This window comes from Azospirillum sp. P4_B5 (assembly GCF_056402275.1).
The window spans coordinates 1-56,083 of the sequence record NZ_JBFUHT010000008.1 but is presented as its reverse complement, the minus strand read 5'-3'; the positions used below and the strand labels follow the sequence as shown (position 1 = coordinate 56,083).

The window sequence follows — 56,083 nt, the reverse complement described above, 5'->3', positions numbered from 1 at the left end:
CGCTCGCCTGCGACGGCTCGATCAGCGCGGAGCACGGGATCGGCCTCAGCAACCGCAAACGGCTCGCCCATTCCATCGACCCGGCGCGCTATCGGCTGATGACCCAGATCAAAGCGTTGCTCGACCCCGACCATATGATGAATCCTGGAAAGGTTCTGGTGTTCGAGGACCCTCAATGAAGCGGCCCGCCCTGACGACCAAGCATGTACGACGAATCGCGACACGACCGGCGGCGGATGACGCAATGGATGTGATCGACCGGCCCGACGCGGCCACCTCCCCTTCCCCCTCCCAGAGCGGGACGGATGGGGAGCTGGACCTCGGCGTCCGGCTGAAGAACCTGCGCAAGCGCCTGGGGCTGACGCTCCAGCAGGCGGCCGACCGCACCGGGGTCGGGGTGTCCACCCTGTCCAAGATCGAACGGAACGAGCTGTCGCCGACCGTCACCACCCTCCTGAAGATCGCCGCCGGATTCGAGATGGACGCGGCGGCGATCATCGGCGGGCAGACGCCGGCGCTGCGCGTCGCCGGGCGCCGCTCGGTGACGCGGTCGGGACAGGGCCGCCCCTTCCCGACCGGCACCTGCAACAACGCCTGGCTCTGCCCGGACCTGACGAGCAAGGTCATGACCCCGATCATGACCACCGTCGTCGCCCGCTCGCTCGACGCCTACCCGGAGTGGGCCAAGTACGACGCGGAGCTGTTCCTGCACGTCGTCTCCGGCACGCTGGTCGTGCACAGCCAGATCTACGAGCCGCTGCGGCTTGATGCCGGCGATTCCATGTATTACGACGCCAGCACCCCCCATCTCTGGGTTTCGGAAGGGGACGAGGACGCCCGCGTTCTCTGGGTCTACGCCAAGTACCAGTGAGGCCACCGCCCCGAATGGAGGCCTTTACGACGGATCTCGTGCAGAACATCTGAAAGTCGAATGGGGAGCGTGCCCGCTCCCCAGCCGCCGTCACTTCAGGTCTTCACTTCAGGTCGTCATTTCACGAGGGGGCAGCCGCTGTCCTTTGGGTTGATGTAGGCCTGCTCGCCGGGGATGGTCTTGAGGATCTTGAAGTAATCCCAGGCCGCCTTCGACTCGCCCGGCGCCTTGATCTGCGCCAGATACATGTCGTTGAAGATCCGGCCGTTGTCGGCGATCCTCGCGTCCTTCATCATCATGTCGGTGATGGGCGTGGCGCGCATCTTGGCGGCGACCTTGTCCGCGTCGTCGGTGCCGGCCTCCTGCACGGCCTTCAGGTAATGCTTGACCGCCGAATAGACGCCCGCCTGGTTCATCGACGGCTTGCGCCCGGTCCGCTCCTCGAACGTCTTCGACCAGGCGCGGGTCTCCTCGTTCATGTCCCAGTAGAAGGAGTTCGCCAGCATCAGCCCCTGCGCGGTGTCGAGGCCCAGCGCATGGATGTCGTTGACGTTCAGCAGCAGACCGGCCAGCGTCTGGCCGCCCTGGGGAATGCCGAACTCGGCGGCCTGCTTGACCGCGTTGATGGTGTCGCCGCCGGCGTTGGCAAAGGCGACGACTTCAGCGCCCGAGGCCTGCGCCTGCAACAGGAAGGACGAGAAGTCCGAGCTTGCCAGGGGATGGCGGACGCTGCCCTTGATGGTGCCGCCGAGCTGCTTGACGGTGTTGGCGGCCTCCGTTTCCAGCGAATGGCCGAAGGCGTAGTCGGCGGTGATGAAGAACCAGCTCTTCCGGCCCTGCTCGACCAGCGCGCGGGCGGTGGAGGACGCCACGGCGTGGTTGTCCCACGTCCACAGGAAGCCGTAGGGGCTGCAATCCTTGCCCGTCAGATCGGTGGAGCCGGGGCCGGACATCAGGAAGATGCGCTTCTTGTCCTTGGTGATGCCCTGCACGGCCAGCGCCGCCGCCGAGTTCGGCACGTCGGCGACGACGTCGACCTTCTCCACGTCGATCCACTGGCGGGCGAGGTTGGCGGCGATGTCCGCCTTGTTCTGGTGGTCGCCGACGATGATCTCGATCTTGGTGCCGTTGATGGCGTTGCCGAACTCCTCGGCGGCCAGCCGAGCGGCCACCGCCGAGCCCTCGCCGTTGATGTCGGCGTAGATGCCGGACCGGTCGGACAGCATGCCGATCTTGATGACGTTGTCCGACATCTGGGCCTGGGCCGTGCCGGACGCCAGGGCGGCGAAGGCGACTCCGGCGAGAAGGCCGGCGAGACGGGTGCTGCGCATGGTTCACTCCCTAAGGTGTTGTTCTTGGTGGTTGGGGATTCAATGGGCAGGGACTCAGTGGGTCGTGTAGCCGCCGTCCACGGGGATCGCGGTGCCGGTGATCGACGCGGCGGCGTCGGAGCACAGGAAGGCGATGGCGGCGGCGACCTCCTCCGGGGGGATCAGCCGGCCGGTCGGCATGCGGTCGAGGAACACCGCCTGAAGGACCCGCTCCTCCGGCAGGCCGGTGACCTGGGCCTGCTGGGCGATCTGCTTCTCGATGATCGGGGTCAGCACCGTGCCGGGGCACACCGCGTTGCAGGTGATGCCGTGCTCCGCGACCTCGATCGCCACCGACTTCGTCAGGCCGATGATGCCGTGCTTGGTCGCGACATAGGCGGGCTTGTGCGGAGCGCCGACCAGGCCGAGGACCGACGCCGTGTTGACGATGCGCCCCCAGCGGCGTTCCCGCATCGCGGGAAGGGCCGCCTTGATGGTGTGGAAGGCGGCGCTGAGGTTGACCGCGAGCAGCAGGTCCCACTTGTCGTCGGGGAACTCGTGCACCGCCGCCACATGCTGCACCCCGGCGTTGTTCACCAGGATGTCGATGGGGCCGAGCGCCGCCGCGGCCTCCGCCATCATGGCGCGGGCCTCGTCCGGCCGGCTGAGATCGGCCCCCGAATAGACGATCGTCGTGCCGCTCTGCGCCGCGATGTCCGCGCACAGCCGGTCGATCTCCGCGCGGTCGCCGAAGCCGTTGAGCATCACATGGCAGCCCTGGCGGGCGAGTTCGCGGGCGGTCGCCAGCCCGATGCCGGTGGTGGAGCCGGTGACGACGGCATTCCTGTTTCGCATCTCGGTCCTTCTTTCGGGCGTCATGGAGGTCAGTGGCGTGTCGCGGTTCAGAAGGCCACCTGATCGGCGCCTTTCAAGGCGAGCATCGCTCGCGCCTCGGCGGGGGTGGCGACCTCAAGCGACAGCTCTTCGAGAATCCGGCGGATCTTCGCCACCTGCTCCGCGCTGTTCCGGGCCAGCCGGCCCTTGCTGAGATACAGGCTGTCCTCCAGCCCGACCCGGACGTTGCCGCCCATGACCGCGGCCATGGCCGTGAAGGGGATCTGGTGACGGCCAGCGGCCAGCACCGACCATTCGTAATCCGTCCCGAACAGCCGGTCGGCGGTCTCGCGCATGAAGACGAGGTTGCGCTGCTCCGCGCCGATACCGCCGAGGATGCCAAAGATCGTCTGGACGAAGAAGGGCGGCTTCACCAGCCCCCGATCGACGAAGTGTGCGAGGTTGTAGAGATGCCCGACGTCGTAGCACTCGAATTCGAAGCGCGTCCCGCAGCCCTCGCCCAGATGCTCCAGGATGTAGGCGATGTCGCGGAAGGTGTTGCGGAAGATGAAGTCGTCGGTGCTGCGCAGATAGGGCTCCTCCCAATCGTGCTTCCAGCCCTGGTAACGGTCGGCCAGTGGGAAGATGCCGAAATTCATCGAGCCCATGTTGAGCGAGCACATCTCCGGCTGGGCCTGGAGCGGGGCGGCAAGGCGCTCCTGCACCGTCATGTTGAGCGAGCCGCCGGTGGTGATGTTGAGCACCGCGTCGGTGGACTGCTTGAGGCTCGGCAGGAACTGCATGAACACCGCCGGGTCCGGCGTCGGCTGCCCGGTGCGGGGGTCGCGGGCGTGCAGGTGGAGGATCGCCGCACCGGCCTCGGCGGCGCCGACGCCCTGCTCGACGATTTCATCCGGCGTCACCGGCAGCGCGTCCGACATGGTCGGGGTGTGGATCGACCCCGTCAACGCGCAGCTGATGATGACCTTCTTCTGTGGTGCCTTCTGTGGTGCGGCCATGGGACATTCTCTGTGTGGGTTCGGTTCGAAGGGAAGGACGGCGTGAACGGCGTGCGGTCACCCGCGCTCGACGCCGTCCAGCCGCTGGAGGTGGGCCGCCAGACGGGCGTGGGTCTCGGTCCGCTGCGCCTCAGTCCAGGTCCGGAAGCCGACGCCGGACTTCATGCCCAACCGCCCGGACGCGACGAGGTCGCGCAACAGGGGCAACGGTTCCGGCGTCCGGTCGAGGTCGGGCAGGACATGCTCGTGCACCGCCAGGGTCAGGTCGGTGCCGACGAGGTCGGCGTTCTCCAGCGGCCCCAGGACGGCGAGGCGGCGGCCGAAGCTGGCCTTGACCACGGCGTCCACCGTCTCGGCGTCGCACACGCCGTTCTGGACGAGCGCGATGGCCTCACGCCAGAGCGCGTGCTGCAGGCGGTTGCCGATGAAGCCGGGAACATCCTTGCGGACATGCACCGGCGTCTTGCCGATGGCGGCCAGCAGCCCGATCATCGCGGCGACCGCCGCGTCGTCGGTGTCGGCGGTCTGGATGACCTCGACGAGCGGGATCTGGTACGGCGGGTTCCACCAGTGGGTGCCGAGCGCGCGGCTCTTGTCCCGGAGCGGTTCCATGATCCGGGTGATCGGGATCACCGACGTGTTGCTCGCCAGAAGCGCATGGGACGGTGCGGCGGCCTCGACCGCCAGGAAGATCCGCTGCTTGAGGGGCAGATCCTCCGGAACCGCTTCGATGACGACGTCCGCGTGGCCAGCCGCGTCCTCCAGGGATTCGCAGGGGCGAATGCGGTCCGCGGCGGCGGCGTCCATCCCCAGAGTCTCAAGGTTGCCGCGGACACGATCGACGATCCCGGCCCGGCGGCCCGGATCGGGCTCGTGGATGTCGACCGGGTGCCCGGCGACGGCGAACGCCTGGGCGATCCCATGCCCCATCAGCCCGGCGCCGATGATTCCAATACGCTGCTGCGTCATGCGTTTGTCGCGTCCCCCCTGCCTTGAGCGCCGCCGCGACGGCCGTCGGGCCAATTGTTCGCGGCGCACATATTTTCTTTGCGCAATCAAAGCAAGGGGCGTGCCAGCGATGGGAATTGTTGGTATGGAGGGCATTCGGCCGAGCCAACGGGCGGATTGCCTGCGGATTTGAGCCCGTTGCCGCCATCGGCCTGCGACTCAGGGCTTCCGTCGTGTGCTGAATTTTGACAAACAGTGTTCATAATATTGACAGAAACGGTGCGACGGGAGGCGGGCCATGACGGCGGGACGGGACGAGCACTTCGCGGCGGCGCGCGCGCTGATGGTGATGATCGACGAGATGATCGACGGCGCCATTCTCGTCGACAAGGACGCGCGCATCGTCTGGTCCAATGATAAGCACGTCTGGTTCGATGACAAGCGCAAGGCGCTGCTGGGCATCCGCTCCCTCACCGAGGTGGTGGGGCAGCCGATCGAACGGGTCATCCCGCACAGCCAGATGCGCGACGTGGTGGAGACCGGCCGCTCCTTCCCGCTCGACATCATGCGCTATGGCGAGCACACGCTGCTGGTGAGCCGCCTGCCCCTGCGCGACGAACAGGGGGAGATCATCGGCGCCCTCGCCTTCGCCCTGAAGAACAGCCTGACCTACCTCCGCCCCATCGCCGAGCGCTTCAACAAGCTGCAATCGCGGCTCGCGCGTATGGAACAGGAACTCGCCGCCAGCCGGGCGCCGAAATATTCGGTCGAGAATCTGGTCGGCTTCAGCCCGGCGATGCTCCAGGTGAAGCGGCTGGTGCGCAAGGCGGGCCAGATCAACTCGGCGGTGCTGGTGCTGGGCGAGACGGGGACCGGAAAGGAGCTGGTGGCGCAGGCGATCCACGCCGCCTCGGATCGGGTCGACCGCCCCTTCGTCGGCGTCAACGTCGCGGCCGTCCCCGAGAATCTGCTGGAGGCGGAATTCTTCGGCGTGGCGCCGGGCGCCTACACCGGCGCCGGGCGCCAGCCGCGGCCCGGCAAGTTCCAGCTCGCCCACGGCGGCACGCTGTTCCTCGATGAGATCGGCGACATGCCGCTGCCGCTCCAGGCCAAGCTGCTGCGCGTGCTTCAGGAGCGCGAGGTCGAGCCGCTCGGCTCCAACCAGGTCATCAAGGTCGATGTCCGCATCATTGCCGCGACCAGCCGGCCGTTGCCGGAGATGATGCGGAACGGCACCTTCCGCTCGGACCTCTACTACCGGCTCAACGTCTTCCCGATCCAGCTGCCGGCGCTGCGCGACCACAAGGAGGATCTGGAAATCCTCGCCTCCCTGTTTTCGGAACGGATGGCGGTGAGCCTCGATCAGCCGATGCGCGACCTCACCCCCGCGGCGCTCGACGCGCTGCGCGGGCACGACTGGCCGGGCAACGTCCGTGAACTGGCCAACGTCATCGAGCAGGTCTATGTGCGCACCGAAGGCGAGCGCATCCTGGCCGACGACTTCGCCGACATCCTTCCCGGAGCCGCAGCAAAGACTCCGGGCTCGCCGGCGCGCAAGCGTCCCCTCGCCGACAGCATGGATGAGCTGGAGCGCTCGCTCATCCTCGCCGCGCTCGACGACGCGCAGGGCAACAAGCTCGAAGCCGCGCGGAGCCTCGGCCTGTCGCGCACCAACCTCTACGCGAAGCTGCGCAAGCACGGCATCACCGCCGACTCCGAGACGTAGCCGGATCGCGGCGTTAGAGCAGCAGGGCTTTCTCCCGCTGCACATGGCCCGACAGCCGGGCGGTCTCCCGCTGGTTCAGCGCGTCGCGCAGCTTGGGGAAATCGACCTCCTCCTCCTGCTGGACATGCTCCGCGATCAGCTGCCTCAGCGCGATGACGCGCCGCCGCCACGCGGGATCGTCCTTCGGCATTTGTTCGAGGGCGTACAGGTGCATCTTCATGTCGGCGTGCTCGCCGTAGAGGTGCCGGGCGTCCGCCTCCTGATGCGCGTGGTCGTGCAGCAGGGGATAGACGACGTCCTCCTCGGCCATGGCGTGCGCAGCGAGGCGGCGCTTGAAGCGGAGCAGGAGCTGCGTCCGCTGGAAGGTCTCGCCGGTGTGCGTCCGCTCCATCGCGTCGAGCAGCGCCATGATGTGGCGGTGGTCGTCCATCAGGGCGTCGAACGGGTCGCGCGCCATCGTCGTCCCGGCGGCCTGGGCGACCACCGGCGGCAGCAGGCGGCTGGCGAGGATCGCCACGGCGGCACCGCTGGCGAAGGCGATCAGACCGCTTGTGGACCACAGGTCCCTTCCTCTTCTGGTCATGATGTCCGTGCCTCCTGGGTCCAAGTGTGTGTCCGACGTCCAACAGGGGCCGGGCCGGGTCATTCCGCCGGAGAGGTCTTCCCAGGCACATCCGCCTGGGCGCGGTGCGGAACGAGCCGCTCGGTCAGGCGCTGGAAGACGACGAACAGGACCGGCACGAAGATGATGCCGACCAGCGTCGCCGCGGTCATGCCGCTGAAGACCGTCGTGCCGATGGACCGCCGGCTGGCCGCTCCCGCGCCGGTGGCGACGAGCAGCGGCACCGCCCCCAGGATGAAGGCCAACGCCGTCATCAGCACCGCACGGAAGCGCTGGCGGGCGCCCATCACCGCGGAATCGATGATGGGGTGGCCGGCGGCGCGTTGCTCCCGCGCGAACTCGACGATCAGGATGGCGTTCTTGGCGGCGAGGCCGACCAGCAGGACGAGGCCGATCTGCGCGTAGACGTCGTTGGCGATGCCGGCGACGCTCAGGCCGATGCCGGCCCCCAGCACCGCGATGGCCACGGACAACAGCACGGCCAGCGGGATCAGCCAGTTCTCGTACTGCGCCACCAGGAACAGATAGCCGAACATCACCGCCAGCCCGAAGATGATGATCGTCTGGTTGCCGATGCGGCTCTCCTGATAGGACAGGCCGGTCCATTCCGTGGCGTAGCCCGTCGGCAGGGTGCGGTTCGCCACGTCCTGCATCGCCGCCAACGCCTGCCCGGAACTGCCGCCGGGGGCCGGGTTCCCGTTGACCGAGGCGGACAGGAACTGGTCGTAGCGGACGAGGCTGTCGGGGGCCAGCGTGTGGCGGATGGTCACGATGCTGCGCAGCGGCACCATGTCCCCCGACGAACTCCGCACATAGAGCTGGTCGATGGCCGCCACCTCGTCCCGGTGCTCCGCGGCGTCCTGGACCTGCACCTGGAAGACCCGGCCGTAGAGGTTGAAATCGTTGATGTAGCGCGACCCGAGATGGGACTGCAGCGTGGTGAAGACGTCGCCCGGCGAGACGCCGAGCAGCGCCGCCTTGGTGCGGTCGAGGTCGACGAACAGGTGCGGCACGTCGGGGCTGAAGGTGCTGAAGACGGCCGACAGCCGGGTGTCCTGGTTGGCGGCGACCAGCAGGCCGCGCAGCACCGCGCCGAGCTGCTGCGCGGATTGCCCGCCCAGCGCCTGCACCTGCAGTTGGAACCCGCCGGTGCTGCCGAGGCCGGGGATGGAGGGCGGGTTGAAGGCGGCGATGGTCGCCTGCGGCACCGCGGCGAGCTGCGGCCTCAGCCGGCCCAGCAGCGCGTCCACCGTCTCGGCGGCCCCCCGCTCCCCCCAGGGCTTCAGCACGACGATTTGCAGGCCGACGTTGGAGGCCGCCCCGCTGAGGATGCTGTAGCCGGCGATGGAGATCACATGGGCCACACCCGGCGTCGCGCGCAGCCGCTCGGTGACGTCGGTCATCACCGCCTCCGTTCGGCTGAGCGACGCGGCACTCGGAAGCTGCACGTTGACGAAGAAGTATCCCTGGTCCTCCGACGGCAGGAAGGCGGTGGGCAGGCCGCGCAGCAGCAGGAAAGCCCCGGCGGTCAGCAGGGCGAAGACGGCGATCCCGACCACCAGCTTGCGCGACAGCCAGCCGACGAGGCCGCCGTAGCGGTCGCGCACCCCGTCCAGCCCGCGGTTGAAGGCGGCCAGCGGGCGCCAGGGCGGGGTCGGCGGGCGCAGCAGCAGGCCGCACAGCGCCGGGGTCAGCGTCAGCGACACCATGCCGGAAATCAGGAAGGCGGTGGTGATGGTGACCGCGAATTGCCGGTAGAGCTGGCCGGTGATGCCGGGCAGGAAGGCCACCGGCACGAACACCGCGGCCAGCACCAGGGTGGAAGCGACGATGGCGCCGGTCACCTGCTCCATGGCGATGCGGCTGGCCGAGGGGGCGGGCTGGTCGGGATGCTCCTCCATGACGCGGCGGACGTTCTCGACCACCACAATGGCATCGTCCACGACCAGCCCGATCGCCAGCACCAGCGCGAACAGCGTGATGGTGTTGGCGCTGTAGCCCAGCACCAGCAGCACGGCGAAGACGCCGATGATCGACACCGGGATCGCCAGGGTCGGGATCAGCGTCGCCCGCCAGTCCTGGAGGAAGACGTAGATGACGACCACCACCAGCAGGAAGGTGATGCCCAGCGTCAGCACGATCTCCTCGATCGTCGCGCTGACGAAGCTGGTGGTGTCGAAGACGACGGCGTAGTCCAGCCCCTCCGGGAAGCGGCCGGACAGCCGGTCCAGCTCCGCCCGCACCGCCTTGGCGACGTCCAGCGCGTTGGCGTCCGGCGACTGGTAGACGACCAGCGTCGCCGCCGGGTCGCCGTCCAGCTTGGCGGTGGAGCCGTAGCTCTGCGCCCCCAGCTCCACCCGCCCGATGTCGCCCAGCCGCACCACGCCGCCGTTCGGGTTGGTGCGCACGATGATGCCGGCGAACTGCTTGGGGTCGTCCAGCCGGCCGCGGGCGAGAATGGTCAGCTGCTGCTGCTGGCCGTCGGGGACGGGAGGGGCGCCGATTTGCCCGGCCGAGGCCTGGAGATTCTGGTTCTGGATCGCCGCGACCACGTCCGCCGCCGTGATGCCCAGCGCCGTCATGCGGTTCGGGTCCATCCAGACGCGCATGGCGTAGGTCAGCGCGCCCATCACCTGCGCGTCGCCGACTCCGGGCACCCGCGCGATGGCGTCGCGCAGGTTGATGCTGGCGTAGTTGGAGATGAAGATCGGGTCGAACTGGCCGCCGGGGGAGAAGACGTTGACGGCCATCAGCATGTTGGACGACTGCTTGCGCACCGTGACGCCCTGGCGCGAGACCTCCACCGGCAGGGTCGGCGTGGCGAGCGACAGGCGGTTCTGCACGTTGATCTGGGCCAGATCGGGGTCGGAGCCCTGCGCGAAGGTGACCGACAGCGTGTAGGCGCCGGTGTCGGTGCTGGTCGAGGACATGTAGAGCATGCCCTCCACCCCGTTCACCTGCGCCTCGATCGGGGCGGCGACGCTGTCGGCGACGACCTGGGCGTTGGCGCCGGGATAGGTGGCGGAGACCTGCACCGAGGGCGGCGTGATCGGCGGGAACTGCGCCACCGGGATGGCCAGGATGGCCAACGCGCCCGCGATGGTCACGACCAGCGCGATGACGATGGCGAGGTTCGGGCGCCGGATGAACAGGCCGGAGAACATGGGCGCTTATCCTCGCGGCTGTTCGGCGGTCTGGGGGGCTCGTTCGGGCTGCACGACCATGCCGGGGCGGACCTTCTGGGCGCCGCCGACGATGACGGTCTCGCCGGCCTGGACGCCCTTCGGCACGGCGATCACCTGATCGAGCTGCGGTCCGGGCTCGATCGGGCGGCGCTGCGCCCGGTTCTGCTGGTCGAGCACCAGGACGTAGCTGCCCTGCTGGTCCTGCTGGATGGCGGACACCGGCACCACCGGTTGCCGCTCGGTCTGCGCCGGGCGGATCAGGACGGTCACATACTGGCCGGGCAGCAGAAATCCCTTGGGGTTCGCGAAGTCGGCGTAGACGGGGATGGTCCCGGTCTGCGGGTCGATTCGGTTGCTGGCGAAGGCGACCTTGCCCTTCTGCTCGTACTCGGAACCGTCGGCCAATCGCAGGGCCGGCACGAAGCGGTTCACCGCGTCGGCCGAGGCGAGATCGGGGGCGGCGCGCTGGACCTCCAGGATGTCGCGGTCGCTGACCGAGAAGACGACCCGGATGGGGTCGAGCTGGACGACCGTGGCGAGCGGGCCGCTGGAGGGGTTGACGAGGTCGCCCACCGTCATCGCGGTGGCGCCGATGCGCCCGTCGATGGGCGAGGCGATTCGCGTGTAGCCGAGGTTCAGCTCCGCCTGCCGCAGCTTGGCTTGCGTCTGCATGATGTCGGCTTCCGCCGTCTCCTGCCCCGCCTGGGCCTGATCAAGGTCGGCCTGGGAGATGTTGCCGCGGGTCCGCAGCTCCTGAGCGCGCTGGAAGGCGCGCTGGGACTCGCGAAGGGTCGCCTGGGCGCGGGCGAGGTCGGCCTTGGCGCTGTCCACGGCGGCCTGGTAGGGCGCCTGCTCGATGACGTAGAGCAGGGTGTCCTTGCTGACGTTCTGGCCTTCCTGGAAGGCCACCTGCTCGATGTAACCCTCGACGCGGGCGCGGGCTTCGAAGTCCTGGATCGCCTGGACGCGACCGATGAACTCGCTGGTCGGGGTGACCTCCCGTTCGCGCACCACCTCGGTCGTGACCGTGGGGGGTGGAGCGTTCGCCGGTTGCTGGGCCAGGACCCCGCCCGAATAGAGCAGGGCGAGAAGGCACGAAACGGCGAGGCCGTGGCGAAGGCGCAGCATCGAGAGTGCTCCCGTTCAACCGTGCCCCTCTAAACAGGGCCGAGTCGATTGGGTTCAGCGATGCCGCTGAAAAGTACGTGCGGTGAGGAGAGCTTTCGGCGGCCGGTGGCTGAAAACGCAAGGGGACCGCCCCATGGAGGGCGGTCCCCTTGCCATCAAACGCGCCGGCTGGTCAGTGGCCGGTCAGCGCGGGGCGATGACCATGACCATCATGCGCCCTTCCATCCGGGGCATCTGCTCGACCTTGGCGATGTCCTCGAACTGGTCGCGCACACGGATCAGCACGTTCATGCCCAAATCCTGGTGCGCCATCTCGCGGCCACGGAACCGCATGGTCATCTTGACCTTGTCGCCCTCTTCGAGGAAGCGCCGCGCGGCCCGCATCTTCACGTCGTAATCATGGTCATCGATGTTCGGTCGGAGCTTCAGCTCCTTGATCTCGATGATCTTCTGCTTCTTGCGCGCCTCGTTGGCCTTCTTCTGCTCCTCGAACCGGAACCGGCCGTAGTCGAGGATCTTGCAGACAGGCGGCTCAGCCTGGGGAGCGACCTCGACGAGGTCGAGCTCGGCCTCCACCGCAGCGTCGAAGGCGTCGCGCAGCGAGACCACGCCGATCATCTCACCGTTGGCCCCGACGAGGCGCACCGTGCGTGCCGTGATTTCCCGATTGATGCGCGGGCCTTCGCGGACCGGGTCCGCATCGTAGAGTTTAGCTATGTCCTGTCTCCAACGGTCTGTCCGGCGAGGAACCGGAATGGGTGCTGACGGCCCTGACGCCGTCCCTCAATTTAAAGCATCGGCGGCCACGGTCAATAGCCCTCGCGCAGTAGGCGCTTGCGCAGCAGCTTACGCCGCCGCCGGACCGATTCCGCTGCCTGTCGTGCCCGGCGCTCCGAGGGCTTCTCGTAACGCCGATGCAGCTTCATCTCACGAAAAAGCCCCTCGCGCTGCATTTTTCTTTTCAGGACGCGCAGAGCGCCCCCCACATCGTTGTCGCGGACCTGAACGAGCATAGGGCGGCGTTCCTCCGGTTGTTGCTGTGGAAAGGCTTTTTTTCGGTACGTATGAGGCGGTTAGCCCAAGGTATCGAGAACGATCTGGCGGATCTCGCGCGGGGTGAGGCGGGGCCACCCCGGCGCCCAAGCCGGCTCGACTGCGGGAACGGGCTGCTGATACTGAGGCTGGGCGGCCTGCGCCACCCCGGTCGAAGGAAGTTTGATGGTCATGCGAATCCTGTTGCCGATGCGGGCGATGCCCGCCGGCCGATGTTGTCTTGTGTTGAAATCCGGGGTCCGCGGCGCTCAGAGCGCGCGCAGGTCCTCGGCCGAAACCTTGTCCCGCCGCGGGTCGCGGACGGCCTCGAACGACAGCTTCTGCCCTTCGTTGAGTTGGCCGATACCGGAGCGGTCGACGGCGGAAATATGGACGAAGACGTCTGCCGAACCGTCATCCGGCTGGATGAAGCCGTAACCCTTGGTGGAGTTGAACCATTTCACGGTGCCGTTAGCCATGGGTCTGTTCCCCTGCTGCTGTTGCCCCGCCCGACATCGGGAAGGGATCAAATTCACTTCGGGAAAAGAGACCCAAACCGGTTGGCCATGGCTGAGGACAGCAGGCCCCGAAACAATCTTGATCGACCCCAGGTGGGAAGACCCGTCGGCTTTTACAAGCGGGGACTGAGCCGTGTCGTCCGTTTTCCGGAAAAGACCGGAACTCATACAGGACGCTGGCGGGCGCCTCGCAGAGGTGAGACCGCGATCACATCACGCGTGGACGGCGACGGGGCGGTGCGCGTCGGCGATGAACGGCACGCTGACCGTGGCGGTGCAGCCATGCCGGCCATCCAAGGATATGGTGCCGCCGATCTGCCGGACAAGCGCGTCGACCAGCGTCATGCCGGTCCCTCCCCTGGGCGGCATGTCCGGGCAGCCGATGCCGTCGTCGGCCACCGTCATCGTCAGACGGTCGCCCGCTTGCCGCAGCCGGACCGTGACCGTTCCGCTTCTCCCCTCCGGAAAGGCGTGCTTCAGCGCGTTGACGACGAGTTCGTTGGCGATCAGGCCGAGCGGTGTGGCGAGTTCGATGGAGCAGGACACGTCGTCCGTGTCGGGGTGGATGGTGATCGCCTCGTTCGGAAGAAGTTCTTGAAGCGCGTCGCAGAGCTGGCGCAGGTGCGTTCCGAAATCGACGTTCATCAGGTCCCCGGAGGTGTAGAGCTGCTCGTGCAGGCGCCCCATCGAGGTCACGCGCCCGGCCAGCGCCTCGATGCGGCCCCGCGACAGGTCCCCCTTGGGCAATCGGCGCATCTCCACCATCATCAGACCGTAGATCACCTGCAGGTTGTTCTTCACGCGGTGGTGGACCTCGCGAAGCAGCACCGTCTTCTCGGCAACGGTGCCGCGAAGCCGCCGGTCCGCCTCCTGCAGGTCGTTCACGTAGGTGTGCAGCGCCCCGGACAGCGTGGCCGCCTCCGTGTAGCGGCCGGTCAGGGGCAGGTGGGGCATCGCGCCGTCGGTGCCCGCGGCCTTGACGGCCCTGGACATGGCGCGCAGGGGAGCCGACAGCCACGTCGCCAGAACATGGCCGACGAGGACCGCCAACAGGCTGGCGCCGATTCCCCACGCAATCACCCGGTTCCGCAGTTCGGCGACCGGCGCCATCGCCTGATCGACCGGCTGGCGGAGCACGACGCTCCACCCCAGCCCGGGATAATCCCGGTAGCCCTTCGTTGGCACAACGCTCGTCAGGAAGCGGCGCCCGTCCGGCCAGGATTCGACCCACGCGCCCCGCCCTGGCGCCGCCGCGAAGGCCAGCGGCTTGCCCACCAGGGGTTTAGGCCCGAGAATCACCGTGCCGTCGGCGGCGAGGATCATCGCCTCGGCCGCGGTGTCCTCGGAAATCTGACCGAGCACGGACCGTTCGACCTCCGACGCCCAATCCCAGCTCAGATGGGCGGCGACAACGCCGGTCAGCGTTCCATTTTCGTCGCGCACCGGCGCCGCAAGGTCGACGAAACGCGGAACCTCCAGCCGGTTCGCATAGAGAATCTTGCCCAGAACCACCGCGTCGTGCACATCGCCGACATAAGGCCGGTCGAACGCCTGCTTCCACCATCCGCGCGCGCTCACGTCCATGCCTTCATAGACACGGCCTGTCGCCGCTTCGAGCAGGCCGGTCGGTCGGATGAAGCCGATCCAGGCATAGTCCGGGTAGGTGTCCTGCAACTTCTGGAGGACGGCCCGCCGCGAATCGCGGGAGGTGTCCGCCGAGCGGATCGTCTCGAGGCTCGTCACGACGAGAAGATCGCGGTAGCGCTCGAACATGCCACGGTCGAGCTTGTCGGCGACCTGGCCGGCGTACAGGTGCAGCTGTTCGCCGATCATGCGCTGAAGCCGGTCTCCGGCTTCGACCTGCAGAATCGCGGCGGTGCCGGCCGTGAAGGCCAGCCCGACACCCCCCAGGCACGCGATCAACATCGCCCTCAGGCCGATTTTCAAGGTCGCGGGTCTTCCTTTGGTTGAGGGGTTCGGATCGGAGCATCGGTTCGTAGCATCGCACCAAGGTCCGGCCGCGCCGCTTCGCATCGGGAAGAATGCGCACATCCCCGCGGAACGAACAAGGGTTGCACGCTCCCCGAAATAGCCCCCGAAGGAGCCGCTGAAACAACCATAAACCGTTCGGCTTTGTTTTTGCGGGAGCCGCTCGCTACAATCAGACCTGGAGCTGAAGCGTATTGCCCCGCCCCTCGGAAGTGTGTTTCTTCTGTACGGTGAGCCGACATGACCGAACCCCGCCACATCCTGCTGGTCGACGATGAAGCCATCGCGATCATGGCGCTGGAGCATGGCCTGATGGACGAGGGGTTCCGGGTCACCACGGCCTTCAATGGCCAGGAGGCCCTGAAGATCTGGCAGGACGATTCCTTCGACGCCCTGGTTACCGACCTCAGGATGCCGGTGATGGCCGGCGACGAGCTTATCCGCAACCTGCGAAGCGAGGAGCCCGGCCTGCCCGTGGTGGTGGTCAGCGGCTACGCCACCGGCGAGATTTCCGAAAAGCTGAAGGTGAGCTTTCCGGACCCGATCGCGATCATGCCCAAGCCGGTGCGCGTCGAGGAAATTTCGGACGCGCTGAAGCGGATGCTGGCGATCGCCCCCGGCGCCTGACCCCGGCGCATCACCACATCACCAGGGACCATGGACACCGTCACCCAAATGCTTCTCGGGGCCACGGTCGCGCAGGCCGGCTTCCGCCGCCGGCTGGGCCGCCGCGCGCTGGCCGTCGGCGCGGGCATCGCGCTGATCCCCGACCTCGACGTCGCCGCCGGCTGGATCGGCGGCCCCTTCGCAAACTGGGTCCATCACCGTGGCCTGACCCATTCGATCCTGTTCGGCCCGGTCGCCGGCCTGCTGCTCGGCTGGCTGGTCTGGCGCTGGCAGCGCCGCCGTCATGGCCCGGACAGCCCGTCGGGCGACGGCGAGGCGCGGCGCGCCTGGATCTGGCTGGCCATTCTGGCGCTGATGACCCACCCGGTGATCGACGTCTTCACGTCCTACGGCACGCAGTGGCTCTATCCGCTCACCACCACGCGCTTCGCCATCAACGCGATGCCGATCATCGACCCGATCTACAGCCTGATCCTGGTGGTCTCGCTGGTGGCCGGCGTCGCGCTCCGCAAGCGGGCGACCCTGGCGCAGGACATCGCGGGCGCGGCGCTGATCCTGGTGACGGCCTACACGCTCGGTGGCTGGGCCATCAACGACCGTGTCGAGGCGCTTGCCAAGGCGCAGACCGGCGGCACGGCCCAGGTGGCGGCCTACCCGACCCTGTTCCAGCCGCTGCTGCGCCGGGTTGTGGCCGAAACCCCGGACGCGGTGCTGGTCGGCTTCCACTCCGTGCTGAGCGACAGGAAGATCCAGTGGGAACGGTTCGAGCGGGGCCGTTCCCCGGCCATCGAGGCGGTCGCGGCGACCCCGGAGGCCGAGGTCTTCCGGTGGTTCTCGATGGACAATCTCATCTGGCGCGAGCAGCCGCTGGAGTCCCGGAACACCCTGGTTCAAGCGCTCGACCATCGCTACGGCATGCCGGGCATCTCGTCGCTCGGCTTCTGGGGCATCCGGGCCGTCGTCGACCCGGCGGGGAGGCTGGTGGGTCCGGTGGAGACCTTCCAGACCCCCCGTGACGCATCGCGGGCGGCGTGGCAGGACCTGTGGGTCCGCATCGTCGGCACGGGTCCGGCGGACCGGACGGTCAGCGCCGACTGATCCCGCGGGTCTGTTACACCGCCAGAGCGACGCCGAGGTGCCGCTCCATGAGGGCGTGGTCGTCCCGCAGATCGGCGGCCGCCCCCTCATGCACCACTTGGCCGCGTTCGAGGATCACCGCGCTCTGCGCGAAGTCCAGGGCGCGGTCCACCTGCTGCTCCACCAGGATCAGGGTGACGGTCAGCTGCGCCAGCGCCTTCATCAGCTGATCGCAGATCACCGGGGCCAGGCCCTCCAGCGGCTCGTCCAGCAGCAGCACCGTCGGCCGGCCGAGCAGCGCACGCGCGACGGACAGCATCTGCTGCTCGCCGCCGGAGAGCGCCCCCCCACCGTTGCCCCGCCGCTCCTTCAGGCGGGGGAACAGGGCGTAGGCCTCCTCCAGGGCGGAGCGCGGCCGGCCCTTCAGCCCGGTGACCAGATTCTCCTCCACCGTCAGCGAGCGGAAGATGTCGCGCGTCTGCGGCACATAGCCCAGCCCGGCCGCCGCCCTTGCGGAGGAGGTGAGGCCGCCCAGCTCGACGCCGTCCAGCCGGATGCTGCCGGCGTGCCGCGTCGTCTGCCCGACCAGGGTGGCCAGCGTCGTGGTCTTGCCCATGCCGTTGCGGCCCAGCAGGGCCAGCCGCCCGCCGGCCGGCACGGTGAAGGACAGGTCTTCGACGATGCGGGTCTCGCCATAGCCGGCGGTCAGGCCGGTGACTTCCAGCGTCCCTTCAGTGCGGCGCATTGGCCCGGCTCCCCAAATAGACCTCGCGGACGCGCGGATCGGTGGTGATCTGCTTCGCCGTGCCGCTGCACAGCAGGCGGCCCTGCGCCAGCACGACGATGCGCTTGGCGAAGCGGAACACCAGATCCATGTCGTGCTCGATCATCAGCACGGCGAGATCGGGCGGCAGACGGTCCAGCGCGTCGAGGATGCGGTGGCTTTCCGAATGCGGCACGCCGGCCGCCGGCTCGTCGAGGATCAGGAGCTTGGGCTTCAGGGCGAGCGCCAGCGCGATCTCCAGAAGACGCTGCTGCCCGTAGGCCAGCGCCCCGACGGCGGTGCCCGCCACCGGGACAAGCCCCATGCCGTCGAGCAGGCCGGCCACCTCGTCGGCCAGCCCCGGCGAGCGCCGGACCGAGGCGAAGAGGCGGAAGGTCCGCCGCTCGCGCTCCAGAACGGCCAGCTCCAGATGCTCGCGCACCGTCATCGAACGGAACAGCCGGGCCACCTGGAAGGAGCGGATCAGGCCGAGGCGCACCCGCGCCTGGGCCGACAGCCGGGTGACGTCCTGCCCGGCCAGCCGGATGGTGCCGGCGCTGGGCGCCAGCACGCCGGTCACCAGATTGACGAAGGTCGTCTTGCCCGCCCCGTTCGGCCCGATCAGCGCACAGCGCTCGCCGGGATGGAGCGCCAGCGTGATGTCGGCCGACACCTGAAGGCCGTCGAAGTTCTTGCTCAGCCCCTGGACCTCGAGAAGCGCGGTCATGCCCGGTTCCCCTTGATGAAACGGTCGGCGAGCGAGGCGATGCCCCCCGGCAGGAACAGCACGGTGCCCATCAGGAACAGGCCGATGAACAGCATCCAGTGGAAGGGATCGATCGCGGCCATCACGTGATGGATGGTCATGAAGGCCACCGTGCCGATGATGGCGCCGACCAGCCGACCGGCGCCGCCGAGCACCAGCATGACCAGCGCCTCCGCCGACCAGGAGAAGCTGACGCTGTCCAGCCCGACGATGCCGCTGGTCACCGCGGTCAGCGCCCCGGCCACGCCGGCGAACACCCCGGCGACGGCGTAGAGCGTGACCAGATAACGGCGCGGCGAACCACCCAGGGCGGCGACGCGCAGCGGGTCCTCCTTCACGCCCCGGCAGGCCAGCCCGAAGGGCGAGCGGACGATGCGCCGCGCGATCAGGAAGCCGACCAGAAGCACCGCCAGCGCGAACAGGTAGGAGGTGCGCCCGAACATGTCGAAGCGGAACAGGCCGAACAGCGGGCTGGGCTCGATGCCTGACAGACCGTCGCTGCCCCCGGTGAGGTCGCGCGCCTTATTGACCACCTCCTGGACGATCTGCACCACCGCGATGGTCAGCATCAGCAGGGTCAGGCCGCGCGCGTGCAGGATCAGTGCGCCGGTGACCAGGGCGACCAGACCGCCGGCCAGACCGCCGACGGCGAGCAGGACGAGCGGGTCGCTCACCAGATGCACCGCGGCGATGCCGGCGGCGTAGGCCCCGGTGCCGAACATCGCCGCCTGCCCCAGCGTGGCGATGCCGCCGAAGCCGAGCACGAGGTCGAGCGACAGGACGTAGAGCGCCGTCGCGGCGATCCGCGTCATGAGGCCGAGATCGTTGGGGAACAGCCAGAAGGCGGCCAGCCCGGCGGCGGCCAGCAGCGGAACCGCGACCCCGCCGAGCGCCCGGCGGAACCGGGGCCCGCGCGCCGCGACCTGCGGGGGCTGGTCGGCGGCCACCGTGTGACTTCCTGCCATCAGGCCGCCCTCCCCTGGAAGAAGCCGTGCGGCCAGCGGAACAGGATCAGGATCAGCGCGGCGTAGAAGAAGAACTCGCCGAAGCTGGGGATCAGGTACTTGCCCGCCGTGTCGACGATGCCGAGCGCCAGGGCGGCGGCGGCCGAGCCGAGGATGTTGCCCGCCCCGCCGACGGCGACCACCGCCAGGAACAGGACGATGTAGCGGATGGCGTAATAGGGCTCCAGCGGCAGCAGCTCCGCCCCCAGCACGCCGCCCAGCGCCGCCAGCCCGGTGCCCAGCGCGAAGGTCGCGGTGTAGAGGCGCTCCGTCCGGATGCCCAGCGCGCCGGCCATGTTCGGGTCGTCCACCGCGGCGCGCAGCTTGATGCCGAAATCGGTGCGCTCCAGCAGCCACCACAGGCCCAGCACGGTCGCCGCCCCCATGGCGATGACGAAGGCGCGGTGCACCGGGATCGACTTCGGCCCGATCGCCACGGTGCCGAGCAGCGCGTCCGGCAGCGGGATGCGCTTCAGCGTGGGGCCGAACAGGTAGTTGATCCCGGCGACGATGACGAAGGTCAGGCCGATGGTCAGCAGCACCTGCGCCAGCTCGTTGGCGGAGCCGTAGATGCGCCGGTACAGCAGCTTCTCCAGCGGCAGCGTGGCGAGCACGGTGAACAGGATCGCCGCCACCAGACCCACGGCGTACGGCAGGCCCAGCCCCTGCGCGGCGTAGGAGGCGACGTAGCCGGCGACCATGGCGAAGGCGCCGTGCGCGAGGTTGACCACGCGCATCAGGCCGAGCGTGACCGACAGGCCGACCGAGATGATGAACAGGATCATCCCGTAGGCGACCCCGTCCACCACGATGCCGAAAAGCGTTTCCATCAGGAACTCCAGCGCGGACAAGCCCCCGCCCGTCGGGGAAGGGGCCGTCGATGGTCCTACTTGCCGACCTTGAAGCCGTAATCGGGCTGTTCGGGGAATCCGGCGACCTCGGTGTTCTGCAGCCGGCCGTCCTTGCGCTCGGTCACGCGCAGATAGATGGTCTGGGTGACGTGGCGGGACTCGGGATCGATCCGCACCGGGCCGCGCGGGCTTTCCCAGGCCATGCCCTTGACCGCCTCCACCGCCTTCGCCCCGTCGCTCTTGCCGCCCGTCGCCTCGACCATGCGGTAGATGACGTGCGCGCCGTCATAGGCGCCGACCGAGGTGAAGGTGACGATGTCGGACGCGCCGAACAGCTCCTTGTGCTTGGCGAGGAACTGGCGGTTCAGGTCGGAATCGTGGGCCTGGCTGTAGTTGAAGGTCGTCGTGATGCCGACCGCCGCGTCGCCGAGCACCGGCAGGTCCGGTTCCTGCGTGATGTCGCCGGGACCGAAGAACTTGATCCCCGCCGCCTTCAGGCCGGTGTCGCTGAAGGCTCGGGCGAAGCCCAGCGTCGTCGGGCCGGCGGGCAGGAAGGCGTAGATGGCCTCCGCCCCGGAATCCTTGATGCGCTGCATGAAGGGGGCGAAGTCGGTGGACTTCAGCGGCATGCGGATGCTGTCGACCACCTTGCCGCCGGCCTTCTCGAAGGTCTGCTTGAAGGCGGTCTCGCCGTCGATGCCGGGGCCGTAGTCGCTGACCGCGGTGGCCACCTTGCGGATGCCCTGCTTGGCGACATGCTCGGCCAGCGGCACGGTGTTCTGCCACAGGGTGAAGGAGGTGCGGACGTAGCGCGGCGACTTCTCGGTGATGGCCGAGGTCGCGGCGTTGAAGATCACGCAGGGGATGTTCGCCTCGTCGATCAGCGGGGCGACGGCCAGCGCGTCCGGCGTGAAGAAGAAGCCGGCGAGGTAGCCGACCTTCTCCTTGACCACCAGCTCCTGGGCCAGGGCCTTGCTCTGCGCCGGGTTGGCCTGGTCGAGGTCCTTGTAGACGAACTCCACCGTGTTGCCGGCGACCGTCTTGCCGTGCTGGGCCTGATAGACCTCGATGGCCTGCTTGAAGGTCTGGCCGACCGTGGCGAAGGGGCCGGAGAACGGCGCGATCACCCCGACCTTGATCGTGTCGGCCCAGGCCGAACCGGCGCCGCCACCAACCGCGAGGGCGCAGACGAAAGCCGTGCCCAGCAGGGCCTTGCGAAATGTTCCGGACATGTTTCCTCCTCGTTTTGAAAGCCCCCGTGCTTTTTCGTCGTTGATTCGGGGGCGTCTTGGCGTTCGCCGGGGCCGGACGCACAGGCCGCCGATACCGTCACCACAGCAGGGATATCAGTGATCGCAGCGCTGCGCTCATTCGTTGGACGAAGGCCCCATTCGTTTTTTGAATAACGTTCGGGGCGCCTTTGCAATGCGGCATGGACATCCGAACCGGCAACCGAGGGTGCCAGGCTGCAAAGCCTATGGGCAGGCTATAGTAAAACTCAATGCCCCAGGGCTTCGACGGTCCGGCCCGTGCCGCTCGACCGGTCCTCGGGATGGACGAACTGCTTGATCAGCAGGGCCAGGGCGGCGACCAGCCCCGGAATGGCGACGATCGTGAAGATGCTGGTGAAATCCAGTTGCCGGCGGGCCAGTTCGGCCACCAGGAACGAGCCGCCGATTCCGCCGAAGCGGCCCAGCCCCAGCATCCACGCCACGCCGGTGGCCCGCCCGTGGGTCGGGTAGAAGCTGGCGGCCAGCGCCGGAAGCGAGGTCTGGGCGGTGTTCATGATGGTGCCCGCCGCGAAGACCGTGACCACCAGCAGCCCGACGTTCCCGGCCACCTGCCCGATGGCGTAGACGGCGCCGTAGGTCAGCACGAAGCCGAAGGCGATGATCCTGTTGGCGTTGAAGCGGTCCATCAGCCATCCCGACAGGATGGCCCCGACGCCGCCCAGCGGGAACAGCGCGGCGATCAGCGCGGCGTCGCGCGGCGCCAGCCCGGCGTCCTTGAACAGGATCGGCATCCAGTTGATCAGCGCGTAGAAGATCACCAGCCCCATGAAATAGGCGACCCACAGCATCACCGAGCCGACCAGATAGCAGCGCGACAGCACGACCGCGATGCCGTTCCGCGCCTTGGTCGCCGGGGCCTTCTCGGTCATCACGAAGCTCGCCGCCCCGGCCGCCGTCTCGGAGATGCGGCGCAGCACGGCGCGGATGCGCTCCACCGGGTGGTTGTGGGCGACCATGTAGCGGACCGATTCCGGCAGCAGGACCAGCAGAACCGCCGCCAGGACCAGCGGCGCGATGCCGCCCAGCACCAGGACGCTGCGCCAGCCCCACAGCGGGATCATCCAGGCGGCGAGGAAGCCGCCGAAGGCCGCGCCGAGCGGGAAGCCGCAGAACATGGCGTTGGTGACCATGGCGCGCCGCCCTTCGGGGCAATATTCGCTCATCAGCGTGACGGCGTTGGGCATCGCCGCCCCCAGCCCGAGGCCGGTGACGAAGCGCAGCATGACGAGTTGGTCCAGGTTGCCCGAGAAGGCGGAGGCCAGGCAGGCGGCGCCGATGACCAGCACGGAGCCGATCAGGATCGCCTTGCGGCCGAAGCGGTCGGCCAGGGGCCCGGCGGACAGGGCGCCGAAGGCCAGCCCGAACAGCGCCGCGCTCAGCACCGGCGCCAGCGCCGGCCGCGCGATGCCCCATTCCGTCGTCAGCGACGGGGCGATGTAGCCGATGGCCGCCGTGTCGAAGCCGTCCAGAAGGACGATGAAGAAGCACAGCGCGAACACCAGCCACTGGTATCGCGAGAAGGGGTGCTCGTTGAGAAAGGCTTGGACGTCGACGCTGCGCGCGGTTGGCATGGGTTTCCTCCTCGAGGGGACTCGTCACGGGGCGTTTGTTGTTTTGCGTCCCGTCGTCTTGGCTTTGGGAATTGCGGCCTGACGCGTTCCCCGCTCAGGCGTTCAGCGATTTTTCCAGGCGGTCGAGCGTCCGCATGGCCGGCAGGCACTGCGCCACGCTGGCGTTGGGCTCGCGCCCGTCGCGGATGGCGGCAAAGAACTCGCGGTCGATCAGCTCGATGCCGTTGGTCGACACAGTGAGGCCGCTGAGGTCGATCTTGTTGTCCTTGCCGTCGTACAGATCGTCGTAGCGGGCGATGTAGGTCCCATTATCGCAGATGTAGCGGAAGAAGGTGCCCAGCGGCCCGTCGTTGTTGAAGGACAGCGACAGGGTGCAGATCGCCCCGGACGGCACCTTCATGCCGATGCTCATGTCCATGGCGATGCCCAGCTGCGGGTGCGTCGGCCCTTGCAGGGCGTGCACCTGGCTGGCGACCTCACCGGTCTGGTACTGGAACAGGTCCACCGTGTGGCAGGCGTGATGCCACAGCAGATGGTCGGTCCAGGTGCGCGGCTTGCCCAGCGCGTTCATGTTGGAGCGGCGGAAGAAATAGGTCTGCACGTCCATCTGCTGGATCGTCAGCTCCCCCGCCTGGACCCGGTTGCGGATCCATTGGTGGCTGGGGTTGAAGCGCCGCGTGTGCCCGGCCATGGCGACCAGGCCGTTGGCCCGCTGCGCCGCGACCAGCCGCTCCGCGTCGGCCAGATTGTCGGCCATCGGGATTTCCACCAGCACATGCTTGCCGGCTTCCAGGCACTCGATCGCCTGGGCGGCGTGCACCGGCGTCGGGGTGGCGAGGATCACCGCCTCCACGTCGGTCCGCTCCAGGCTTTCGGCCAGATCCTTGGTCCAATGCGGAATGCCGCGCGCCTTGGCGAAGCCCTCGATGTCGTCCGGCTCGCCGCCGACCACCGAGACCACCTCGATCCCGTCGATGGCGGCGACCGCCTCCAGATGCTTCACGCCGAAGGCGCCCGCGGCCCCCGCCACACAAATCCTCATCGCGTCCTCTCCCGAAGTCCCTGCTCGGGCTGGGGAGCCCCCGCAACGGCGGGTCCGGCCCCTCGCCCTTAATCCCTCACGATCGAATGGGTATCATCCCGCCCGCCCCTGAGGAAATTCGTTCATCGAAGAGCCCATTTGTTTTTTGAATAGCAGAATGGTGGAATGGGGTGATTCCGGCTGCGTCACGCCCACGCCAAACCGGCCCATCCATTGCGCGACAGCACCGGTTAAAGCATAGCACCGTATGCCCTATGCTCATGATTCGACATAGGATTACGTGAAGGACGACATCTTCGTGCCAGGACCGGCGTCTCTCCCTCGCCAGCCGGTCGGCGACGAGGCTCAACCGAAAAAGGCATCTATAGCAAAACCAAATGGTCAGGACGGGAGTTCGAAATAGGATTTGCCGGCGGGCCGGCGGATGATGGGCCATCGGAATTGGACTGCCCACAATCGGACTGCCCAAAATCAGACTGCCCAGACTGGGGAGCGGACATTCATGGCACAGAACAAAAGAGCGCTGGTGCTCAGCGCCCACTCGGCGGACTTCGTGTGGCGCGCCGGCGGCGCCATCGCGCTGCATCAGAAGAAAGGCTACGATGTCACCATCGTCTGCCTGTCCTACGGCGAACGCGGAGAATCCGCCAAGCTGTGGAAGCAGGACGGCTGCACGCTGGATCGTGTGAAGACGGAGCGCCGCAAGGAGGCCGAAGCCGCCGCCAAGGCGCTGAACGCCCACGACATCCAGTTCTTCGACCTCGGCGATTACCCGCTGGAGATCGACCGCGAGGCCAAGTTCCGTCTGGTCGACGTGATCCGCAAGGTGCAGCCGGCCTTCCTGATGAGCCACTCGCACTACGATCCCTACAACACCGACCATTCCTACGCGACCAAGGTCCTGATGGAATGCCGGATGATCGCCCAGGCCTGGGGCCACAATCCGGGGCAGAAGGTGCTCGGCGCGCCCCAGCTCTACCTGTTCGAGCCGCACCAGACCGAGCAGATGGGCTGGAAGCCGGACGTCTTCCTCGACATCACCGAGGTGTGGGACAACAAGCGCGCCGCCATCGAATGCATGGCCGGGCAGGAGCACCTCTGGGATTATTACACCAACCTGGCGCAGAACCGCGGCAACCACTTCCGCCGCAACTCCGGCGGGCAGGCCGGCGGGCGCAACGCCCGCTACGCCGAGGGCTTCCAGTCGGTCTATCCCCGCACCGTGGATGAGCTGTGATGAACGTCGTCGTCCAAACCATCGAGCGGGCCGACCCGGCGGTGATCGCCGGTCTGGCCGAATGCGGCGTCGCCACCGTGCACGAGGCGCAGGGCCGCAAGGGCCTGCTGGCCTCCGCCCTGCGGCCGATCTATCCCGGCGTCCAGCTCGCCGCCTCGGCGGTGACCGTGCTGGCCCCGCCGGCCGACAACTGGATGCTCCACGTCGCCATCGAGCAGGTGAAGCCCGGCGATGTCCTGGTGCTCGCCACCACCTCGCCGTCGGACGCCGGCTATTTCGGCGACCTGCTGGCGACCTCGGCCCAGGCGCGCGGCTGCGCCGGCCTGGTCATCGACGCCGGGGTGCGCGACGTCCGGACGCTGACCGACATGGGCTTCCCGGTCTGGTCCCGCGCGGTCTGCGCCCAGGGCACGGTGAAGGAGACGCTGGGCTCGGTCAACGTGCCGGTGGTCTGCGCGGGCGCGCTGGTGAATCCCGGCGACCTGATCGTCGCGGACGACGACGGCGTCTGCGTGGTCCGCCGCGAGGAGGCCGCCGAGGTGCTGGCGAAGGCCCAGGACCGGCTGGCCAAGGAGGAGGAGAAGCGGGCGCGGCTGTCGGCCGGCGAACTCGGCCTCGACCTCTACGGGATGCGCGGCCCGCTCGCCGCGAAGGGGCTGCGCTATGTCTGACGGCGTGCGCTGCCTGTGGATGCGCGGCGGGACCTCCAAGGGCGGGTATTTCCTGGCCGACGACCTGCCGCCCGGCACGGCGGCGCGCGACGCCTTCCTGCTGCGGGCGATGGGCTCGCCCGACCCGCGCCAGATCGACGGGATGGGCGGCGCCGACCCGCTGACCTCCAAGGTGGCGGTGGTGCGCCGGTCGGAACGGCCGGGGGTGGACGTCGACTACCTGTTCCTTCAGGTGTTCGTGGACAAAGCCATCGTCACCGACGCCCAGAACTGCGGCAACATCCTGGCCGGCGTCGGCCCCTTCGCCATCGAGCGCGGCCTCATCCCCGCCCGCGACGGCGTGACGCCGGTGACCATCCACATGGAGAACACCGGGCAGATGGCGGTGGCCGGCGTGCCGACGCCGGGCGGGGTGGTCACCTACCGGGGCGAGGCGCGCATCGACGGCGTGCCCGGCACGGCGGCGGCGATTCCCATCGAATTCCGCGACACCGCCGGCTCCTCCTGCGGGGCGCTGCTGCCGACGGGCAACGTGGTGGACGTCATCGACGGCGTTCCGGTCACCTGCATCGACAACGGCATGCCGGTGGTGGTGCTGCGCGCCGCCGACCTCGGGGTGCGCGGCGGCGAGACGCGGGAGGAGCTGGACGCCGACACGGCGCTGAAGGCGCGGCTGGAATCGATCCGGCGGCAGGCCGGGCCACGGATGAATCTGGGCGACGTGACGGACAAGTCGGTGCCGAAGATGACGCTGGTCAGCGCGCCGGCCAACGGCGGGACGGTGTCCACCCGGACCTTCATCCCGCACCGCTGCCACGCCTCCATCGGCGTGCTCGGCGCGGTCAGCGTCGCCACCGCCTGCGCGCTGGAGGGCTCCCCCGCCGCGTCGCTCGCCGTGGTTCCCGACGGCGCCACCAGGACGCTGAGCGTCGAGCACCCGACCGGCGAGATGACCGTGGTCCTCGACCTGGACGGCTCCGGTACGGTGACCCGCGCCGCCCTGCTGCGCACCGCCCGCAAGCTGTTCGACGGAACCGTCTACGCCGACTGATCTCTTTCCCCTGAAGGGAGCCTTCCATGGACGCCGACTACCGTCCCTTCCACCCCAACCCGAGCAAGCCGGCCTACGCGCCGCCGCCCGGCGCGGTGGACGCCCACTGCCACGTCTTCGGCCCGGCCGACCGCTTCCCCTACGCGCCGGAGCGCAAATACACCCCCTGCGACGCGCCGAAGGAACGGCTGTTCGCCCTGCGCGACGAGTTGGGCTTCGCGCGCAACGTCATCGTCCAGGCGACCTGCCACGGCAAGGACAACCGGGCGCTGGTCGACGCGCTGAAGGCCTCCAACGGGCTGGCGCGCGGCGTCGCCTCGGTCGCCCCCGCGATCACGGAGAGCGAGCTGGCCGAGCTGCACGAGGCCGGGGTGCGCGGCGTGCGCTTCAACTTCGTCAAGCGTCTGGTGGACGCCACGCCCAAGGAGGTCTTCCTCGGCATCGCCGACCGGATCGCCACGTTCGGCTGGCACATCGTGGTCTATTTCGAGGCGCCGGACCTGGACGACCTCACGCCCTTCCTGCGCGAGCTGCCCACCACCATCGTCGTGGACCATATGGGCCGCCCGGACATCGCCAAGGGCGTGGACCACCCGCAGTTCCAGAAATTCGTCGCCCTGATGGACGAGAACCCGAAGGTCTGGAGCAAGGTGAGCTGCCCCGAGCGGCTGAGCGTCCAGGGACCGCCGGCCTACGACGACGTGGTGCCCTTCGCCCGCCTGCTGGTCGACCGCTTCACCGACCGCGTGCTGTGGGGCACCGACTGGCCGCACCCGAACATGACCTCGCACATGCCCGACGACGGGCATCTGGTCGACGTCATCCCCCGCATCGCCACCGACGAGGCCAAGCGGACTGCGCTTCTTGTCGACAACCCGATGCGGCTTTACTGGTCCGAATAAGACAGAAACGATCCGGAGGAAAACACCCATGAGCGCGCCGTTGACACACGAGGCCATTCCGGGAACCACCATCTTCGATGGCCGGATGGCGATGAAGGGCTATCCGCTCAACAAGATGTGCTACTCGTTCAACGAGGCGGCGGCCCGGCAGGAGTTCCTGGCCGACGAGGAGGCCTATTGCGCCAAGTTCGGCCTAACCGACGAGCAGAAGACGGCCATCCGGGAGCGCAACGCGCTGGCCCTGCTGGCGGCGGGCGGCAACATCTACTACCTCGCCAAGTTCATCGGCATGCTCGGCCTGAATGTCCAGGACATCGGCGCGCAGCAGACCGGCATGACGGTCGAGGAATTCAAGGCGAAGCTCAAGGCGGCGGGGAACTGAAACCATGGCCAGGATCGTCGGTGGCGTCACCACCTCCCACATTCCCGCGATCGGCAACGCCATCGCCAACGAACTCTTCGAGGACCCCTACTGGAAGCCGTTCTTCGACGGCTATCCCAAGGCCCGCGAGTGGCTGGCCGAGGTCAAGCCGGACGTGGCGATCGTGGTCTACAACGACCACGGCCTGAACTTCTTCCTCGACAAGATGCCGACCTTCTCGGTCGGGGCGGCGCCGGAGTACCAGAACAAGGACGAGGGCTGGGGCCTGAAGCCGCTGCCGCCCTACCCCGGCGATCCGGAGCTGTCCTGGCACATCATCGAATCGCTGGTGAACGACGAGTTCGACATCTGCTCCTGCCAGGAGATGGCGGTGGACCACGGCTTCACCGTGCCGATGGCCCTGCTGTGGCCCGACCAGACCCAGCGTCCCGTCCGCACCATCCCGGTGGCGGTCAACACGGTGCAGCACCCGCTGCCCACCCCGGCGCGCTGCCTGAAGCTGGGCGAGGCCATCGGCCGCGCGGTGGCCTCCTACCCCAAGGACCTCAAGGTGGTCGTGCTGGGCACCGGCGGGCTGTCGCACCAGCTCGACGGCGAGCGGGCGGGCTTCATCAACAAGGACTTCGACCTGATGTGCCTTGAGAAGATCGTCGACGAGCCGGAGGCGCTGGCGAAATACTCCATCCACGATCTGGTGCGGCTGGCCGGCGCCCAGGGGGCGGCCCCGGCGGCCGGGGGCCATAAGCGCAAGGCCGGTGCAGCGCGCGCTGCACCGGCTTGACTCGTTTCGCGGTCCGGCAGTCAGCGCGTCAAGGACGCCAGCGGGAAGGTCTCGTCGGCCGCCTGTTCGGGCGTCAGGGCGGCCCTCCGGTCCAGCAGCTTGCGGCCGACCATGTGGTCCGGCGGGCGGTTGACGGAGTCGATGGCGACCAGCGCGTCGCCGCGGAAATAGAAGGCCGAGAAGCGGCGGTCCTCCGGCGCGCCGCGCAGCACCATCCGGTCGTGAGCGGCGGACAGGCCGACGATCTGCAGCTTCACGTCATACTGATCGGACCAGAACCAGGGCGCCGCCGTGAAGGGACGCTCCCGCCCCAGCAGCGCGGCGGCCGCCGACTTGCCCTGCTCGACGGCGTTCTGCACCGACTCCAGCCGCAGCAGGGTCCCGGTGCCGGTGCGCCGGGCCGTGCAGTCGCCGACCGCGACGATGGCCGGATCGTCCGTGCGGGCGCAGTCGTCCACCAGGACGCCGCCGTCGCACGCCAGCCCACAGGCTTCGGCCAGCGCCGTGTCGGGAACGATTCCGACGCCGACCACCACCAGATCCGCCGGATGCGAGCGCCCGTCGGCGGTGCGCACGGCGGTGACGCGGCCCCCCTGCCCGTCCAGCCCGACCACCTTGGCCCCCAGTTCGACCATCACGCCCTGCCCACGGTGCAGGTCCGCGTAGAAAGCCGCCAGGAACGGCGTCGCCGAGCGGGCGAGCAGCCGGTCCGCCGCCTCCAGGACGGTCACCTCCAGGCCGCGCTTGCGCGCCGCCGCCGCGACCTCCAGTCCGATGTAGCCGCCGCCGATCACCACCACCCGCGCCGTCCGGTCGAGCGCCGCGCGAATCCGCCGCGCATCGTCCAGCGACCGCAGGCCGAGCACACCGTCCAAATCATCACCGGTGATCGGCAGACGGCGCACCCGCGCGCCGGTGGCCAGCGCCAGCCCGCGATAGGCCAGGCGGCGTCCGTCCTCCAGGCGCACGTGACGGGCGGAGCGGTCGATGGCGGCGACGCGCGTCCCGGTCAGCAGGGCGATGCGCTGCCGTTCGAAGAACTCGGCGCCGCGGATGGCGAGTTGCGCCTCCTCCATCGCCCCGGCGAGAATCGCCTTGGACAGCGGCGGCCGGTGATAGGGGGCTGAAACCTCCTCCCCGATCAGCGTGACGGGACCGTCGTAGCCCTCGGCGCGCAGGGATTCGGCGACCTGCAACCCGCCCTGCCCCGCCCCGACGATGACCATACCCGCGTCCGCTTGCGCCGGGCCGCCCATCAGCTCTGGGCCTCCGGCAGGCGGACCACGATGCCGTCCAGCGCGTCGCTCACCCGGATCTGGCAGGACAGGCGGCTGTTGCTCCGCCGCTCCGACGCCGTGCAGTCGAGCATCTCCTCCTCCGTCTCGCTGGGCGGCGGCAGGGAGTCGACGAGCGCCCCGTCCACGTAGCAATGGCAGGTCGCGCAGGCGCAGGAGCCGCCGCATTCGCCCTCGATGCCGGCGACGCCGCTTTGCACCGCGCCCTGCATCAGGGTCCAGCCCGTCGGGATGTCCACGACCTGCTCCAGGCCGTCGTGCTCGATGAAGGTGACCTTCGCCATGGCCGAAAATTCCTTTGGAAAACCGTGTTCTGCGAAAACCGTGTTCTGCGTCTTGGCGCGGCCGGAGTCTCCCCCGGCCGCGCCGTCGTCCCCGTGATCAGCCGACCGCCAGTTCGAGGCGGGTCGGGCTGCGGAAGGTGGTGGAGGGCATCCAGGGCAGCTGGTCCTGCACCCGGACGAACTCCGGCACGCGCTTCAGGAACTCCTCGCAGGCGACGCGGGCGGCCAGACGGGCGAAGGCGGTGCCGAGGCAGGCGTGGACGCCACCGCCGAATCCCAGATGCCCCTTCGGCTTGCGGTCGATGTCGTAGAGGTGGGCGTTGGCGAAACGCCGCTCGTCGCGGTTCCCCGACCCGTAGGCGAGGCAGACGAAATCACCGGCGCGCATCGTCTGGCCGTGCAGTTCGACGTCCTTCTGCAGGCAGCGGCGGAAGCGCTGGGCCGAAGTGTTGAAGCGCAGCGATTCCTCGATGGCGTCGGGGATCAGCGCCGGGTTGGCGGCGAGCCGGCGGCGCGCGGCGGCGTGGTCGGCGAGGTTCAGGGCGAACATCGCGAGGAAGCCCGACAGGGATTCGATGCCGGCCATGATCAGCGTGGTGATGGTCATCTGCACCTCGCGGTCGGCCAGCTTCTCGCCGGCGACCTCGGCCTGGATCAGGGCGGTGATCAGATCGTCGCCGGGCTCGCGCTTGCGCAGCTCGACCAGCTCCTTGGCGTATTCGCTCATCCACTGGAAGGCGGCGAGGTGCTCCGGCCCCTTCTGGCGGGTGCGGGGATCGGACTGCACCATCAGCACGGCCTTGTCGCGCACCATCCGCTCGTTCTCGCGCGGCAGGTTGAACAGGCCGAACAGCACGTCCACCGTGACCTTGCTGGAGACGTCGCTTACGAAGTCGAAGGTCTTCTCCCCCTGCACAGCGTCCAGCGCCCGGTTGGCCGAGGCGCGCACCGGCTCGGTCAGCCCCTCCACCGCCTTCTTGGTGAAGGCGAACTGGACGATACTGCGCAGGCGGTCGTGGCGGGGCGGATCGGTGGTGCCCAGCGTGTTGCCGGCGCGGTTGGGCATCTCGTCCATCAGGTTGCCCTTGGCCGAAGAATAGGTTTCCCAGTCGTTCAGCGCGGTGACGATGTCGTCGTAACGCGACAGCACCCACATGTTGGCTTCTTCGCTCCAGAAGCAGGGATGCTCGTCGCGCAAGGTCTTGTAGAAAGGAAACGGGTCGGCATCGACGGCCGGAGAGTAGGGATCGAAACGGAACATCGGGCGCACTCCTCCGACACCCGCGGCGGCGGGCGGCCAGTTGGCGGTTTTTGGTTTGGATCGACGCGAACCGCTCGGGTCGCGAACAATTTCATCCTAGACGGGTCGACCCCTGCCGCGGAATGGACGAAGCGGAAGGAAAATTGTACTTTTCCGACAAACGAAGGCGCGGGGGAGGACGGCATGGAGCAGGCGGCGGAGGGGACGGCGCAGACACGCTCCGGCACGGTGCCGCTGTTCGCCCTCTACGGGGAGGAGGCCCGGCTCACCGACGCCGAATTCATCCACATCGAGGACATCGAAAGCCGCAGCCGCCTCTATGATTGGGGCATCGGCTCCCACACCCACCGCGGGCTGTTCCAGCTGGTGGCGGTGCTCGACGGCGGGGCGCGCGTGCAGATCGACGACCGGGTGGCCGACGTCGCGGCGCCCTGCGTGATCGTCGTTCCCCCGGCGGTGGTGCATTCCTTTCAGTTCCAGCCGGGCAGCCACGGCTATGTGCTGACGGTGGCCGAGGTGATGCTGTTCAACGGGGCGAGCGCGCAGAGCCGGCCGCTGTTCGAGGCGCTGTTCCTGCGCCCCTGCCTGATCGATTTCACCGACGCCCCGGCGGCGGCGGAGCGCGTCTCAACGCTGCTCGATCAATTGATGACGGAGTTCCGCTGGCCGCAGCTCGGCCGGTCGGCGATGTGCGAGTGGCTGCTGCGCGGCGTCCTGCTGCTTCTGGAGCGCCAGCGCGCGGCGGCGGCGGGCGCCGACCCGGCGGAGCGCGTGCGCACCGAGCTGTTCGCCCGCTTCCGCGCGCTGGTCGAGGACCATTTCACCGAGCATTGGACGATCCCGCGCTACGCGGACGCGCTGGGGATCACGGAATCGCGGCTGAATCGCCTGTGCCGGCATCTCGCCGGCCGCTCCGCCTTCGAGGTGGTGCAGGACCGCCTGCTGCTCGAAGCGAAGCGCCGTCTGGTTTACATCGCCGCACCGGTGGCGATGATCGCCTATGAGCTGGGCTTCCAGGACCCCGGCTACTTCAACCGCGTCTTCAAGAGGCTGACCGGGAAGACGCCCGCCGCCTTCCGGCGCGCGGCGCGCACCGAATAGCGCGGGCCGTACGTCACTGGTCCGCCGTGTCAAGCCGCGCCAGAATGGCGTCGGCGAGCGCCCGGTAATCGCCCTCCCCGATGGCGCGGGCGTCCAGTTTGAGGTCGCCGACGCGCTGCTGCCAGTCGACGGCGGCGCGGGCCATGCCGCCGGCCAAACCCAGTTCATCGACGGTGCGCGCGACCTCGCGCATCTCGGCGGCGCGACGGACGCCGTGGGTCATGACGCGCTCCTGCATGTAGGCGGCGCGTTCCTTGAAGCCGAAACCGGGATAGGTGACGTCCAGGGACTCCAGCACCACCCCGTCCACCCCGGCCTTGCGCCCGGCCAGCACGCATTCGAGGAACAGTGCCTCCAGCCCCTTCATCATGACGCTGCGGATCATCTTGATCGAAGAGGCGGTGCCGACCGGACCCGGCGCCTCCCTGGCATCCATCTCCAGGGCCGACAGGGCGGCCAGGGCCTCGGCGGCGTGCGGGCCGGCGACCAGCAGCGGGGTCTTGTGGAGCTTCGGATGGACCGGCGCCATCACCGCCAGATCGACGTAGCGCCCGCCCGCCGCCTCGACCGCCTGCGCCGACTCCCGCTTGGTGCCGGGCGCGCAGGAGTTGCCGTCGAAGAACAGCGCGCCGGGCGTGAGATGGGCGGCGGCGTTGCGGGCGGCGGCCTGCGCCTGATCGGCGGTGACCAGCGAGAAGACCAGCGCGGCCCCGTACAGGGCGTCCTCGACCCGCTCGGCGCCGGTGACGCCGGCCGCCACGTAGTCGGCCCATTTGCGGGCGCGCACCACCGCGTCGGCGGACCCGGTCTTGACGTCGAAGGCGGCGACCGTGTCGGCCAGCCCGGCGCCCCGCCAGCCGGAGCGGAAGGCCGACGCCGCCTCCCCGAAACCGATGAAGGCCACCTTGGCCGTCCGCCGATCCTGCACCGTCATCGCCGCCTCCGCCCGTCCGTGCGCTGGGAGCCCATCTCCCCTCCAATGGGCATGGCTAGCACGCCGGCGCCCTGCCGGCGTCATTCAATGACGGACCGTTCTATCCAATTTTCGAATAGCGCTTCGTCGGTGTTTTGAATGGTCCTTTACGGGCGGGGAACCGGCGAGACGGCCTGCGTCCCGGCCGCGCGCAGCAGGTCGAGGAAATGCGCCTGCGTCGCGGTCGGACGCCAGCCCCGGCGCACGGTGAGGCCGATGGTGCGCTCGGTGTTGGCCAGTTCCACAGGCAGGATGACCAGCAGCCCCAGCTCATGCTCATGCCGGATCTGGTGCGCCGAAATCAGCGTCAGCCGGTCGCTGCCCAGCAGCAGGCCGCGCACCAGAATCTGGGAACTGGTCTCGACCAGCCCACGCGGCGGGGCGTCGGCGAACAGCGCCTCGAACCGGTCGCGCGTCGGCGTGCCGCGGCGCGGGACCACCCATTGGCACCCCGCCAGTTCCTCCAGCGTCAGCCTGGGCCGGCGGGACAACGGATGGAAGGCGCGCGCGACCACGACCAGCGGGTCCTCGAACAAGGGTTCCTGCACGACGTCGTCGATGGGCAGCGGGTCGCGCAGCGCGCCGATCAGCACGTCGATCTCACCGTGGCGCAGCCCGTGCAGCAGGTCGTCGTAGGGGCCGTCGAGAACGTCGAACTGGACGTCCGGACGCTCGCGCACCAGCGCGTTGACGGCGGTCGGCAGGATGAAGGGGCGCGACAGCGGCATGCTGCCCACGACGATGCGGGCGGTGTCGCCGCCCAGCCCCTCGCCGACCTCCGCGAAGCCCTGCTCCAGCTCGGTGATCGCCAGTTTCACATGCTGGACCAGCGCCTTGGCGGCGGGGGTCAGCGCAATGCCGGCGGCGGTCCGCGTGAACAGCGGCATGCCCGACAGCCGTTCCAGATCGCGGGCGGCGCGGTGCAAGGTCGGTTGCGAGATGCCGACGGTGCGCGCCGCGAGGCTGAAGTTTCCGGCGTCGGCGACCGCAGCCAGCGCGCGGATCTGCGCCGCGGTCAGAAGCTGGTCGAAGTCGGCGACGCCGCGCAGGCCACCCTTGCGCCCGCCGATGCGGACCGCCTCACGCGTGCCGGTGCGCAGGCGGTCCAGCGCGCGCTCCACGCGGTCGAGGAACAGCACGCCCATGGCGGACACCGCCATGCCGTCCGGCCGCCGCTCGAACAGGGGGGTGCCGACCTCCTCCTCCAGCTTGGCGATGGCCTGGGTGATGGCGGGCTGGGACAGATGCACATGCTCCGCCGCCTGACTGATGCTGCCGCGCCGCGCCACCTCGCGGAAGGCCCTCAAATGCCGGATGTTGGGAATGCCGTTCATCGGACCGTCCTGCTCCACAGCACCGCTGCCGGAGCGGCCATAGCAAAACTCAATAGCTCCAGCTTACCGTCGGGGCACCACTCCGTAAAGAGGCCGGGCCGTGGGGCGTGTTGTTACACCGCCGCCGCGCGCTTGACCGCCTCGATCATCCCCTGAAAGCTCTGGGGCGAACGGTACGGCCCCTGCGGATCGGCCGCCTGGGCGAAACCGGCGCGGAGCCGGTCCCAGTTGGGCGTCGGGCACATCTCCTCGAACCAGGGGCCATGCTTCCGCCACGGGGCGAGCGCCGCCGCGACGTCGGCCGGCAAAACGCGTCCGCCGTCGCGCTCCTGCTCCAGGAAGGCCAGGGCCGACCGGCAGCCGCCGGCCAGATTTTCGGCGAAGACCCCGAGGCTGTCCGGGTGCAGGTGGGGACGCCCGTCCGGGCCGATGTGGAGGATGGGAAAGACCGGCGCCAGCCGCGGGAACAGGGTGTTCGCCCAGAGTGTGCCGCCCCAGTAAACCTGGGCGATCCGGGCAAAGTGGGCCACCTCGACGACGGGTTCGAGTCCGCTGGCCTCCAGAGGCAGGATCTCGACCTTGGGTTTGGTGACGGTCACGGTGTCGTTGGCCGCGTCGACGTACAGGGAGCCGACCTGCATGGCGTTCTGGAAATAGCTGCCGCGCAGCGCCCCCCAGATCGGGGACAGGCGGCCGCCCTCGCGGACGAAAGCCGCCAGAGCCTGCGTGACCGGCGTGTCCGGCGCGGCGATCCGCCGGCGCAGCCGCTCGAAGACGGCGGCGCTGATCTCGCGGCAAAAGCCCTTGGGGTAAGGGTTGCGGCGCTTTGGGAAGGTCAGCCGGCCCTCGTCCCGATCCCGATCGACGCCGTGGCGCAGTTCCAGCATTAGCGCTTCCAGGGCGGGAAGATGGGGGCCGAGCCACCGCTCCGTCAGGGCGCGCATCCGCTCGTCGGGCGGCGCCAGGCGATGGTGGTTGCGCCAAAGGCGCAATTGACGGTCCAACGGGGTTTCGGCGCCCATCGGCGGGCGGACAGGAGCAGTGTGGGTCATGGGCGGGCGGTCTCCGGGAAAGCGGCAACCGTCCATCCGGTCCGCAATGCCAACCCGGGCGGAGCGGCGCGCGGCATCCCCGATCTGGTCCTCGCCCAGGCTGATCCCGGACAGGTAACGCCATCGCCGGGCCGGAGGTCAATCTTGCCGAGGCGCCGACCTGTTTCAACCGGCGGCCCTGGCGGGACCGATGGCCCCGGTGACCGTCCGCGAGTTGCCGACCGGCGTCATCACCACAGCGCCTCCGAGCCCTACGGGCTGACCTTCACGCGGGAGAATGCTCACTCCCCGCCGCCTCCGCTGATCCCAAGCTGACGGCGCAGCGACGCCAGAATCGCCGCCGACCGTTCGGGCTCGGTCGGCGCGGTGGCGCGGGCCAGCACCATGCCGCCGACCAGGGCCGACACGATAGCGATGGCGCGGTCACGGCGGCCGGTGGCGCCTTCCCCGTCCCGCTCCGGCAGGCGCTCTTCCACCACCTCGAAGAAGCGCTCGACTCCGGTCCCGAAGCGCTCCTGCACAGCGGGATCCTGGCGCGCCACCTCCCCGGCGAAGGCGGCCATCGGACAGCCGGCGTCCGGTTGGTCGCGGTGCCGTTCGCTCAAGTAGCGCGTCAGGAAGGCGTTGAGCGCCCCCTCCGGCGACGCCTCGTCGGCGGGCAGCCGGGCGAGACTCTCCGCGAATGCGGCCTCGCACGCCTCGGCGGCCAGCGCGTCCTTCGAGGCGAAATGGCCGTAGAAGCCGCCGTGGGTCAGCCCGGCGGCCTTGGTGATCTCCGCCACCCCGACCTTGTCGAACCCGCGCTCGCGGAACAGGCGTCCCGCCGCCTTGACGATGGCGGCGCGGTTCTCCGCCGCCTTTTCCTTGGAAACCTTCACGTCGTCACCTTGTGCATGGCTGCCACGCCTCCATCGCGGGGGCTCATGGCGATATTCATGATGGACGTCATGAATAAGTCCATTCATGATGATCATCATCATAACCCAGCGAGCATGGAGAGGACAATGACGGATATGAGCGGCGGCGTGGCCCTGGTCACCGGCGGCACCTCGGGCATCGGGCGGGCGACCGCGCTGGCCTTCGCCAAGGCGGGCGCCACGGCGATCGTCACCGGGCGGCGCGAGGCGGAGGGGCTGGAGACGGTGGACCTCGTCCGGCAGGCCGGCGGGCGCGCAGTCTTCGTCCAGGCCGACGTCGCCGACGCCGAGGAGGTCGCCGCCCTGTTCGCCCGGATCGAGCGGGATCACGGCCGGCTCGACTACGCCTTCAACAACGCCGGCATCCATTTCGGCCGGACGGTGGCCAACACGACGGAGGCCGACTTCGACCGCATGGTCGCCGTCAACATCAAGGGCGTCTGGCTGTGCCTGAAGCACGAGCTGCCGATCATGCTGCGGCAGGGCAAGGGCGCCATCGTGTCCACCGGCTCCGTGCTGGGCCAGATCGGTCTGGCCGGCAACAGCGTCTATTCCGCCAGCAAGGCGGCGGTCGAGGGCATGACCCGCAGCGTCGCCATCGAGGTGGCCAAGTCCGGTGTGCGCGTCAACGCCGTCTGCCCGGCGATCATCCAGACGCCGATGAGCGCCGGGTCCTTCGGCGGGGAGGAGGCGGTGAACGCGGCGCTCGGCCCGCTGCACCCGGTCGGTCGCGTCGGCCAGCCGCGCGAGGTCGCCGACACCGTGGTCTGGCTGTGCTCCGACGCCGCGTCCTTCATCACCGGCCAGTCGATCAACGTCGACGGCGGGCTGACGGTGCAGTGATCCTCCTCTCATAAGGGAAAGCGCGATCATGGAATCCATCGATCCCGTCGTCATCGTCTCCGCCGCGCGCACCCCGCTCGGCCGTTTCCAGGGGGAGCTGTCGGCGCTGCCCGCCCACGCGCTGGGCGCCCACGCGGTCCGCGCCGCCCTGAGCCGCGCCGGGCTGGCGCCGGAGCGCGTGGACGAGGTGCTGCTCGGCTGCGTGCTGCCCGCCGGCCAGGGGCAGGCGCCGGCCCGGCAGGCGGCGCGCGGCGCCGGTCTGCCCGACGCCACCGGCGCCACCACCGTCAACAAGGTCTGTGGCTCCGGCATGAAGGCGACGATGCTCGCCCACGACCTGATCCGCGCCGGCTCGTCCGACATCGTGGTGGCCGGCGGCATGGAGTCGATGTCCAACGCGCCCTATCTGCTGGCCAAGGCGCGCGGCGGCTACCGCATCGGGCACGACCGCATCCTCGACCACCTGATGCTCGACGGGCTGGAGGACGCCTATGAGGGCGGGCGCCCGATGGGCGATTTCGGCGAGGCGACCGCCGGACTCCACGGCTTCACCCGCGCCGATCAGGACGCCTACGCCGTCGAGACGCTGACCCGCGCCCGCGCCGCCATCGCGAGCGGCGCCTTCGCCGCCGAGATCGCGCCCATCACCCTCGCCGTCAAAGGTGGCGAGCGTACCGTCGCCGACGACGAGAACCCGCTGAAGGTCGCGCCGGAGAAGATCGCCGGCCTGAAGCCGGCCTTCCGCCGCGACGGCACGATCACCGCGGCCAGTTCCTCGGCCAACGCCGATGGGGCGGCGGCCCTGCTGCTCACCCGCCGCTCCCTGGCGGACCGCGAGGGGCTGCCCGTGCTGGCGACCATCCTCGGCCACGCCACCCACAGCCAGGACCCGGCCTGGTTCACCACGGCGCCGATTCCGGCGATCCGCAAACTGCTCGACCGCGTCGGCTGGGGTGTCGGCGACGTCGACCTGTTCGAGATCAACGAGGCCTTCGCGGTCGTCGCCATGGCGGCGCAGCGCGAGCTGGGCATTCCCCGCGACGCGCTGAACGTCAACGGCGGGGCCTGCGCGCTCGGCCATCCCATCGGCGCCACCGGCGCGCGGCTGATCGTGACGCTGCTGCACGCGCTGGCGGCGCGGGGGCTGAAGCGCGGCGTCGCCTCCCTGTGCATCGGCGGCGGCGAGGCCACCGCCATCGCGGTGGAACGGCCCGCCTGACCCCATCTGTCCAACCGGAAGCGCATCCATGCTGTCCTCCCCCGTCGCCGCCGCGCTGGCGCGGCGCAACGTCCATTACGGCTGGGCCGTCGTCGGCGTCACCTTCCTGACCATGCTGGTGTCGGCCGGCGCGGTCGGCGCCCCCGGCGTCCTGCTGCTGCCCCTGCAACGCGAGTTCGGCTGGTCCACCGCCGACATCTCGGTGGCGCTCGCCATCCGCCTGTTGCTGTTCGGCCTGATGGGGCCGTTCGCCGCCGCGCTCATCAACCGCTACGGCGTCAAGCGGATGGTGCTGTCCTCGCTCACTCTGGTCAGCGGCGGGCTGCTGCTGTCGCTCGCCATGCGCGAGGTCTGGCAGCTGATCCTGCTGTGGGGCTTCGTCGTCGGCTTCGGCACCGGCCTGACCGCCATGGTGCTGGGCGCCACCGTGGCGACGCGCTGGTTCAGCCGGCGGCGCGGGCTGGTCGTCGGCCTGCTGACCGCCAGCTCGGCCACCGGGCAGCTCGTCTTCATGCCGCTGCTGTCGATGCTGACCGAGCAGATGGGCTGGCGCGTCGCGCTGGCTCTGCTGTGCGGGCTGCTGTGGGTGGCGGCGCTGGCCGTGCTCGCCCTGATGCGCGACCGTCCGTCCGACCTCGGGCTGGCCGCCTATGGCGAGGAAGGCACTGCGGCCGCCCCGCCGCCCGCCGGATCGGTGGTGGCCGCCGCGCTGGGCGCCCTGCGCGACGCGTCGAGGACGCGGGTCTTCTGGGTGCTGTTCGCCACCTTCTTCATCTGCGGGGCGAGCACCAACGGGCTGATCCAGACTCATCTGATCCCGCTCTGCGTCGATTTCGGCGTGCCGGAGGTGCGGGCCGCCGGCTTGCTGGCGCTGATGGGCATCTTCGACTTCGTCGGCACGGTCGCCTCGGGCTGGTTGTCCGACCGCTACGACAACCGCTGGCTCCTGTTCTGGTATTACGGCCTGCGCGGCCTGTCGCTGCTGTTCCTGCCCTTCTCCGACTTCACGCTCTACGGCCTATCGCTGTTCGCGGTGTTCTACGGGCTGGACTGGATCGCCACCGTGCCGCCGACCGTCCGACTGACCGCCGAACGGTTCGGGCGGGAGCGCGCCAACCTCGTCTTCGGCTGGGTCTTCGCCGGGCACCAGATCGGCGCCGCCTGCGCCGCCTTCGGGGCCGGCTACGCCCGCAGCACGCTGGACAGCTACCTGCCGGCCTTCTTCATCGCCGGGCTGCTCTGCCTGGGCGCCGCGCTGCTGGTTCCGACGCTGGGCCGCGCCCCGGCCGCCAAGCCGGCGCCAGCCACCTGAGGGCTCCCCACCAAAGCCCCATCGACTTCGCGCCGGGCTGTGCTTAGATAGGCGCAACCCGGCCCGCTCCGTTTGTGTGCGGGCTGTACCCACTGCGTCGATGGACCGACCATGGACAAACTGCACGCGATGCGCGTCTTCGTCCGCGTCGTCGAGGTCAACAGCTTCACCAAGGCCGCCGACACGCTGGGCCTGCCGCGCGCCTCGGTGACGACGACCATCCAGAATCTGGAGGCGGCGCTCGGCGTGCGCCTGCTCCAGCGGACGACCCGCAAGCTGAGCCTGACGCTCGACGGCGCCGCCTATCTGGAGGGTGCCACCCGCATCCTCTCCGACCTGGAGGAGATCGAGACCTCCTTCACCAGCGCCCGCAAGACGCCGCGCGGGCGGCTGCGGGTGGACATGCCGGGCTCGGTCGGGCGGCTCATCATCATCCCGACCATCCACGAGTTCCACGCCCGCTACCCCGACATCGAGATCATGATCGGGATGAGCGACCGCCCCATCGACCTGATCCAGGAAGGGGTGGACTGCGTGCTGCGCGTCGGCGACTTGGTGGATTCCAGCCTGATCGCCCGCCGGGTCGGCGCCTTCCGCCCGGTGACCGTCGCCAGCCCGGCCTATCTCGCCCGCCACGGCATCCCCAAGACCATCGAGGAGTTGGAGGGCCACACCGCCGTCAACTACTTCACCCGCACCGGCAAGATGCACGAGATGAGCTTCGAGCGCGACGGCGTCACCCGCGAGGTGAAGCTGAACGGCCCGGTCTCGGTCAACGACGCCGACGCCTACGTCACCTGCGCGCTGGAGGGGCTGGGCATCGGGCAGATCGCCCGCTTCATGGCGCTGCCCCACCTGCGCAGCGGCGCCCTGGTGGAGATCCTCAAGGACTGGCGCCCGGCCCTGATGCCGATCTCCGCGCTCTACCCGCACAACCGCCACCTGTCGCCCAAGGTCCGCGCCTTCGTCGACTGGGTGGCCGAGCGGTTCGAGGGCTGCCCGCTGATGCAGGGCGAGGAGATCGACGGCTACGAGTGCCCGGAGCGGGAGAAGCCCGCGCCGGCCCCCGCCGCCGCGGAGCCGGAGGACGCCTGCCTCTGCGTGATGTGAGTCCTGATCAAGCCCTCTCCCCCCTGGGGAGAGGGTCGGGTGAGGGGGCTGCGTTGCGTGTCATGAACCGGAAACCGATCGCCAAGCCATCGCTCTTTTTCCGCCCTGCTGGGCGTAACACCCCCTCACCGGCCCTTCGGGCCACCCTCTCCCCGGGGAGGAGAGGGTTGAAGTGCCGACATCCCCAAGGTCCTCGATTGTTCATCCGATCCGAATTGTGTTGCCGTTGACCGCGTATTTATTCCGACCGGCCTAACGTCCAAACTCCCTCCTGTTGCAATGCGGGAGGGGTGCTGGGGCACCGTCGGATCATGGGCCGGTCATCGGATCAGTCAAAAACACGCACAGCCGGGGCGGCACCCTGCCCGCTCTCGGTCGATGACCGGACCATCGCCGGCCACGCCCAGGACATCCGGCTGCGACTCTACCGGCCGCTGATCGGGCTGACCGTTCCGGCCCTGCTGTACCTGCACGGCGGCGGCTTCACCTCCGGTTCGCTGGAGGAGGCGGAGACCGCCGCCGCCGCCATCGCCGAGAGCGTGCCGGCGCTGGTCGTCTCGGTCGGCTATTCGCTGGCCCCGGCCCACTGCTTCCCCACCGCCGCCCACGACGCCCACCAGGCCGCCCTGTGGACCCTGGCCGAAGCCCGCGACCTGAACATCGCCAAGGGCGGGCTGGGCGTCGCCGGGCACGACGCGGGCGGTCATGTCGCCGCCTCGCTGACCTTCCTCGCCCGCGACCAGGGCGAGGTGGACATCCGGGCGCAGGCTCTGCTCGGTCCGATGCTGGACCCCAGCCTGACCCGCGCCGGCGACGCCCAGGCTATGCAGTGCGACGTTCCGGCGACCGCCTACGCCCGCTGCTACCGCGCCTATCTGCCCGACGCGGCGCAGCGCCTGCACCCCTACGCCGCACCGCTGGATTCGCGCCGGCTGGCCGGACTGCCGCCGACGCTGATCGTCACCGCGCAGAAGGACGTCCTGCGCATCGAGGCGGAGCAGTACGCCGCCAACCTGATCGGAGCCGGCGTGCCCACCGAGGTCACCCGCTTCCCCGCCATTTCGCACGCCGCCCTGCCGGGCCACCGCCCGGCGCTGCTGGCCGTCGCCGACTTCTTCCGCCGCCGCCTGTCCCCCGCGGACGGCCGCGGCGCCTTCGTTTGACTCCCCAGGAGAGTGGTCCCATGTCGTTGTCTCCTTCGAAGCTTGCCCTCCTTCTCGCCGTCGGCGCCGCGACCGCCGGTGTCGCCGGTGTCGTCACCACCCAGGGCCACGCCGACGCCCCCGCCGCGGCGACCGCCGCCCCGCCGCCCCCCGAGGTGGACGTGGCGCCGGTCGTCGCCCGCAAGATCACCGACTGGCAGTCCTACTCGGGCCGCCTGGAGGCGGTCGACCGGGTGGAGGTGCGCCCGCAGGTGTCGGGCGCCATCACCGCCGTGCATTTCCGCAATGGCGCTTTGGTGAAAAAGGGCGATCCCCTCTTCACCATCGACCCGCGCCCCCACGTCGCCGAGGTGGCAAGGGCCGAGGCCCAGGTCGCCGCCGCGCAGGCCGCGGTGCGCTTCACCGCCGCCGACCTCGACCGCGCCCAGCGGCTGGTCCAGAACAACACCGTCTCGCGCCAGACGCTCGACGAGAAGGAGAACGCCGCCCGCGAGGCCGGCGCCAACCTGAAGGCGGCGCAGGCGGCCCTCGACCTCGCCCGCATCGACCTGGAGCACACCCAGGTGACCGCCCCGATCTCCGGCCGCGTCTCACGCGCCGAGGTGACGGTGGGCAACGTCGTGGCGTCCGGCGCCTCCGCCGCCCCGCTGACGACGCTGGTCTCGGTCTCGCCGATCTACGCCTCCTTCGACGTCGACGAGCAGACCTACCTGCGCCACATCGCCAGCGTGAAGGACGCCGCCGACGTGCCGGTCCAGCTCGGCCTCGCCAACGAGAGCGGCTATTCGCGCGGCGGCACGGTGGAGCATGTGGACAACCGGCTCGATTCCGTGTCCGGCACCATCCGCGTGCGCGCCAAGTTCGACAATCCCGACGGGATGCTGGTCCCCGGCCTCTACGCCCGCGTCAAGGTCGGCGGCAGCACCCCGCACGACGCGCTGATGGTCGAGGACCGCGCCATCAACACCGACCAGGACAAGAAGTTCGTCCTGGTGGTCGGCGGCGACGACACCGTGCAGTACCGCGAAATCGTCCCGGGTGCTGCGCAGAACGGCTTGCGGGTGGTGAAGAGCGGCCTCGCCGCCGGGGAGCGCATCGTCGTCAACGGTGTCCAGCACGCCCGCCCCGGCGCCCGCATCAGCCCGAAGACCGTGGCGATGGGCAAGCCGGCCGACGCCATCGAAACCGCCGCGAACCAGTAACAACCGAACCCCCTGCCCAACCGTCCCCCGCACCGCGGAGGACGGAGGGGGCCTTGCGTCCGAACTCCATGCCGCCCGCTGGGAAGGCCATCATGAACATCTCGAAATTCTTCATCGACCGCCCGATCTTCGCGGGCGTGCTGTCGGTGGCGCTGTTCCTGGCGGGAGCGATCTCGCTGTTCCAGTTGCCCATCTCCGAATACCCGGAGGTCGTCCCGCCGTCGGTCGTCGTGCGCGCCCAGTTCCCGGGCGCCAACCCCAAGGTCATCGCCGAAACGGTCGCCTCTCCGCTGGAGGAGCAGATCAACGGCGTCGAGAACATGCTCTACATGCAGTCGCAGGCCAACAGCGACGGCAACATGGCGCTGACCGTGACCTTCCGGCTGGGCACCGACCCGGACAAGGCGCAGCAGCTCGTGCAGAACCGGGTGGCCCAGGCGCTGCCGCGCCTGCCGTCCGACGTGCAGCGGCTGGGCGTGACGACGGTCAAAAGCTCGCCCACCCTGACCATGGTCGTGCATCTGCTGTCGCCCAACGACCGCTACGACATGACCTACCTGCGCAACTACGCCATCCTGAACGTCAAGGACCGGCTGAGCCGGATCGCCGGCGTCGGCGAGGTGCAGGTGTGGGGGGCCGGCGACTATTCCATGCGCGTCTGGCTCGACCCCAACAAGGTCGCCCAGCGCGGCCTGACCGCGTCCGACGTCGTGGCGGCGATCCGCGAGCAGAACGTCCAGGTCGCGGCGGGCGTCATCGGCGCCTCGCCGTCCCTGCCCGACACGCCCCTGCAGCTCTCGATCAACGCGCAAGGGCGCCTGACGACGCCGGAGGAGTTCGGCGCGATCATCCTGAAGACCGGCGAGCAGGGCGGCGTCACCCTGCTGCGCGACGTCGCCCGCGTCGAGATGGCGGCGGCGCAGTACGGCCTGCGCTCGCTGCTCGACAACAAGCCGGCGGTGGCGCTGGGCATCAACCAGTCGCCGGGGGCCAACGCGCTGGCCATTTCCGACGCCATCCGGGCGACCATGGCCGACCTCAAGGCCGACATGCCGGACGGCGTCGATTACAGCATCGTCTACGACCCGACGCAGTTCGTCCGCTCCAGCATCGACGCGGTGATCCACACGCTGCTGGAGGCGGTCGCCCTGGTCGTGCTGGTGGTCATCGTCTTCCTCCAGACCTGGCGCGCCTCGATCATCCCGCTGCTGGCGGTCCCGGTGTCCATCGTCGGCACCTTCTCGCTGATGCTGGGGCTGGGCTATTCGATCAACGCGCTGTCGCTGTTCGGCATGGTGCTGGCCATCGGCATCGTCGTGGACGACGCCATCGTCGTCGTGGAGAACGTCGAGCGCAACATCGAGAACGGCCTGTCGGCCAAGGAAGCCACCTACCGCGCCATGCAGGAGGTCAGCGGCCCGATCATCGCCATCGCGCTGACGCTGGTCGCTGTCTTCGTGCCGCTGGCGGCCATGAGCGGCCTGACCGGCGAGTTCTACAAGCAGTTCGCGATGACCATCGCGATCTCCACCGTCATCTCCGCCTTCAACTCGCTGACCCTGTCGCCGGCCCTGGCGGCGGTGCTGCTGCGCGGCCACGACCAGCCGCAGGACTGGCTGACCCGCGCGATGAACAAGGTCTTCGGCGGCTTCTTCCGGCTGTTCAACCGGGTCTTCAACCGCGCCTCGACCGGATACGGCCGCGGCGTCGGCGGGGTGGTGCGGCACAAGGGGCTGATGATGCTGGTCTATGTCGGGCTGCTCGGCGTGACCGTGCTGCTCGGCCGCACCGTGCCGATGGGCTTCGTCCCGGCGCAGGACAAGGAATACCTCATCAGCTTCGCCCAGCTTCCCAACGGCGCCTCGCTCGACCGGACGGAGGCGGTGATCCGCGAGATGACCGACATCGCGCTGGCCCGCCCCGGCGTGCAGAGCGCCGTCGCCTTCCCCGGCCTGTCGGTCAACGGCTTCACCAACAGCTCCAGCGCCGGCATCGTCTTCGTCACGCTGAAGCCCTTCGCCGAGCGCAAGGACCCGTCGCTCTCCGCCGCCGCCATCGCCGGCGACCTGCAGAAGCGCTACGCCGGCCTGAAGGAAGCCTTCGTCGCCATCTTCCCGCCGCCCCCGGTGATGGGCCTCGGCACGCTGGGCGGCTTCAAGATGCAGATCGAGGACCGCGGCGCGCTGGGCTACGAGGCGCTGAACGCGGCGGTCGGCTCCTTCCTGAAGAAGGCCATGGAAACGCCGGAGCTGGGGCCGGCCTTCTCCAGCTACCAGATCAACGTCCCGCAACTCGACGTCGATCTCGACCGCGTGAAGGCCAAGCAGCAGGGCGTGCCCATCGGCGAGGTGTTCGACACCATGCAGATCTATCTGGGCTCGCTCTATGTGAACGACTTCAACAGCTTCGGCCGCGTCTACCAGGTCCGGGTCCAGGCCGACGCGCCCTTCCGCGCCGAATCCGCCGACATCGGCCTGCTGAAGACGCGCAACGCCCAGGGCGACATGGTGCCGCTCTCCTCGCTGGTCACCGTCAAGCAGAGCTACGGGCCGGAGATGGTCGTGCGCTACAACGGCTACACCGCCGCCGACATCAATGGCGGCCCGGCCCCCGGCTATTCGTCGGGCCAGGCGCAGGCGGCGGCGGAGCGCATCGCCCAGGAGACCCTGCCGCGCGGCGTGCGGTTCGAATGGACCGACCTGACCTATCAGGAGATCCTGGCCGGCAACGCGGCGCTGTGGATCTTCCCCATCAGCATCCTGCTCGTCTTCCTGGTGCTGGCCGCCCAGTACGAGAGCCTGACCCTGCCGCTGGCCATCCTGCTGATCGTCCCGATGAGCCTGATGTCGGCGCTGGCCGGGGTGTGGCTGACGGGGGGCGACAACAACATCTTCACGCAGATCGGCTTCATGGTGCTGGTTGGCCTGTCGGCGAAGAACGCCATCCTGATCGTCGAGTTCGCCCGCGAGCTGGAGCATCAGGGGCGCAGCGTGGTGCAGGCCGCCATCGAGGCCAGCCGGCTGCGGCTGCGCCCCATCCTGATGACCTCCATCGCCTTCATCATGGGCGTGGTGCCGCTGGTCACCTCCACCGGCGCCGGCGCCGAAATGCGCCACGCGATGGGCGTGGCGGTGTTCGCCGGGATGATCGGCGTCACCCTGTTCGGCCTGATGCTGACGCCGGTCTTCTACGTCCTGCTGCGCACGATGGTCGGGGCCGGCAAGCCGGCGGCGGTGCCGACCGGTCCGGCGCTCGCCCACGGGCATGGGGACGACTGAGCGCTCCTGAGAGAACCGTCGCCTTAACCGCGGCGGGGRGCCGGGGCCGMGCGCCCCGCYCCCCGCCGCGTCGTTTCTCCGCCGACCCTCCTCCTGCTTGCTCTGGCACAACGAACGGCGACGCTCCCGCCGGCACTCTCACCGTCACGCACCGCCCATTCGCTGGCGGCCCCGGTTGGAGACCTCGTCATGTCCAGTGCAGCCATCAGCACCACCCTGTACCGCCATCACCACGCCACCGTGGGACAGCTCGTCGACCGGATCGACTCCCTGCTGGCGGCACCGTCCCCGGTGGCGAACGCCGCCGCTCTCGCCACGGCGGTCCGCGACCTGTTCGGCGTGTTCACCGTCCACCTGTCGCTGGAGGACAGCGCGCTCTACCCGCGCCTGCTGGCCCACCCGACCCCGGCGCTGCGGGCGACGGCGGCGCGCTTCCAGGCCGAAATGGGCAGCCTGCGCGCACGCTTCGACCGCTACCGGGCAAGCTGGCCCGGCCCGCTGGCCGTGTCCAAGGATCCGGAAACCTTCGTCCGCGAGACGCGGGAGGTCGTGACCGCCCTGAAGCATCGCATCGCCCGCGAGGATCTGGAGCTGTACGACGTGATCGACCGCGCCGGCCTCGCCGACAAGACGGCGAACCGCTGAGGACGCGTCCGATGATCCGCCCGAACCGCCGCGTCGCGCTGGCGGGGCTCGCCGCCCTGCTGGCCGCTCCCGCCCTCCGCCGCCCCGCGGCGGCCGCCACGCCCCCCCTGCCGCAACTGACCCTGTGGGGACCGCCCGCAGGCCCGTCAATCACGCTGGTCCACGCCATCGCCTCCGGCCTGCTCCGCCCGGTCGCCGACAAGGTGGTGTTCAAGGCGTGGCGCACCCCGGACGAGCTGCGCGCCGGGATGACCTCCGGCACCATGCAGACCTTCGTGCTGCCGACCCAGTCCGCCGCCAACCTGTTCAACAAGGGCCTCGGCGTCCGGCTGGTCAACGTGATGACCAACGGGCTGCTGTATCTGCTGTCCACCGATCCGTCGCTGACCTCGGTGGCCGCGCTGAAGGGCCGGAGCGTCGCGATCCCCTTCCGCAACGACACGCCGGAATACGTGTTCCGGCGCCTCCTGGCGGGGGAGCGGCTGACCGCCGACGGCGATGTCGCCCTTCAATTCACCGGCACGCCGATGGAAGCGATCCAGCTTCTCGTCACCGGGCGGGCCGACACCGCCCTGCTGCCCGAGCCGGCGGCCTCCGCCGCCATCCTTCGCGCCGGGATGGCCGGCAAGACGGTGACTCGGGTCCTCGACATCCAGCAGGCCTGGGGCGCCGCCACCGGGTTGGCGACCGTGCTGCCGCAGGCCGGCCTCGGCGTCTCCGGCGCCTTCCTGGCGGAGCACCCCGCCGCTGTCGAGGCTCTGCACGGCGCGCTGGTCAAGGCCACCGCTTCGGTCAACGCCGACCCGGCGCGGGCCGCCMGCGACGCCGCGGCGCCGCTCGGCCTGCCCTGGCCGGTCATCGAGCAGGCGATCCCCCATTCCAATCTGGTCGCCCAGCGCGCCAGCGCCGTTCGCGAACCGATGGAGGCCGTCTTCCGCGCCCTGGCGGAGTTCGACCCCAAGATCATCGGCGGTGCGCTGCCTGCGGCGGACTTTTATTTGTGAGGCGCGGCATGACGACGGCGCGCGCCGACGCGGTTCTCGACCGGCTGGGCCGGGTCGGGCAGTTTCTGTGGTCGGGCTGGGCCGGGCTGGCCGGGCTGGCCTTGTTCGCCGCGCTCTGGCAGGCGGGGCATGAGCGCTACGGCGACTTCATCCTGCCCGCCCCGCTGGCGACGCTGGCCGCCGGACTGACCATCGCCGCCGATCCCGCCGCCTGGGAACTGGCCGGTCAGACCACGCTGCGCGCGGTCGAGGGCTTCGCGCTCGCCGCCCTTGCCGGCGCCGCGGGCGGGCTGGCCGCTGGCTATTCGCCGGCGACGATGCGGCTGGCCCGCCCCATCCTGACCGTCCTGCTGGGGGTTCCGCCCATCGCCTGGATCGTGCTGGCGATGATCTGGTTCGGCTCCACCGATGGGACCATCATCACGACGGTGCTGGTCGCCGCCACCCCGGTGGTCTTCGTCGGCGTGGCCGAAGGCGCCGTCACCCGCGACCGCGGGCTGGACGACATGGCACGCGCCTTCGGCGCCGGCCCGCTCGCCCGGCTGACCACGCTCGGGCTGCGCCATGTCGCCGCCTTCCTGTTCCCGGCGCTGACCGTGGCGCTGGGGTCCGCCTTCAAGGTAGCGGTAATGGCCGAGCTTCTCGCCAACACCGGTGGCATCGGCGGTGCGCTGGCCGCCGCCCGCGCCAACCTCGATGTCGCCGAGGCGCTGGCCTGGGTGCTGATCGCGGTGACCGGGCTGATCGTCGTCGAATACACGCTGGTCCACCCCATCCGGTCCGAGTTTGAACGCTGGCGCAACGCCGCGCGCCCCTGGGGCGTCAAGCGCTGACCTTCAAAACAGGCGGCGGCGGAAAAATCGAGACGGAAAAATCGACCGTGCACACTGCTTTTCCGCCTCGAACTTGACCGCGGACAAACAGCCCGCCCGAAAGGCCGATAAAATGCGAACGACAATCATTTGCATTTAAGTCCGAGACATCGGCTTTTCCGGGGAAACCAGCACCATGACGACACGGGGACAGGCCGGCCAAGCGGCGTTCCGAACCGCGCGAGCGGACACCGCCACCCGCGCGCCCATTCTTCTGGCCGGACTGGCCCTGGCCTCGCTGGGCGCCGCGGCCTCGCCGCCGGCCCACGCGCAGTCGGCGGCACCGGGCGCCGCCGTCGTCCTCTCCCCCGTCATGGTCGAGGGACAGGCCGACAACGCCGAGGCGACCGCCCGCCGCCGTCTGGAGGCGATCCCCGGCGGCACCGCCCTGGTGGCGGAGGAGGATCTGGCCGGCAAGGCGAACGTCACGGTGTCCGACGCGCTGTCCGGAGTGCCCGGCGTCGTGGTGCAGAACTTCTTCGGCGGCAATGACCAGCCGCGCATCCAGATCCGCGGTTCCGGGCTTCAGCAGAATCCGGTGGAGCGCGGCATCCTGGCCCTGCAGAACGGCCTGCCGCTGAACCGGGCCGACGGCTCCTACATCGTCGGGCTGGCCAACCCGCGCCAGGCGGAGTTCACCGAGATCTACCGCGGCTACACCGCCAACCGGCTGGGCGCCAGCATGCTGGGCGGGGCGATCAACTTTATCTCCCCCACCGGCTCCTCCGCGCCGGGCTACCGGCTGGGCGTCGAGGGCGGAAGCTTCGGCCAGTTCAACACCGCCTTGCAGGCCGGCGGCAGCGCCGGAAAGCTCGACGGGCTGATCCAGGTCCAGCGCAGCCAGCGCGACGGCTACCGCGACTACAACCGCTCCGAGCGCACCGGCTTCGACGCCAACGCGGGCGCCGTGCTGTCCGACACCGTCACCACCCGCTTCTTCGCCGGCTACACCGACCTGTCCTTCGACGTGGCCGGCCCGCTGACCCGCCAGCTTCTGGAATCGAACCCCAAGGCGGTCTACACCGGCCCCCGCGTGGTCAACGGTGTCGCCACCAACCCAGGACCGAACGTCGTCCGCGACCGGCCCGAGCGCGAGGCCAAGCAGTTCCGCGTCGGCAACCGGACGACGGCGACCTTCGGGGCGCACCTGCTGGACGTGGCGCTGGGCTACACCCACACCGACGACACGTTCCGCTTCCCGATCTCCTCCGGCATCCGCAAGACGGAGGGCGGCGACGTCACCGCCGTCGCGCGCTACGCCTACAGCCCCGACGCGAGCCAGCCCCTGCCGCTGTTCGAGACGACCCTGCGCTACGTCGTCGGCTCGGCGGACCGCGAGGATTACCTGAACAACGCCGGCAGCCAGGGCGCCCTGTTCGGACGCAGCACAATGGACGCCTCCACCCTGGCGCTCCACGGCGGCCTGAACCTGCCGCTGGGCAACGCGGTCACCCTGTCCCCGGCACTCACCGTCACCCACGCCACGCGCGAGAACGACGACACCTTCGGCGCGGCGCGGCGGCCGACCATCGCCTTCAACCCGGCCAACCCGCGGGTGGCGCTGCCCGCCGGTTCGATCCCCGCCGGCGACACCAGCTACGACCGCAGCTACACCGGATTCAGCCCGAGCCTCGGCCTGACCTGGAAGCCGCTGGAGGACCACACCCTCTACGCCGCCGTCAGCCGCAGCTTCGAGCCGCCGACCCACGACGATCTGATCGCCACCGTCAACGGCACGCCGAACAGCAGCGCCGGTCGCCCGAACCCGGCCCAGCCCGGACTCGTCTCCACCGCCTACCGCACGCCGGACCTCAAGGCGCAGACGGCGACCACCGTCGAGGCGGGCTGGCGCGGCCGTTTCGGGCTCGTCGCGGTCGATGCCGGGACCTATTACTCCTGGGTCAAGAACGAGCTGCTGAGCCTGCGCGACGCCACCGGGGCCTCGCTCGGCGCGGTGAACGCCGACCGGACACGGCATTTCGGCGTCGATCTCGGGCTGTCGGCCTTCCTCACCGACCGGCTGAGCGGCCGGATCGCCTACACCTTCCAGGATTTCCGGTTCCAGGACGATCCGGTGCGCGGCGACAACCGGCTGGCCGGCGCGCCGCGCCACGTCATCAACGCCTCGGCGCGCTACGACATCACGACGGCGCTGTCGGTGGGGGCGGAGGTGGACTGGTATCCCGGCAAGACCCCCGTGGACAACATGAACAGCGTCTACACGGACGGCTACGCCACCGTCGATCTGCGCAGCACCTACGCCATCAACCAGCATGTCAGCGTCTATGGCGAGGCGCGCAACATCTTCGACGCGACCTACGCCTCCTCGACCCTGATCGTCGATCAGGCGTCGCCCACCCAGGCGGTCTATCTGCCGGGCGACGGCCGGGCCTTCTACGCCGGCCTGAAGGTCAGCTTCTGACATCCGACATCTGAAAGGCATCCTGCCATGACCCGCGAAACGACGGGCACCGCCCCCTCCCTGACGCTGTCCAGCATCGGCCACGCCTATCTCGGCCGCACGGTGCTCGACGCCGTGGACCTGTCGCTGGCGGCGGGCGAGGTGGCGGCGCTCGTCGGTCCCTCGGGCTGCGGCAAGAGCACTCTGGCGCACATCGCCGCCGGGGTGGTCGAGCCGTCGCGGGGCCGCGTCGCGCGGCGCTACCGCCGCCACGGCATGGTGTTCCAGGACCCGCGCCTGCTACCCTGGGCGACGGCGCGGGCCAACATCGCCTACCCGCTGCGCCTGCTCGGCCTGCCTCGCCGCGAACGGCGGGAGCGGGCGGAGGAGGCCGCGCGTCGGGTGGCGCTCGACCGCTCCGACCTCGACAAGTTTCCCATCGAGCTGTCGGGGGGCATGCGCCAGCGCGCCGCCATCGCGCGGGCGCTGGCGATCGACCCCGACTTCGTCTATTTCGACGAGCCCTTCACCGCGCTCGACGTCGCCCTGAAGCGCCGCATGCAGGATCTGGTGATCGAGGCGGCGCGCGGGGCGCGGTTCGGCGCCCTGTTCATCACCCACGACCTGATGGAGGCGGTGCGCATCGCCCACCGCGTCGTGGTGATGGACGCCCAGGGGCGTGGCATCGCCGGGACGCGCGCCGTTCCCGGCGAACCGGGTGGGCGCGACGACGGCACCGTCTACCGGCTGGTCGCCGGATTCCTGTCCGACGACCCGCTGTTCCGCCACATCCACGACATCGACGAAAGGCGGACTCCGTGACGGATACGATCCGAACCGCCCCCGCGCCGACCCTCGCCGGCATCCTCGGCGACGAGGGGCTGCGGCTGTTCTTCCCGCTCTCGGCCCTGCACGCCGCTCTGTGGCCGCTGCTGTGGGCGGTGGTCAATGGTTTCGCCCTGCCCTTCGACGGCGCGATCCCGCCGGGGCTGTGGCACGCGCACGAGATGCTGTTCGGCTCCTTCGGCGCGGCGGTGATCGGCTTCATCACCACGGCCATCCCGGAATGGACCGACAGCCGGCGGCTTCGGGGGCGCGCCCTCTTCGTGCTGGCGGCGCTGTGGGGGATCGGGCGGGTCGCCGGGTTGCTCGGTGCCGACGGGGCGGCCGTCGTCGCCGCAATCGCCGACACGGCGTGGCTCGCCGCCCTGCCCGTCTATGTCGCGGCGGTGTCCTGGCGCAAGCGCACGAGCCGGCTGATCGGCGTTCTGCTCTGGCTGAACGCGCTCGCAGTGTCGGGTGCCGTGGTCCACGTCGCGTTTGTCATCGGTGACGTGGAGTGGGCGCAGGCCGGGCTGCACGCCGCCGGTCTGGTGCTGCTCGGGCTGTTGGGCCTCGTTCTGGCGCGCATTTCGGTGCCCGTCACGAATCTCGTCCTCGACCCCAGCCAGGGCAGTTCGCCCTACCGGCCCCATCCAGGACGCCTCAATCTGGCGCCCGGTCTGGTTGCCATTGCCCTGACCGGGGAGGTCGCCGGGCTGTCGCCCGCGGTGAGCGCCTATCTCTTCATCGCCGCGGGGGCCGCCTTTCTCGACCGGGTCGCCGAATCCTTCATCGGACGCACTGTCTTCCGCGCGGAGATCCTCGCCCTGGCCGGGTCGAGCCTGATGGCTGGCGCCGGTCTGCTGCTGATTGGCGCTTCCCGGCTGGGGGCTGGATTCGCCGAAACGCCGGCGCTGCACGTGGCGCTGATGGGCGGGCTGGGCCTCGGCGTGCTGGCGGTCTTCGCCATCGCCGGGCTGTTCCACACCGGCCGGACCTTTCCCCTTCCAGCGGCGGCACGTCTGGCCATTGCGTTGCTGATCGGGGCCGTAGCGTTGCGGGTCCTGCCGGAACTGGGCCCTCTGCCGGTGCCGCCCGGACCGCCCCACGCTCTGGCGGCGTTGCTCTGGGCGGCGGCCTTCCTGCTCTGGCTCAAGGTCTATTGGCCCTTCCTGTCGCGGCCCCGCGTAGAGGAGGCGGAGGTGTGTTGATCTCCGGCGAGACTGGCAAACCCCACTGGCGCCCCCCGATGAAAACCGCCCTCCATACCCGTGCCGGCTGCGACTCCTTCCTCCTGTTCGCGGCACTCTGCGCCGCGACGCTGGTCGCCGTCTGGGTGCCATGGTTCCTCGGCCTCATCGGCCTGGAAATGGCGTTCTCCCCTTCCTCCTGGCACGCGCACGAACTGCTGTTCGGCTTCATGCCGTTCATTGTCGGCAGCGTCCTGTTGACGGCTGTAGGGAACCGGACCGTGCGTCGGCCCTTAGCCGCCTGGCCGTTGGCCGCGCTGATCGCCGTCTGGATCGTCGGGCGGCTGGGCGTGGCCGGATCGGCGGCGCTGGAGCCGCTGACCGTCGCACTGCTTGCCCTGCTGTTCCCGGCGGCCCTCATACCCGTGGCCGGACGGAAATTCCTTTTGACGAAAAACGGCCGCAACTTGACGATCCTCACCGTCCTTGCCGCCCTAGTCGGCGCGCAGAGCCTGTTCCATTGGGAGCTGTGGCGCTTCGGGCGAAGTGTCCACGGCACGAGCCTCGCTGTGGCAGCGCTCCTGACCTGGACCATGCTGGGGGGCGGGATCATACCGGACGGCGGGGGGATCACCCCGAGCCTCGCCGGAAAGTGGCGGACGGCGCGCGGCAATCCCCTTCGGCACGTACGCTCCACCCTTCTCAACAGGGTGGCGATGGGGCTCGGGCTGCTGGCTCTCGCAACCTGGATCTTGCGGGAAGATGGTGTCTTGGACGAACGTCTCACCGGCGCCTTGCTGCTGGCCGCCGGATTCACGCAGACGGCGCGGCTCGCACGGTGGCGACCGCACCGCGCGCCGTCCGGGCTGCCCGTGTTCGTCCTGCACGTTGCTCGCACCTTCATCCCGGCCGGGTTTTTGCTGGCGGCCTGGGCCTCTCTGGGCGGCGACACCGCCTTCAACGCTGCGGCAATCCACGCCTGGACCATGGGCGCCGTCGGCGGCATGACGCTGTCGGTGATGATGGCGCAGTCCACTCTGGCCCATAACAAGCATGCGCTCACCACCTCCCGGCTGTCGACCGGCATCCACCTCGCCGTGGCAGCGGCAGCCTGCGCACGTATCGCGGCCTCACTCGACCCGCAGCACACGATGTTGCTGATTCCGCTGGCGGGTGTCTTGTGGATCGCCGCTTTCCTAATGCTCGCTCTGGTCTATGGGCGGAAATCCGCATGATGTCTGGACGGGGTTGGGCGGTCATGGAGGCGGGCGTCAGATGGCGCGGCCTTCGAACCACCGGTGCCGTGCTCCCACAGAGCGGGAGCGGGAACGCGAGGCGCAGTGCGTAGAGCGGCCGCTCGTCGGCGGACGCCTCCCGCGCTCGGGCCGCGGCCAGCGCCTCATGCAGGTCGCGCGGGTGCGGTCGAAGCTGGCGCCCCGCGCCGACCTCGGTTGCCTTAGGGTCTGTTGACATTCATGTGGCGAAGGGGGGTTCCCGCGGCTTGCGAAACCTGATTCAAGGCTGCCGAGCAGGAGGTGGCCTTGGACCGATTGGTGCTGCAGGATGATCAATGGGAGCGGATCGCACCGCTTTTGCCGGGAAAAGC

General features: G+C 69.4%; 52 protein-coding genes (1 of these 52 cut by a window edge). 26 read left to right on the top strand and 26 right to left on the bottom strand.

The window, feature by feature from the left end:
* Together AC1DVI_RS07995 and AC1DVI_RS07990 are read left to right on the top strand one after the other, a co-directional pair.
* Positions 1–179: the 3' end of an FAD-binding oxidoreductase gene (locus tag AC1DVI_RS07995; RefSeq protein ID WP_476957491.1), read on the top strand. Its footprint begins 1,258 nt before the window's first position; the window shows 179 of its 1,437 coding nt (coding positions 1,259–1,437); its start codon lies beyond the left edge, outside the window; the stop codon is at positions 177–179.
* A 65-nt stretch (positions 180–244) separates the two neighbouring features.
* Positions 245–871 (top strand): helix-turn-helix domain-containing protein, encoded by a 627-nt coding sequence (locus tag AC1DVI_RS07990; RefSeq protein ID WP_476957490.1) that lies wholly within the window; start codon positions 245–247, stop codon positions 869–871.
* Between the two features lie 116 nt (positions 872–987).
* Here the strand turns inward: AC1DVI_RS07990 and AC1DVI_RS07985 are convergent, their stop codons facing one another.
* Genes AC1DVI_RS07985 through AC1DVI_RS07970 form a run of 4 tightly spaced genes read right to left on the bottom strand, consistent with a single transcriptional unit; the run spans position 988 to position 5,003 of the window.
* Entirely contained in the window at positions 988–2,202 is a 1,215-nt protein-coding gene (locus AC1DVI_RS07985) for an ABC transporter substrate-binding protein (protein WP_476957489.1), read from the bottom strand.
* Between the two features lie 54 nt (positions 2,203–2,256).
* Entirely contained in the window at positions 2,257–3,036 is a 780-nt protein-coding gene (locus AC1DVI_RS07980; RefSeq protein ID WP_476957488.1) for a 3-hydroxybutyrate dehydrogenase, read from the bottom strand.
* 47 nt (positions 3,037–3,083) lie between these two features.
* Positions 3,084–4,034 carry a 3,5-dioxohexanoate:acetyl-CoA acetone transferase gene (kce, locus tag AC1DVI_RS07975; RefSeq protein ID WP_476957487.1) on the bottom strand — a complete coding sequence of 317 codons (951 nt, stop codon included), beginning with the start codon at positions 4,032–4,034 and terminating at the stop codon, positions 3,084–3,086.
* Between the two features lie 57 nt (positions 4,035–4,091).
* Complete coding sequence (locus AC1DVI_RS07970; RefSeq protein ID WP_476957486.1) at positions 4,092–5,003, bottom strand: 3-hydroxyacyl-CoA dehydrogenase family protein; 912 nt, start codon at positions 5,001–5,003, stop codon at positions 4,092–4,094.
* A 277-nt stretch (positions 5,004–5,280) separates the two neighbouring features.
* Here AC1DVI_RS07970 and AC1DVI_RS07965 point away from each other — a divergent pair, with 277 nt between their 5' ends.
* Positions 5,281–6,708 carry a sigma-54 interaction domain-containing protein gene (locus tag AC1DVI_RS07965; protein WP_476957485.1) on the top strand — a complete coding sequence of 476 codons (1,428 nt, stop codon included), beginning with the start codon at positions 5,281–5,283 and terminating at the stop codon, positions 6,706–6,708.
* A 13-nt stretch (positions 6,709–6,721) separates the two neighbouring features.
* Here AC1DVI_RS07965 and AC1DVI_RS07960 read toward each other — a convergent pair whose 3' ends face one another.
* The 8 genes from AC1DVI_RS07960 to AC1DVI_RS07925 all read right to left on the bottom strand — a co-directional run bounded on the left by AC1DVI_RS07960 (position 6,722) and on the right by AC1DVI_RS07925 (position 15,119).
* Positions 6,722–7,291 carry a hemerythrin domain-containing protein gene (locus tag AC1DVI_RS07960; protein WP_476957484.1) on the bottom strand — a complete coding sequence of 190 codons (570 nt, stop codon included), beginning with the start codon at positions 7,289–7,291 and terminating at the stop codon, positions 6,722–6,724.
* 59 nt (positions 7,292–7,350) lie between these two features.
* Positions 7,351–10,494, bottom strand: a complete 3,144-nt coding sequence (locus AC1DVI_RS07955) for an efflux RND transporter permease subunit (RefSeq protein WP_476957483.1) — start codon at positions 10,492–10,494, stop codon at positions 7,351–7,353.
* A gap of 6 nt (positions 10,495–10,500) precedes the next feature.
* The gene (locus AC1DVI_RS07950) at positions 10,501–11,643 is read right to left on the bottom strand and encodes an efflux RND transporter periplasmic adaptor subunit (RefSeq protein WP_476957482.1); all 1,143 of its coding nucleotides are present in this window, start codon (positions 11,641–11,643) and stop codon (positions 10,501–10,503) included.
* A 183-nt stretch (positions 11,644–11,826) separates the two neighbouring features.
* On the bottom strand, positions 11,827–12,360 hold the full coding sequence (infC, locus tag AC1DVI_RS07945) for a translation initiation factor IF-3 (protein WP_035673684.1): 534 nt from the start codon (positions 12,358–12,360) through the stop codon (positions 11,827–11,829).
* Between the two features lie 92 nt (positions 12,361–12,452).
* Positions 12,453–12,656, bottom strand: coding sequence for a 30S ribosomal protein S21 (rpsU, locus tag AC1DVI_RS07940; protein WP_035673681.1), 204 nt, complete (start codon positions 12,654–12,656; stop codon positions 12,453–12,455).
* A gap of 60 nt (positions 12,657–12,716) precedes the next feature.
* On the bottom strand, positions 12,717–12,869 hold the full coding sequence (locus AC1DVI_RS07935) for a hypothetical protein (RefSeq protein WP_476957481.1): 153 nt from the start codon (positions 12,867–12,869) through the stop codon (positions 12,717–12,719).
* Between the two features lie 75 nt (positions 12,870–12,944).
* Positions 12,945–13,154, bottom strand: coding sequence for a cold-shock protein (locus AC1DVI_RS07930; RefSeq protein WP_464883000.1), 210 nt, complete (start codon positions 13,152–13,154; stop codon positions 12,945–12,947).
* A 252-nt stretch (positions 13,155–13,406) separates the two neighbouring features.
* On the bottom strand, positions 13,407–15,119 hold the full coding sequence (locus AC1DVI_RS07925) for a sensor histidine kinase (RefSeq protein ID WP_476957480.1): 1,713 nt from the start codon (positions 15,117–15,119) through the stop codon (positions 13,407–13,409).
* Positions 15,120–15,422: 303 nt separating this feature from the next.
* Here AC1DVI_RS07925 and AC1DVI_RS07920 point away from each other — a divergent pair, with 303 nt between their 5' ends.
* Positions 15,423–15,809, top strand: a complete 387-nt coding sequence (locus AC1DVI_RS07920; RefSeq protein ID WP_476957479.1) for a response regulator — start codon at positions 15,423–15,425, stop codon at positions 15,807–15,809.
* A 30-nt stretch (positions 15,810–15,839) separates the two neighbouring features.
* Complete coding sequence (locus AC1DVI_RS07915; protein ID WP_476957478.1) at positions 15,840–16,907, top strand: metal-dependent hydrolase; 1,068 nt, start codon at positions 15,840–15,842, stop codon at positions 16,905–16,907.
* Positions 16,908–16,920: 13 nt separating this feature from the next.
* On the opposite strand, the gene AC1DVI_RS07910 is transcribed toward AC1DVI_RS07915, so the two are convergent.
* The 7 genes from AC1DVI_RS07910 to AC1DVI_RS07880 form a co-directional block, all read right to left on the bottom strand.
* Positions 16,921–17,631, bottom strand: a complete 711-nt coding sequence (locus tag AC1DVI_RS07910; RefSeq protein ID WP_476957477.1) for an ABC transporter ATP-binding protein — start codon at positions 17,629–17,631, stop codon at positions 16,921–16,923.
* Positions 17,618–18,376 (bottom strand): ABC transporter ATP-binding protein, encoded by a 759-nt coding sequence (locus AC1DVI_RS07905; RefSeq protein ID WP_476957476.1) that lies wholly within the window; start codon positions 18,374–18,376, stop codon positions 17,618–17,620. The genes AC1DVI_RS07910 and AC1DVI_RS07905 overlap by 14 nt, the downstream gene beginning before the upstream one ends.
* Positions 18,373–19,380: a branched-chain amino acid ABC transporter permease gene (locus tag AC1DVI_RS07900; RefSeq protein ID WP_476957475.1), complete on the bottom strand. Its 1,008-nt coding sequence runs from the start codon at positions 19,378–19,380 to the stop codon at positions 18,373–18,375. The genes AC1DVI_RS07905 and AC1DVI_RS07900 overlap by 4 nt, the downstream gene beginning before the upstream one ends.
* The gene (locus tag AC1DVI_RS07895; RefSeq protein ID WP_476957474.1) at positions 19,380–20,249 is read right to left on the bottom strand and encodes a branched-chain amino acid ABC transporter permease; all 870 of its coding nucleotides are present in this window, start codon (positions 20,247–20,249) and stop codon (positions 19,380–19,382) included. Before AC1DVI_RS07895 ends, AC1DVI_RS07900 begins: the two co-directional genes overlap by 1 nt.
* Positions 20,250–20,305: 56 nt before the next feature.
* Entirely contained in the window at positions 20,306–21,502 is a 1,197-nt protein-coding gene (locus AC1DVI_RS07890) for an ABC transporter substrate-binding protein (protein WP_476957473.1), read from the bottom strand.
* A gap of 266 nt (positions 21,503–21,768) precedes the next feature.
* The gene (locus tag AC1DVI_RS07885) at positions 21,769–23,133 is read right to left on the bottom strand and encodes an MFS transporter (RefSeq protein ID WP_476957472.1); all 1,365 of its coding nucleotides are present in this window, start codon (positions 23,131–23,133) and stop codon (positions 21,769–21,771) included.
* 94 nt (positions 23,134–23,227) lie between these two features.
* Entirely contained in the window at positions 23,228–24,175 is a 948-nt protein-coding gene (locus AC1DVI_RS07880) for a Gfo/Idh/MocA family oxidoreductase (RefSeq protein ID WP_476957471.1), read from the bottom strand.
* A 502-nt stretch (positions 24,176–24,677) separates the two neighbouring features.
* On the opposite strand from AC1DVI_RS07880, the gene AC1DVI_RS07875 reads away from it, so the two are divergent.
* From AC1DVI_RS07875 to AC1DVI_RS07850, 6 genes are read left to right on the top strand one after another with little or no spacing between them, the layout of a single operon-like run.
* A complete protein-coding gene (locus AC1DVI_RS07875; protein ID WP_476957470.1) occupies positions 24,678–25,412 on the top strand; it encodes a PIG-L deacetylase family protein in 735 nt (244 codons plus the stop codon).
* Complete coding sequence (locus AC1DVI_RS07870) at positions 25,412–26,083, top strand: 4-carboxy-4-hydroxy-2-oxoadipate aldolase/oxaloacetate decarboxylase (RefSeq protein ID WP_476957469.1); 672 nt, start codon at positions 25,412–25,414, stop codon at positions 26,081–26,083. The genes AC1DVI_RS07875 and AC1DVI_RS07870 overlap by 1 nt, the downstream gene beginning before the upstream one ends.
* Positions 26,076–27,134 (top strand): 4-oxalomesaconate tautomerase, encoded by a 1,059-nt coding sequence (locus AC1DVI_RS07865; protein WP_476957468.1) that lies wholly within the window; start codon positions 26,076–26,078, stop codon positions 27,132–27,134. Before AC1DVI_RS07870 ends, AC1DVI_RS07865 begins: the two co-directional genes overlap by 8 nt.
* Positions 27,135–27,160: 26 nt before the next feature.
* Positions 27,161–28,036 carry an amidohydrolase family protein gene (locus AC1DVI_RS07860; RefSeq protein ID WP_476957467.1) on the top strand — a complete coding sequence of 292 codons (876 nt, stop codon included), beginning with the start codon at positions 27,161–27,163 and terminating at the stop codon, positions 28,034–28,036.
* Between the two features lie 28 nt (positions 28,037–28,064).
* The gene (locus AC1DVI_RS07855) at positions 28,065–28,418 is read left to right on the top strand and encodes a protocatechuate 4,5-dioxygenase subunit alpha (protein ID WP_476957466.1); all 354 of its coding nucleotides are present in this window, start codon (positions 28,065–28,067) and stop codon (positions 28,416–28,418) included.
* A gap of 4 nt (positions 28,419–28,422) precedes the next feature.
* Complete coding sequence (locus tag AC1DVI_RS07850) at positions 28,423–29,199, top strand: class III extradiol dioxygenase family protein (RefSeq protein WP_476957465.1); 777 nt, start codon at positions 28,423–28,425, stop codon at positions 29,197–29,199.
* Positions 29,200–29,219: 20 nt separating this feature from the next.
* Here AC1DVI_RS07850 and AC1DVI_RS07845 read toward each other — a convergent pair whose 3' ends face one another.
* From AC1DVI_RS07845 to AC1DVI_RS07835, 3 genes are all read right to left on the bottom strand, one after another.
* The gene (locus AC1DVI_RS07845; RefSeq protein WP_476957464.1) at positions 29,220–30,455 is read right to left on the bottom strand and encodes an NAD(P)/FAD-dependent oxidoreductase; all 1,236 of its coding nucleotides are present in this window, start codon (positions 30,453–30,455) and stop codon (positions 29,220–29,222) included.
* A complete protein-coding gene (locus AC1DVI_RS07840; protein ID WP_476957463.1) occupies positions 30,455–30,778 on the bottom strand; it encodes a 2Fe-2S iron-sulfur cluster-binding protein in 324 nt (107 codons plus the stop codon). Before AC1DVI_RS07840 ends, AC1DVI_RS07845 begins: the two co-directional genes overlap by 1 nt.
* Before the next feature lie 97 nt (positions 30,779–30,875).
* On the bottom strand, positions 30,876–32,039 hold the full coding sequence (locus tag AC1DVI_RS07835) for a cytochrome P450 (protein ID WP_476957462.1): 1,164 nt from the start codon (positions 32,037–32,039) through the stop codon (positions 30,876–30,878).
* 183 nt (positions 32,040–32,222) lie between these two features.
* Between AC1DVI_RS07835 and AC1DVI_RS07830 the strand changes: the two genes are divergently transcribed.
* Positions 32,223–33,140 (top strand): helix-turn-helix domain-containing protein, encoded by a 918-nt coding sequence (locus AC1DVI_RS07830; RefSeq protein WP_476957461.1) that lies wholly within the window; start codon positions 32,223–32,225, stop codon positions 33,138–33,140.
* Between the two features lie 13 nt (positions 33,141–33,153).
* Here AC1DVI_RS07830 and AC1DVI_RS07825 read toward each other — a convergent pair whose 3' ends face one another.
* The 4 genes from AC1DVI_RS07825 to AC1DVI_RS07810 all read right to left on the bottom strand — a co-directional run bounded on the left by AC1DVI_RS07825 (position 33,154) and on the right by AC1DVI_RS07810 (position 37,377).
* A complete protein-coding gene (locus tag AC1DVI_RS07825) occupies positions 33,154–34,074 on the bottom strand; it encodes an NAD(P)-dependent oxidoreductase (protein ID WP_476957460.1) in 921 nt (306 codons plus the stop codon).
* Positions 34,075–34,220: 146 nt separating this feature from the next.
* Entirely contained in the window at positions 34,221–35,447 is a 1,227-nt protein-coding gene (locus AC1DVI_RS07820; RefSeq protein ID WP_476957459.1) for a LysR family transcriptional regulator, read from the bottom strand.
* Positions 35,448–35,560: 113 nt separating this feature from the next.
* On the bottom strand, positions 35,561–36,499 hold the full coding sequence (locus tag AC1DVI_RS07815) for a hypothetical protein (RefSeq protein WP_476957458.1): 939 nt from the start codon (positions 36,497–36,499) through the stop codon (positions 35,561–35,563).
* Positions 36,500–36,780: 281 nt separating this feature from the next.
* Complete coding sequence (locus tag AC1DVI_RS07810) at positions 36,781–37,377, bottom strand: TetR/AcrR family transcriptional regulator (protein WP_476957457.1); 597 nt, start codon at positions 37,375–37,377, stop codon at positions 36,781–36,783.
* A 126-nt stretch (positions 37,378–37,503) separates the two neighbouring features.
* On the opposite strand from AC1DVI_RS07810, the gene AC1DVI_RS07805 reads away from it, so the two are divergent.
* The 14 genes from AC1DVI_RS07805 (at position 37,504) to AC1DVI_RS07740 (ending at position 55,712) form a co-directional block, all read left to right on the top strand.
* Positions 37,504–38,259, top strand: a complete 756-nt coding sequence (locus AC1DVI_RS07805) for an SDR family oxidoreductase (protein WP_476957456.1) — start codon at positions 37,504–37,506, stop codon at positions 38,257–38,259.
* Between the two features lie 28 nt (positions 38,260–38,287).
* Positions 38,288–39,478: an acetyl-CoA C-acyltransferase gene (locus AC1DVI_RS07800; protein WP_476957455.1), complete on the top strand. Its 1,191-nt coding sequence runs from the start codon at positions 38,288–38,290 to the stop codon at positions 39,476–39,478.
* A 28-nt stretch (positions 39,479–39,506) separates the two neighbouring features.
* Positions 39,507–40,790, top strand: coding sequence for an MFS transporter (locus AC1DVI_RS07795; protein ID WP_476957454.1), 1,284 nt, complete (start codon positions 39,507–39,509; stop codon positions 40,788–40,790).
* Positions 40,791–40,901: 111 nt separating this feature from the next.
* Positions 40,902–41,900, top strand: a complete 999-nt coding sequence (locus AC1DVI_RS07790) for a LysR family transcriptional regulator (protein WP_476957453.1) — start codon at positions 40,902–40,904, stop codon at positions 41,898–41,900.
* A gap of 311 nt (positions 41,901–42,211) precedes the next feature.
* The gene (locus AC1DVI_RS07785) at positions 42,212–43,063 is read left to right on the top strand and encodes an alpha/beta hydrolase (protein ID WP_476957452.1); all 852 of its coding nucleotides are present in this window, start codon (positions 42,212–42,214) and stop codon (positions 43,061–43,063) included.
* A 20-nt stretch (positions 43,064–43,083) separates the two neighbouring features.
* Positions 43,084–44,265 (top strand): efflux RND transporter periplasmic adaptor subunit, encoded by a 1,182-nt coding sequence (locus AC1DVI_RS07780; RefSeq protein WP_476957451.1) that lies wholly within the window; start codon positions 43,084–43,086, stop codon positions 44,263–44,265.
* Positions 44,266–44,357: 92 nt separating this feature from the next.
* Positions 44,358–47,543, top strand: coding sequence for an efflux RND transporter permease subunit (locus AC1DVI_RS07775; protein WP_476957450.1), 3,186 nt, complete (start codon positions 44,358–44,360; stop codon positions 47,541–47,543).
* Between the two features lie 189 nt (positions 47,544–47,732).
* Positions 47,733–48,188 carry a hemerythrin domain-containing protein gene (locus AC1DVI_RS07770; protein ID WP_454019669.1) on the top strand — a complete coding sequence of 152 codons (456 nt, stop codon included), beginning with the start codon at positions 47,733–47,735 and terminating at the stop codon, positions 48,186–48,188.
* 11 nt (positions 48,189–48,199) lie between these two features.
* The gene (locus AC1DVI_RS07765) at positions 48,200–49,192 is read left to right on the top strand and encodes an ABC transporter substrate-binding protein (protein ID WP_476957449.1); all 993 of its coding nucleotides are present in this window, start codon (positions 48,200–48,202) and stop codon (positions 49,190–49,192) included.
* Between the two features lie 8 nt (positions 49,193–49,200).
* On the top strand, positions 49,201–50,025 hold the full coding sequence (locus tag AC1DVI_RS07760; protein WP_079285546.1) for an ABC transporter permease: 825 nt from the start codon (positions 49,201–49,203) through the stop codon (positions 50,023–50,025).
* 175 nt (positions 50,026–50,200) lie between these two features.
* Complete coding sequence (locus AC1DVI_RS07755; RefSeq protein WP_476957448.1) at positions 50,201–52,486, top strand: TonB-dependent receptor family protein; 2,286 nt, start codon at positions 50,201–50,203, stop codon at positions 52,484–52,486.
* Positions 52,487–52,513: 27 nt separating this feature from the next.
* A complete protein-coding gene (locus AC1DVI_RS07750; RefSeq protein WP_476957447.1) occupies positions 52,514–53,287 on the top strand; it encodes an ATP-binding cassette domain-containing protein in 774 nt (257 codons plus the stop codon).
* A complete protein-coding gene (locus tag AC1DVI_RS07745; RefSeq protein WP_476957446.1) occupies positions 53,284–54,498 on the top strand; it encodes an NnrS family protein in 1,215 nt (404 codons plus the stop codon). The genes AC1DVI_RS07750 and AC1DVI_RS07745 overlap by 4 nt, the downstream gene beginning before the upstream one ends.
* 38 nt (positions 54,499–54,536) lie before the next feature.
* A complete protein-coding gene (locus AC1DVI_RS07740; protein WP_476957445.1) occupies positions 54,537–55,712 on the top strand; it encodes an NnrS family protein in 1,176 nt (391 codons plus the stop codon).
* Positions 55,713–56,083: the final 371 nt, after the last annotated feature.

Bases quoted from the DNA above. Each gene is read 5' to 3' on its own strand.
- AC1DVI_RS07835 (WP_476957462.1), bottom strand. From the start codon at position 32,039: ATGTTCCGTTTCGATCCCTACTCTCCGGCCGTCGATGCCGACCCGTTT.
- AC1DVI_RS07990 (WP_476957490.1), top strand. From the start codon at position 245: ATGGATGTGATCGACCGGCCCGACGCGGCCACCTCCCCTTCCCCCTCC.
- AC1DVI_RS07780 (WP_476957451.1), top strand. From the start codon at position 43,084: ATGTCGTTGTCTCCTTCGAAGCTTGCCCTCCTTCTCGCCGTCGGCGCC.
- AC1DVI_RS07870 (WP_476957469.1), top strand. From the start codon at position 25,412: ATGAACGTCGTCGTCCAAACCATCGAGCGGGCCGACCCGGCGGTGATC.
- AC1DVI_RS07915 (WP_476957478.1), top strand. From the start codon at position 15,840: ATGGACACCGTCACCCAAATGCTTCTCGGGGCCACGGTCGCGCAGGCC.
- AC1DVI_RS07880 (WP_476957471.1), bottom strand. From the start codon at position 24,175: ATGAGGATTTGTGTGGCGGGGGCCGCGGGCGCCTTCGGCGTGAAGCAT.
- AC1DVI_RS07970 (WP_476957486.1), bottom strand. From the start codon at position 5,003: ATGACGCAGCAGCGTATTGGAATCATCGGCGCCGGGCTGATGGGGCAT.
- AC1DVI_RS07920 (WP_476957479.1), top strand. From the start codon at position 15,423: ATGACCGAACCCCGCCACATCCTGCTGGTCGACGATGAAGCCATCGCG.
- AC1DVI_RS07785 (WP_476957452.1), top strand. From the start codon at position 42,212: ATGGGCCGGTCATCGGATCAGTCAAAAACACGCACAGCCGGGGCGGCA.
- AC1DVI_RS07895 (WP_476957474.1), bottom strand. From the start codon at position 20,249: ATGGAAACGCTTTTCGGCATCGTGGTGGACGGGGTCGCCTACGGGATG.
- AC1DVI_RS07960 (WP_476957484.1), bottom strand. From the start codon at position 7,291: ATGACCAGAAGAGGAAGGGACCTGTGGTCCACAAGCGGTCTGATCGCC.
- AC1DVI_RS07930 (WP_464883000.1), bottom strand. From the start codon at position 13,154: ATGGCTAACGGCACCGTGAAATGGTTCAACTCCACCAAGGGTTACGGC.
- AC1DVI_RS07795 (WP_476957454.1), top strand. From the start codon at position 39,507: ATGCTGTCCTCCCCCGTCGCCGCCGCGCTGGCGCGGCGCAACGTCCAT.
- AC1DVI_RS07815 (WP_476957458.1), bottom strand. From the start codon at position 36,499: ATGACCCACACTGCTCCTGTCCGCCCGCCGATGGGCGCCGAAACCCCG.
- AC1DVI_RS07750 (WP_476957447.1), top strand. From the start codon at position 52,514: ATGACCCGCGAAACGACGGGCACCGCCCCCTCCCTGACGCTGTCCAGC.
- AC1DVI_RS07925 (WP_476957480.1), bottom strand. From the start codon at position 15,119: ATGTTGATCGCGTGCCTGGGGGGTGTCGGGCTGGCCTTCACGGCCGGC.
- AC1DVI_RS07760 (WP_079285546.1), top strand. From the start codon at position 49,201: ATGACGACGGCGCGCGCCGACGCGGTTCTCGACCGGCTGGGCCGGGTC.
- AC1DVI_RS07755 (WP_476957448.1), top strand. From the start codon at position 50,201: ATGACGACACGGGGACAGGCCGGCCAAGCGGCGTTCCGAACCGCGCGA.
- AC1DVI_RS07740 (WP_476957445.1), top strand. From the start codon at position 54,537: ATGAAAACCGCCCTCCATACCCGTGCCGGCTGCGACTCCTTCCTCCTG.
- AC1DVI_RS07775 (WP_476957450.1), top strand. From the start codon at position 44,358: ATGAACATCTCGAAATTCTTCATCGACCGCCCGATCTTCGCGGGCGTG.
- AC1DVI_RS07850 (WP_476957465.1), top strand. From the start codon at position 28,423: ATGGCCAGGATCGTCGGTGGCGTCACCACCTCCCACATTCCCGCGATC.
- AC1DVI_RS07950 (WP_476957482.1), bottom strand. From the start codon at position 11,643: ATGCTGCGCCTTCGCCACGGCCTCGCCGTTTCGTGCCTTCTCGCCCTG.
- AC1DVI_RS07805 (WP_476957456.1), top strand. From the start codon at position 37,504: ATGACGGATATGAGCGGCGGCGTGGCCCTGGTCACCGGCGGCACCTCG.
- AC1DVI_RS07900 (WP_476957475.1), bottom strand. From the start codon at position 19,380: ATGGCAGGAAGTCACACGGTGGCCGCCGACCAGCCCCCGCAGGTCGCG.
- AC1DVI_RS07860 (WP_476957467.1), top strand. From the start codon at position 27,161: ATGGACGCCGACTACCGTCCCTTCCACCCCAACCCGAGCAAGCCGGCC.
- kce (WP_476957487.1), bottom strand. From the start codon at position 4,034: ATGGCCGCACCACAGAAGGCACCACAGAAGAAGGTCATCATCAGCTGC.
- AC1DVI_RS07980 (WP_476957488.1), bottom strand. From the start codon at position 3,036: ATGCGAAACAGGAATGCCGTCGTCACCGGCTCCACCACCGGCATCGGG.
- AC1DVI_RS07825 (WP_476957460.1), bottom strand. From the start codon at position 34,074: ATGACGGTGCAGGATCGGCGGACGGCCAAGGTGGCCTTCATCGGTTTC.
- AC1DVI_RS07830 (WP_476957461.1), top strand. From the start codon at position 32,223: ATGGAGCAGGCGGCGGAGGGGACGGCGCAGACACGCTCCGGCACGGTG.
- AC1DVI_RS07885 (WP_476957472.1), bottom strand. From the start codon at position 23,133: ATGCCAACCGCGCGCAGCGTCGACGTCCAAGCCTTTCTCAACGAGCAC.
- AC1DVI_RS07875 (WP_476957470.1), top strand. From the start codon at position 24,678: ATGGCACAGAACAAAAGAGCGCTGGTGCTCAGCGCCCACTCGGCGGAC.
- AC1DVI_RS07910 (WP_476957477.1), bottom strand. From the start codon at position 17,631: ATGCGCCGCACTGAAGGGACGCTGGAAGTCACCGGCCTGACCGCCGGC.
- AC1DVI_RS07855 (WP_476957466.1), top strand. From the start codon at position 28,065: ATGAGCGCGCCGTTGACACACGAGGCCATTCCGGGAACCACCATCTTC.
- AC1DVI_RS07845 (WP_476957464.1), bottom strand. From the start codon at position 30,455: ATGGGCGGCCCGGCGCAAGCGGACGCGGGTATGGTCATCGTCGGGGCG.
- AC1DVI_RS07890 (WP_476957473.1), bottom strand. From the start codon at position 21,502: ATGTCCGGAACATTTCGCAAGGCCCTGCTGGGCACGGCTTTCGTCTGC.
- AC1DVI_RS07840 (WP_476957463.1), bottom strand. From the start codon at position 30,778: ATGGCGAAGGTCACCTTCATCGAGCACGACGGCCTGGAGCAGGTCGTG.
- AC1DVI_RS07770 (WP_454019669.1), top strand. From the start codon at position 47,733: ATGTCCAGTGCAGCCATCAGCACCACCCTGTACCGCCATCACCACGCC.
- AC1DVI_RS07965 (WP_476957485.1), top strand. From the start codon at position 5,281: ATGACGGCGGGACGGGACGAGCACTTCGCGGCGGCGCGCGCGCTGATG.
- AC1DVI_RS07905 (WP_476957476.1), bottom strand. From the start codon at position 18,376: ATGACCGCGCTTCTCGAGGTCCAGGGGCTGAGCAAGAACTTCGACGGC.
- AC1DVI_RS07820 (WP_476957459.1), bottom strand. From the start codon at position 35,447: ATGAACGGCATTCCCAACATCCGGCATTTGAGGGCCTTCCGCGAGGTG.
- AC1DVI_RS07935 (WP_476957481.1), bottom strand. From the start codon at position 12,869: ATGACCATCAAACTTCCTTCGACCGGGGTGGCGCAGGCCGCCCAGCCT.
- rpsU (WP_035673681.1), bottom strand. From the start codon at position 12,656: ATGCTCGTTCAGGTCCGCGACAACGATGTGGGGGGCGCTCTGCGCGTC.
- AC1DVI_RS07985 (WP_476957489.1), bottom strand. From the start codon at position 2,202: ATGCGCAGCACCCGTCTCGCCGGCCTTCTCGCCGGAGTCGCCTTCGCC.
- AC1DVI_RS07800 (WP_476957455.1), top strand. From the start codon at position 38,288: ATGGAATCCATCGATCCCGTCGTCATCGTCTCCGCCGCGCGCACCCCG.
- AC1DVI_RS07955 (WP_476957483.1), bottom strand. From the start codon at position 10,494: ATGTTCTCCGGCCTGTTCATCCGGCGCCCGAACCTCGCCATCGTCATC.
- AC1DVI_RS07790 (WP_476957453.1), top strand. From the start codon at position 40,902: ATGGACAAACTGCACGCGATGCGCGTCTTCGTCCGCGTCGTCGAGGTC.
- AC1DVI_RS07865 (WP_476957468.1), top strand. From the start codon at position 26,076: ATGTCTGACGGCGTGCGCTGCCTGTGGATGCGCGGCGGGACCTCCAAG.